At 64.4% G+C, this 56163-nt stretch carries 56 protein-coding genes and 1 pseudogene (1 of these 57 only partly in view); 37 read left to right on the forward strand and 20 right to left on the reverse strand.

The window, feature by feature from the left end; genetic code table 11:
- The 3 genes and pseudogenes from BM222_RS18885 to BM222_RS42170 all read right to left on the reverse strand — a co-directional run.
- A partial coding sequence (locus BM222_RS18885) for an IS630 transposase-related protein (RefSeq protein WP_143105996.1) occupies nt 1-252 on the reverse strand: 252 nt, incomplete at its 3' end.
- An 89-nt stretch (nt 253-341) separates the two neighbouring features.
- Nucleotides 342-1136 carry a COG4705 family protein gene (locus tag BM222_RS18890; RefSeq protein WP_092230513.1) on the reverse strand — a complete coding sequence of 265 codons (795 nt, stop codon included), beginning with the start codon at nt 1134-1136 and terminating at the stop codon, nt 342-344.
- A 137-nt stretch (nt 1137-1273) separates the two neighbouring features.
- Nucleotides 1274-1369: pseudogene (locus BM222_RS42170) on the reverse strand (alpha/beta fold hydrolase); the annotation flags it as partial.
- Nucleotides 1370-1590: 221 nt separating this feature from the next.
- On the opposite strand from BM222_RS42170, the gene BM222_RS18895 reads away from it, so the two are divergent.
- From BM222_RS18895 to BM222_RS18905, 3 genes are read left to right on the forward strand one after another with little or no spacing between them, the layout of a single operon-like run.
- On the forward strand, nt 1591-2979 hold the full coding sequence (locus tag BM222_RS18895) for a class II 3-deoxy-7-phosphoheptulonate synthase (RefSeq protein ID WP_092230215.1): 1389 nt from the start codon (nt 1591-1593) through the stop codon (nt 2977-2979).
- Between the two features lie 4 nt (nt 2980-2983).
- The gene (locus tag BM222_RS18900; protein WP_092230217.1) at nt 2984-3337 is read left to right on the forward strand and encodes a diacylglycerol kinase; all 354 of its coding nucleotides are present in this window, start codon (nt 2984-2986) and stop codon (nt 3335-3337) included.
- A 16-nt stretch (nt 3338-3353) separates the two neighbouring features.
- Nucleotides 3354-5111, forward strand: coding sequence for an NAD+ synthase (locus tag BM222_RS18905; RefSeq protein WP_092230219.1), 1758 nt, complete (start codon nt 3354-3356; stop codon nt 5109-5111).
- A gap of 164 nt (nt 5112-5275) precedes the next feature.
- Here BM222_RS18905 and BM222_RS18910 read toward each other — a convergent pair whose 3' ends face one another.
- Nucleotides 5276-6463 (reverse strand): DUF2865 domain-containing protein, encoded by a 1188-nt coding sequence (locus BM222_RS18910; protein ID WP_092230221.1) that lies wholly within the window; start codon nt 6461-6463, stop codon nt 5276-5278.
- 143 nt (nt 6464-6606) lie between these two features.
- Nucleotides 6607-6888, reverse strand: coding sequence for a hypothetical protein (locus BM222_RS18915; protein ID WP_177243315.1), 282 nt, complete (start codon nt 6886-6888; stop codon nt 6607-6609).
- Nucleotides 6889-7183: 295 nt separating this feature from the next.
- Between BM222_RS18915 and cysS the strand changes: the two genes are divergently transcribed.
- The 4 genes from cysS (at nt 7184) to BM222_RS18935 (ending at nt 11167) form a co-directional block, all read left to right on the forward strand.
- On the forward strand, nt 7184-8581 hold the full coding sequence (gene cysS, locus BM222_RS18920) for a cysteine--tRNA ligase (protein WP_092230226.1): 1398 nt from the start codon (nt 7184-7186) through the stop codon (nt 8579-8581).
- The gene (locus BM222_RS18925; RefSeq protein ID WP_092230228.1) at nt 8581-9072 is read left to right on the forward strand and encodes a GNAT family N-acetyltransferase; all 492 of its coding nucleotides are present in this window, start codon (nt 8581-8583) and stop codon (nt 9070-9072) included. The genes cysS and BM222_RS18925 overlap by 1 nt, the downstream gene beginning before the upstream one ends.
- On the forward strand, nt 9069-10667 hold the full coding sequence (gene cimA / locus BM222_RS18930; protein WP_092230229.1) for a citramalate synthase: 1599 nt from the start codon (nt 9069-9071) through the stop codon (nt 10665-10667). Before BM222_RS18925 ends, cimA begins: the two co-directional genes overlap by 4 nt.
- Nucleotides 10668-10789: 122 nt before the next feature.
- Nucleotides 10790-11167, forward strand: a complete 378-nt coding sequence (locus BM222_RS18935) for a VOC family protein (protein WP_092230231.1) — start codon at nt 10790-10792, stop codon at nt 11165-11167.
- Here BM222_RS18935 and BM222_RS18940 read toward each other — a convergent pair whose 3' ends face one another.
- Complete coding sequence (locus BM222_RS18940) at nt 11168-11773, reverse strand: LOG family protein (RefSeq protein WP_177243316.1); 606 nt, start codon at nt 11771-11773, stop codon at nt 11168-11170.
- 200 nt (nt 11774-11973) lie between these two features.
- On the opposite strand from BM222_RS18940, the gene BM222_RS18945 reads away from it, so the two are divergent.
- The 12 genes from BM222_RS18945 (at nt 11974) to BM222_RS19000 (ending at nt 26291) form a co-directional block, all read left to right on the forward strand.
- On the forward strand, nt 11974-13929 hold the full coding sequence (locus BM222_RS18945) for an ABCB family ABC transporter ATP-binding protein/permease (protein WP_092230235.1): 1956 nt from the start codon (nt 11974-11976) through the stop codon (nt 13927-13929).
- 81 nt (nt 13930-14010) lie between these two features.
- Entirely contained in the window at nt 14011-14709 is a 699-nt protein-coding gene (locus BM222_RS18950) for a phosphatidylserine decarboxylase (RefSeq protein WP_092230237.1), read from the forward strand.
- An 87-nt stretch (nt 14710-14796) separates the two neighbouring features.
- Nucleotides 14797-15678, forward strand: a complete 882-nt coding sequence (locus BM222_RS18955; protein WP_092230239.1) for a CDP-alcohol phosphatidyltransferase family protein — start codon at nt 14797-14799, stop codon at nt 15676-15678.
- 122 nt (nt 15679-15800) lie between these two features.
- A complete protein-coding gene (locus BM222_RS18960; protein WP_092230241.1) occupies nt 15801-16520 on the forward strand; it encodes an RraA family protein in 720 nt (239 codons plus the stop codon).
- A 15-nt stretch (nt 16521-16535) separates the two neighbouring features.
- Nucleotides 16536-17360: an SDR family NAD(P)-dependent oxidoreductase gene (locus BM222_RS18965; RefSeq protein ID WP_092230243.1), complete on the forward strand. Its 825-nt coding sequence runs from the start codon at nt 16536-16538 to the stop codon at nt 17358-17360.
- Between the two features lie 212 nt (nt 17361-17572).
- Nucleotides 17573-18346 (forward strand): motility protein A, encoded by a 774-nt coding sequence (locus tag BM222_RS18970; protein WP_092230245.1) that lies wholly within the window; start codon nt 17573-17575, stop codon nt 18344-18346.
- A 23-nt stretch (nt 18347-18369) separates the two neighbouring features.
- On the forward strand, nt 18370-19197 hold the full coding sequence (locus BM222_RS18975; protein WP_092230247.1) for an OmpA/MotB family protein: 828 nt from the start codon (nt 18370-18372) through the stop codon (nt 19195-19197).
- 174 nt (nt 19198-19371) lie between these two features.
- A complete protein-coding gene (locus tag BM222_RS18980; protein ID WP_092230249.1) occupies nt 19372-21270 on the forward strand; it encodes a potassium transporter Kup in 1899 nt (632 codons plus the stop codon).
- Between the two features lie 156 nt (nt 21271-21426).
- The gene (locus BM222_RS18985; protein ID WP_092230251.1) at nt 21427-23355 is read left to right on the forward strand and encodes a potassium transporter Kup; all 1929 of its coding nucleotides are present in this window, start codon (nt 21427-21429) and stop codon (nt 23353-23355) included.
- A 303-nt stretch (nt 23356-23658) separates the two neighbouring features.
- Nucleotides 23659-23985, forward strand: a complete 327-nt coding sequence (locus BM222_RS18990; RefSeq protein WP_177243317.1) for a rhodanese-like domain-containing protein — start codon at nt 23659-23661, stop codon at nt 23983-23985.
- A 7-nt stretch (nt 23986-23992) separates the two neighbouring features.
- On the forward strand, nt 23993-25171 hold the full coding sequence (locus BM222_RS18995; protein WP_092230255.1) for an aminotransferase: 1179 nt from the start codon (nt 23993-23995) through the stop codon (nt 25169-25171).
- Between the two features lie 7 nt (nt 25172-25178).
- Nucleotides 25179-26291 (forward strand): polyamine ABC transporter substrate-binding protein, encoded by a 1113-nt coding sequence (locus tag BM222_RS19000; protein WP_092230257.1) that lies wholly within the window; start codon nt 25179-25181, stop codon nt 26289-26291.
- A 370-nt stretch (nt 26292-26661) separates the two neighbouring features.
- Here the strand turns inward: BM222_RS19000 and BM222_RS19005 are convergent, their stop codons facing one another.
- From BM222_RS19005 to BM222_RS19030, 6 genes are all read right to left on the reverse strand, one after another.
- Nucleotides 26662-27594, reverse strand: coding sequence for a lipid A biosynthesis lauroyl acyltransferase (locus BM222_RS19005; RefSeq protein ID WP_092230259.1), 933 nt, complete (start codon nt 27592-27594; stop codon nt 26662-26664).
- An 11-nt stretch (nt 27595-27605) separates the two neighbouring features.
- Nucleotides 27606-28883 (reverse strand): beta-ketoacyl-ACP synthase, encoded by a 1278-nt coding sequence (locus BM222_RS19010; RefSeq protein ID WP_092230261.1) that lies wholly within the window; start codon nt 28881-28883, stop codon nt 27606-27608.
- Between the two features lie 104 nt (nt 28884-28987).
- The gene (locus BM222_RS19015; protein WP_092230263.1) at nt 28988-30193 is read right to left on the reverse strand and encodes a beta-ketoacyl-ACP synthase; all 1206 of its coding nucleotides are present in this window, start codon (nt 30191-30193) and stop codon (nt 28988-28990) included.
- Nucleotides 30190-30660, reverse strand: coding sequence for a 3-hydroxyacyl-ACP dehydratase FabZ family protein (locus BM222_RS19020; RefSeq protein WP_092230265.1), 471 nt, complete (start codon nt 30658-30660; stop codon nt 30190-30192). Before BM222_RS19020 ends, BM222_RS19015 begins: the two co-directional genes overlap by 4 nt.
- A 10-nt stretch (nt 30661-30670) precedes the next feature.
- Nucleotides 30671-30958, reverse strand: coding sequence for an acyl carrier protein (locus BM222_RS19025; protein ID WP_007592476.1), 288 nt, complete (start codon nt 30956-30958; stop codon nt 30671-30673).
- 233 nt (nt 30959-31191) lie between these two features.
- On the reverse strand, nt 31192-31536 hold the full coding sequence (locus BM222_RS19030) for a hypothetical protein (RefSeq protein WP_092230267.1): 345 nt from the start codon (nt 31534-31536) through the stop codon (nt 31192-31194).
- A 218-nt stretch (nt 31537-31754) separates the two neighbouring features.
- Here BM222_RS19030 and BM222_RS19035 point away from each other — a divergent pair, with 218 nt between their 5' ends.
- The gene (locus BM222_RS19035) at nt 31755-32381 is read left to right on the forward strand and encodes a ParB-like protein (protein WP_092230269.1); all 627 of its coding nucleotides are present in this window, start codon (nt 31755-31757) and stop codon (nt 32379-32381) included.
- Nucleotides 32382-32397: 16 nt separating this feature from the next.
- On the opposite strand, the gene BM222_RS41165 is transcribed toward BM222_RS19035, so the two are convergent.
- Complete coding sequence (locus BM222_RS41165; protein ID WP_177243318.1) at nt 32398-32553, reverse strand: hypothetical protein; 156 nt, start codon at nt 32551-32553, stop codon at nt 32398-32400.
- 270 nt (nt 32554-32823) lie between these two features.
- Between BM222_RS41165 and BM222_RS41170 the strand changes: the two genes are divergently transcribed.
- Nucleotides 32824-32967 (forward strand): hypothetical protein, encoded by a 144-nt coding sequence (locus tag BM222_RS41170; RefSeq protein WP_177243319.1) that lies wholly within the window; start codon nt 32824-32826, stop codon nt 32965-32967.
- A 14-nt stretch (nt 32968-32981) separates the two neighbouring features.
- Here BM222_RS41170 and BM222_RS19045 read toward each other — a convergent pair whose 3' ends face one another.
- Nucleotides 32982-33185, reverse strand: coding sequence for a hypothetical protein (locus BM222_RS19045; RefSeq protein WP_092230273.1), 204 nt, complete (start codon nt 33183-33185; stop codon nt 32982-32984).
- Between the two features lie 146 nt (nt 33186-33331).
- Between BM222_RS19045 and BM222_RS19050 the strand changes: the two genes are divergently transcribed.
- The 4 genes from BM222_RS19050 to BM222_RS19065 all read left to right on the forward strand — a co-directional run bounded on the left by BM222_RS19050 (nt 33332) and on the right by BM222_RS19065 (nt 35094).
- Complete coding sequence (locus BM222_RS19050; protein WP_092230275.1) at nt 33332-34063, forward strand: Crp/Fnr family transcriptional regulator; 732 nt, start codon at nt 33332-33334, stop codon at nt 34061-34063.
- A gap of 10 nt (nt 34064-34073) precedes the next feature.
- Complete coding sequence (locus BM222_RS19055; protein ID WP_092230277.1) at nt 34074-34316, forward strand: DUF6894 family protein; 243 nt, start codon at nt 34074-34076, stop codon at nt 34314-34316.
- A 281-nt stretch (nt 34317-34597) separates the two neighbouring features.
- Complete coding sequence (locus tag BM222_RS19060) at nt 34598-34831, forward strand: DUF6894 family protein (protein ID WP_092230279.1); 234 nt, start codon at nt 34598-34600, stop codon at nt 34829-34831.
- Nucleotides 34832-34896: 65 nt separating this feature from the next.
- Entirely contained in the window at nt 34897-35094 is a 198-nt protein-coding gene (locus BM222_RS19065) for a hypothetical protein (protein WP_092230515.1), read from the forward strand.
- 44 nt (nt 35095-35138) lie between these two features.
- Here BM222_RS19065 and BM222_RS19070 read toward each other — a convergent pair whose 3' ends face one another.
- The 3 genes from BM222_RS19070 to BM222_RS19080 form a co-directional block, all read right to left on the reverse strand.
- The gene (locus BM222_RS19070) at nt 35139-35618 is read right to left on the reverse strand and encodes an MgtC/SapB family protein (RefSeq protein WP_092230281.1); all 480 of its coding nucleotides are present in this window, start codon (nt 35616-35618) and stop codon (nt 35139-35141) included.
- Nucleotides 35615-36193 (reverse strand): peroxidase-related enzyme, encoded by a 579-nt coding sequence (locus tag BM222_RS19075; RefSeq protein WP_092230518.1) that lies wholly within the window; start codon nt 36191-36193, stop codon nt 35615-35617. Before BM222_RS19075 ends, BM222_RS19070 begins: the two co-directional genes overlap by 4 nt.
- 227 nt (nt 36194-36420) lie before the next feature.
- Nucleotides 36421-38157, reverse strand: a complete 1737-nt coding sequence (locus BM222_RS19080; protein ID WP_092230283.1) for an ATP-binding protein — start codon at nt 38155-38157, stop codon at nt 36421-36423.
- A gap of 427 nt (nt 38158-38584) precedes the next feature.
- Here BM222_RS19080 and BM222_RS19085 point away from each other — a divergent pair, with 427 nt between their 5' ends.
- Nucleotides 38585-39553 (forward strand): catechol 2,3-dioxygenase, encoded by a 969-nt coding sequence (locus BM222_RS19085; protein ID WP_092230522.1) that lies wholly within the window; start codon nt 38585-38587, stop codon nt 39551-39553.
- Nucleotides 39554-39755: 202 nt separating this feature from the next.
- Here the strand turns inward: BM222_RS19085 and BM222_RS19090 are convergent, their stop codons facing one another.
- A complete protein-coding gene (locus BM222_RS19090; RefSeq protein WP_092230285.1) occupies nt 39756-43268 on the reverse strand; it encodes a molybdopterin cofactor-binding domain-containing protein in 3513 nt (1170 codons plus the stop codon).
- On the reverse strand, nt 43268-43750 hold the full coding sequence (locus tag BM222_RS19095; RefSeq protein WP_092230287.1) for a (2Fe-2S)-binding protein: 483 nt from the start codon (nt 43748-43750) through the stop codon (nt 43268-43270). Before BM222_RS19095 ends, BM222_RS19090 begins: the two co-directional genes overlap by 1 nt.
- A gap of 244 nt (nt 43751-43994) precedes the next feature.
- Here BM222_RS19095 and BM222_RS19105 point away from each other — a divergent pair, with 244 nt between their 5' ends.
- From BM222_RS19105 to BM222_RS19140, 8 genes are all read left to right on the forward strand, one after another.
- Nucleotides 43995-45452, forward strand: a complete 1458-nt coding sequence (locus BM222_RS19105) for a 6-hydroxynicotinate reductase (protein ID WP_092230290.1) — start codon at nt 43995-43997, stop codon at nt 45450-45452.
- On the forward strand, nt 45449-46345 hold the full coding sequence (locus BM222_RS19110; protein ID WP_092230292.1) for a UPF0280 family protein: 897 nt from the start codon (nt 45449-45451) through the stop codon (nt 46343-46345). Before BM222_RS19105 ends, BM222_RS19110 begins: the two co-directional genes overlap by 4 nt.
- Nucleotides 46346-46360: 15 nt before the next feature.
- Entirely contained in the window at nt 46361-46945 is a 585-nt protein-coding gene (locus BM222_RS19115) for an amino acid synthesis family protein (RefSeq protein WP_092230294.1), read from the forward strand.
- Nucleotides 46946-46977: 32 nt separating this feature from the next.
- Nucleotides 46978-48180 carry an ABC transporter substrate-binding protein gene (locus tag BM222_RS19120; RefSeq protein ID WP_092230296.1) on the forward strand — a complete coding sequence of 401 codons (1203 nt, stop codon included), beginning with the start codon at nt 46978-46980 and terminating at the stop codon, nt 48178-48180.
- 161 nt (nt 48181-48341) lie between these two features.
- Entirely contained in the window at nt 48342-50231 is a 1890-nt protein-coding gene (locus BM222_RS19125) for an ABC transporter permease (RefSeq protein ID WP_092230298.1), read from the forward strand.
- Nucleotides 50228-51019, forward strand: a complete 792-nt coding sequence (locus BM222_RS19130; RefSeq protein WP_092230300.1) for an ABC transporter ATP-binding protein — start codon at nt 50228-50230, stop codon at nt 51017-51019. The genes BM222_RS19125 and BM222_RS19130 overlap by 4 nt, the downstream gene beginning before the upstream one ends.
- Nucleotides 51016-51720: an ABC transporter ATP-binding protein gene (locus BM222_RS19135; RefSeq protein WP_092230303.1), complete on the forward strand. Its 705-nt coding sequence runs from the start codon at nt 51016-51018 to the stop codon at nt 51718-51720. Before BM222_RS19130 ends, BM222_RS19135 begins: the two co-directional genes overlap by 4 nt.
- Before the next feature lie 14 nt (nt 51721-51734).
- Nucleotides 51735-52190, forward strand: a complete 456-nt coding sequence (locus BM222_RS19140) for a MarR family winged helix-turn-helix transcriptional regulator (RefSeq protein WP_092230305.1) — start codon at nt 51735-51737, stop codon at nt 52188-52190.
- A gap of 158 nt (nt 52191-52348) precedes the next feature.
- Here the strand turns inward: BM222_RS19140 and BM222_RS19145 are convergent, their stop codons facing one another.
- Entirely contained in the window at nt 52349-53545 is a 1197-nt protein-coding gene (locus BM222_RS19145) for an amidohydrolase family protein (RefSeq protein ID WP_092230307.1), read from the reverse strand.
- Between the two features lie 158 nt (nt 53546-53703).
- Here BM222_RS19145 and BM222_RS19150 point away from each other — a divergent pair, with 158 nt between their 5' ends.
- The 3 genes from BM222_RS19150 to BM222_RS19160 all read left to right on the forward strand — a co-directional run.
- Nucleotides 53704-54477, forward strand: coding sequence for a ferredoxin--NADP reductase (locus tag BM222_RS19150; protein ID WP_092230308.1), 774 nt, complete (start codon nt 53704-53706; stop codon nt 54475-54477).
- A gap of 94 nt (nt 54478-54571) precedes the next feature.
- Nucleotides 54572-54898: a hypothetical protein gene (locus tag BM222_RS19155; protein ID WP_092230310.1), complete on the forward strand. Its 327-nt coding sequence runs from the start codon at nt 54572-54574 to the stop codon at nt 54896-54898.
- Between the two features lie 92 nt (nt 54899-54990).
- A protein-coding gene (locus BM222_RS19160) for a cytochrome P450 (RefSeq protein ID WP_092230312.1) crosses the window boundary here: on the forward strand, nt 54991-56163 show its 5' portion. 144 nt of this gene lie beyond the right edge of the window; the window shows 1173 of its 1317 coding nt (coding positions 1-1173); it begins with the start codon at nt 54991-54993; the stop codon falls past the right edge of the window.

Raw genomic sequence — 56163 nt, forward strand, 5'->3', positions numbered from 1 at the left:
ACCATGCAGCGTCAGGTGCGGCATCTGAGTGATCCGCTCGACAATGAAGGCGCGGTGCGGATCAAGCACGGGCTTACGGTGACCGCCCATCTTGCCAGGCGCAGCCGAGCCGGTCGCCCGCTGTCGCTGTGACCACTTCACCACTGACGAGACCGCAACACCAAACCGTTCCGCCACAGACCGGCAGCTCTCGCCCGCCAAAACCGACGCCACCACACGCTCGCGAAGATCTAGGGAAAGTGGTCGGGTCATGCGATGCTGGCCTCCAATCCAGCCAGCATCTTGAATCACAATCCGCCAAAAACCGGAATCCCTCCGATTCAATTAAGCAAGGAAATGCTCTAAGCGCGCTCGGCCGCCTGGTCATCCCTCGGATGCTGTCCCGCGCGCTGCGGGATCAGCAACAGGCAGACCACCATGAACGCGGCGATGACGGCGGAAGCCAGTGGCCGGCTTAACGCGAGCCCCCCATGATCGAGTGGCTTGTCGAGGAAATCGCCGACGGTCGCCCCAAGCGGACGAGTCAGGATGAACGCGGTCCAGAACAACGTGACGCGTGAGACGCGGGTCCAGAAATAGAGCGCCGCAATGACGGCCAGTCCCGCGGCGAAGATCAGCGCGCCGCCGCGATAGCCGAGATCGCCGGTATCGGCGATCCAGTCGCCAAGCGCGGTGCCCAGCGTCTGCGAGAAGGTGATCGCGCCCCAATAGAAGGCTTCGACCCGCGGTGTGTTGACGCTGTTGACCGAGATGGTGCCCTCGGCGCGATACCAGAGCCCGAGCACCAGCACGAGGCAGGTGAGGAGCAGCGTCGCGCCGCCGGTATAGCCGATGCCGAGCGAGCGGTCGGCGAAGTCGGCCATCGTGGTGCCGAATGTGGTCGAGGCCACGATGGTTGCCCAATACAGCGCCGGATGGAATCGTTGCGCACGGATCTGCGCGGCGACCAGGACGATCAGCGCTGCCAGGAACAGGCACGTGCCCGCGAGATAGCCCCAGTTCAGCGTCATCGTGACGGTGTCGCCGCCGGTTTCACCCAACGTCGTGGCGGCGATCTTGATGATCCAGAAGCCCAACGTGACTTCGGGGACCTTGCTCTCGCCGAGGATGCTGCCGCTCCTAAAGCGATGTTCCATGATGTCCTCGTCGCGTCTTAGTATGGTCGCAACGAGATCAACCGCGTTGCCGCCTCCAGGCATTCGCAAACGTCGATGGCGGAAATCAGTTTCAATTTGGCCGACAACGAAGACGTGATGAGCGGCAATGCCGCCCGTCACTCTCCCTGAATCCATTCCGCTCCGCCGCGCCACAGCGTGTCGCGATGCTCGGGGCGAAAGAAGCCGAAACGGCCGATCGCCTTGGCGCCGACGCCGGCTGCCGGGTGCCGCCGATGCCCCGATAGCGTCCATGGTGGAAGCTGCGTTGCCGTTCCTCTGCCACCCCCCTAGCAGATGCGAATTCAGCTTTGCCCGCAAGGATTTGCATTGCGAAACGGATTTACAACTGGCGATGTCGTGCCAGCCTGTGTATAAGGCGGCCCTCGCAACCCACAGATCAGGTTGCACTTTTTGCTTTCACGGAGAGATTGCGATGTCCGAGCGGTGGACGCCCGAGTCCTGGCGCAGCAAGCCGGTGCTACAGGTGCCCGATTATCCCGACGCCAAGGCCTTGGCCGACGTCGAGGCGCAACTTGCAACCTTCCCGCCGCTGGTGTTTGCCGGCGAGGCGCGCAATCTGAAGAAGGCGCTCGGGCGCGTGGCGGCCGGCGAGGCCTTCCTGCTCCAGGGCGGCGACTGCGCCGAGAGCTTTGCCGAGCACGGCGCCAACAACATCCGCGACTTCTTCCGCGTGCTGCTGCAGATGGCGGTGGTGCTGACCTATGCCGGTGCGGTGCCGGTGGTGAAGGTCGGCCGTATCGCCGGCCAATTCGCCAAGCCGCGCTCCTCGCCGACCGAGAAGGTCAATGGCGTCGAGCTGCCGAGCTATCGTGGCGACATCGTCAACGACATCGCCTTCACCAAGGAAGCGCGCGTGCCGGATCCGCAGCGGCAGCTGATGGCCTATCGCCAATCGGCCGCGACGCTGAACCTGCTGCGCGCGTTCGCGACCGGCGGCTTTGCCAATCTCGGCAGCGTGCACCAATGGATGCTCGGCTTCCTCAAGGATAGCCCGCAGTCCCGCCGCTACAAGGAATTGGCCGACCGCATCTCCGAGGCGCTCAATTTCATGCGCGCCTGCGGCCTCGATCTCGAGAGCCACCCGGAACTGCGCGCCACCGATTTCTACACCAGCCATGAGGCGCTGCTGCTCGGCTACGAGCAGGCCATGACCCGCGTCGATTCCACCACGGGCGACTGGTACGCGACCTCGGGCCACATGATCTGGATCGGTGACCGCACTCGCCAGCTCGATCACGGCCACGTCGAATATTTCCGCGGAATCAAGAATCCGATCGGCCTGAAGTGCGGCCCGTCGCTCAAGCCCGACGAGCTCTTGAAGCTGATCGACATTCTCAACCCCGACAACGAACCGGGCCGGCTAACGTTGATCAATCGTTTCGGCTCCGACAAGGTCGCCGATCATCTGCCCGGCCTGATCCGCGCAGTGCAGCGCGAGGGCAGGGTGGTGGTCTGGTCGTGCGATCCCATGCATGGCAACACCATCACCTCCACGTCGGGCTACAAGACGCGGCCGTTCGACCGCGTGCTGTCGGAGGTGAAGTCGTTCTTCACGATCCACGCCGCGGAAGGCACCCACGCCGGCGGCGTGCATCTGGAGATGACCGGCCAGGACGTCACCGAATGTATCGGCGGCGCGCGCGCCATCACCGACGAGGATCTCAACGACCGCTACCACACGGTCTGCGATCCCCGCCTCAATGCCGAGCAATCCATCGACATGGCCTTCCTGGTCGCGGAGCTCCTCAAGCAGGAACGCGTCGGCAAAGCCAAGCCGATGCCGTTCGCGTCGGGGCTCTAGGACCTTGCTGCGGATCTGGAAGGCCACGATCAACTCCCGCAACGGTCTGGCCTTTGCGTTCCGCTCGGAACAGGCCGTCCGCGAGGAGATCTTTGCGCTGATCCTGGCACTGCCGGTGGCGTGGCTCGTCGCCGCCACCGCGACACGCGCGGTCGAGCTGGTCTGCTCGGTCGCCTTCGTGCTGGTGGTCGAACTGCTCAACACCGCGATCGAGAAGCTCGCCGACCGCCTGACGTTGGATCACGACAAGCAGATCGGCCGGGTCAAGGACATGGGCTCGGCCGCGGTCGGCGTCGCGCTGTTGATGGCCGGCGCGTTCTGGATCATCGCCATCATCGAGCGATTGGGATTCCTCTAAAGCGAGGACGGCGGCCATGACCGAACGTCTCAACGCCTTCGCGGTCACGCTGGCCCAGCTCAATCCGACCATGGGCGACATCGCGGGCAATGCCGCCAAGGTACGTGCTGCGCGTGGGCGCGCCATCGCCGACGGCGCCGATCTCGTGCTGTTTCCGGAATTGTTCATCGCGGGCTATCCGCCCGAGGATCTGGTGCAGAAGCCGGCCTTCCAGGCCGCCTGCCGCTCGGCCATCGAGGCGCTGGCGCGCGAGACCGCCGATGGAGGCCCGGCGTTGCTGGTCGGCACGCCCTGGGTCGATGACGGCAAGCTCTACAACGCCTGTGCGCTGCTCGACGGCGGACGTATCGCGGCGCTTCGCTTCAAATGCAATCTGCCGAATTACGGCGTGTTCGACGAGAAGCGCTTGTTCGCGCGCGGGCCCGCTTCGGGCCCCGTCACGGTGCGCGGCGTGCGGATCGGCGTGCCGATCTGCGAGGACATCTGGCTGGAAGAGTCCGAGGATTACGAGAACGTGGTCGAGACGCTGGCCGAGACCGGCGCCGAGATCATTCTGGTGCCCAACGGCTCGCCCTATGCCCGCGACAAGAACGATGTGCGTCTGTCGGTAGCTGTCGCGCGGGTCACCGAGAGCGGCCTGCCGCTGGTCTATCTCAACCAGGTCTGCGGCCAGGACGAGCTGGTGTTCGACGGCGCCTCCTTCGCACTCAACGGCGATCTCTCGCTCGCCGCGCAATTGCCGGCGTTCGCAGAAAGCATCACCACGCTGCGCTTCACCCGAAATGGTGGCGATTGGCGTTGCACCGGTTCCATTGCCGAGCAGCCGGAGGGCGATCGCGCAGACTATGCCGCGTGCGTGCTGGGCTTGCGCGACTACGTCACGAAAAACGGTTTCCCCGGCGTGCTGCTCGGCATCTCCGGCGGCATCGATTCCGCGCTGTGCGCTGCGATCGCTGTCGATGCGCTCGGCGCTGATCAGGTGCACGGCGTGATGCTGCCTTATCGCTATACGGCGGCACATTCGATCGCGGACGCTGGCGAGCTCGCAGGCCATCTCGGCATCCGCTACGAGGTGTTGCCAATCGCGGAAGCGGTGGGCGGCTTCGAGACCATCCTGTCGGGCCTCTTCAGGAACCTGCCGCCTGATATCACCGAGGAGAACCTCCAGGCCCGCACCCGCGGTACGCTCCTGATGGCGATCTCCAACAAGACCGGATTGATGGTGGTGACGACGGGCAACAAGTCGGAGATGTCGGTCGGATACGCCACGCTCTATGGCGACATGAATGGCGGCTTCAATCCGATCAAGGACATCTACAAGACGCAGGTGTTCCGGCTGGCGAGCTTGCGCAATGCATGGAAGCCCGATGGCGCGCTCGGCCCCGCCGGCGAGGTGATCCCGCCCGACATCATTTCGCGTCCGCCGACGGCGGAGCTGCGCGAGAACCAGACCGATCAGGATTCGCTACCCGCTTACGAGGTGCTCGATGCGATCCTGGAGCGGCTGGTCGAACGCGAGGAGCCACTCGACCAGATCATCGCCGCGGGCTTCGACCGCGAGACGGTGACCCGCATCGACCATCTTCTCAACGTCGCCGAATACAAGCGCCGCCAGGCCGCACCCGGCGTGAAGGTGACGCGCAAGAATTTCGGCCGCGACCGCCGCTATCCCATCACCAACCGCTTTCGCGATCGCGGCGAGAAGCTGCCCGCGCCCGACGAGACCTTGGTCTCGCGCGGCAGCAAGGCCTCGATCGACGCATTCGAGGGGTAGGTTCGGCGACGTGTGATGGGCGGTCTCGCCAACCACTCCGCCGTCATCATCCGCACAAGCGGATGATCCAGTACGCCGCGGCGGATATCGTGAAAAACCAATCTGCGCCGCGGAGTACTGGATGCCCCGCGTTCGCGGGGCATGACAGTTGAGTTCGGAGCGAACTACTTCTGCTGCGGCAGGAAGGTCGGGCCGACCGAGCGGATCGGCTTGTTCTCCGGCGCGGTCGTGGTGTTCGCGTCCGCGGGCTGCGTTGCGGCCGGTGCATTCGCCGTCGCCTGCGCCGGAGCTGCGCCCTTTTTTCCGTTCGCAGGCGCGCCCTTGGTGAGCTGCCGCTGCTGCATCTTCCTGGCGCTCTCTTCGGTGACGATGATGTCACCCTGCTGCTCGACGGCCGCCTTGTCGTCGGCGGATTTCAGCGCGTCGGCCCAGCTCTGGCCGGCCGCCTTGCAAGAGCAGGACGGGTTGAACTCGCTGCGGAATTTGAACGCGTTCGGCAGCGAGGTGTAGGGCTGGCCGCTGATGGAGACGGCCGAGCTCATGTCCTCACCGGGATTGCGGTGGGCATACAGCACGGCTTCGGCGGCCGGGCAGAGCGCCTTGCAGGTCCTCTCGTCATCGGGAAAGCGCGCCGGCACGGTCGCAAACGAGATCGGGAAATAGGCGCCGTCGCAGGTGCGCACGCAGACGGTGCGATAAGTGCCGCTCTGCGGGCCGAGATCGGCGGGCGGGACGCCCGGCTGCTGATTGTTGGGGTTGTTACCGCCGCCGAACAGATTGGTCAGGAAGTTGCCGCCGCCCTGCGACTGCGCGGCATTGGCATATTGCGGGCCGCAATTGTTCTGCGCGAGCGCGACCAGCACCGAGCGGCGCTGGCTGTCCCGTTCAGGGTTGCCGCCACCGGGACCGCTACGCAGGCGTTCGAGATTGCCGGTGATCTGATCCAGATTGGCGCGCATCTGCTGGATCTGGGTGTTGACAGGACCGCATTGCGCCGACTGGCCGTTGAACAGCGAGAAGAAGCCGGAGGATTCGCAGCCCATGCGCTTGGCCTGCATGGTGACGCGATCGAGCTCGGCCTGCTGGCGGCTCTGGGAATCCTGATAACGGCGGATCTGGTCCTCGCGCGCAGGATCGCCGCTCGCCCCGCGGTCGAGCGCAGCGAGCTGCCCTTCCAGCCGCACGCACATCGGGTTCGACCCAGGGCCGCCTTGGGCAGGCGGAGGCGGTGCGCCGGGCGGCCCGGCCTGGGCAAAGGCGCCAGTGGCGAGCACGATCGAGCTCAGAAGCACGGTGCAGGCAAGGAGAGATCGGGCACGAGACAGAGACAAAGATTCAGGCATATCCGCCATTCTAGCGAGGTCACGGCCCGAAGTGATTTTCCAATGCGATTTGGAGGGCCGAAGCGCGCCCTCCAATAACCGCTTCCTGCGGCATCGTCACGTCGTTTCAGGGGCCGTAAACGGGTCCTAAGGTCCGCCAGTTCCGAGCGAATTCAGCGCTGGCAGGTGATTGCGACATATTCGTCGCAATGGCCATGGGAGCAGTTTGCGCCGGATTTGGGGACGGAGCCGGTAATTTCGTCGGGATCGACCCGGCGGTAGCTTGATGCCTGTGCAAAGTCCCGTGACTGGCAGTAGGTGCGGGCGACCTGCGCGCCGCATTTCCCGCCCTTGGCAAGGCACTGCTCGGTGATGATGAAGACGCGGGTCTCCGCGAAAGCGATGGATGCCGCAAGGATGGAGGCGCAAGACATGAGTGCGAGCAAGGATCGCATGAAAACACCTTGGGGCATAAACGGAGAACTGCCGGTTCCAGAATGGGCTCAAATGGTTAAGGATCATGAACCATCAAGACGGGGCCGCCGCCCCTCGCGGAAATAAGGCGGCATTTTCGCGGCTCTCTTGACGGAAGGCGCCTTCGTGGCCCATATGTCGCCGCATGAACGGTCTCCTCGCCATCTGCATGATTTGCCGCGAGATTACGAGCTAGCGATTCGCTGGCTGGAGCCGTCTTTTCTCAAGACACATTGAGAGCACTGGACGCCCGGCCAACAGCCGACGGGTGCCCCTATGGAATTGCGTCTTTACGATACGTTGAGCCGGGAAAAGCGCACCTTCGTGCCGCTCGATGCGAAGAACGTCCGCATGTATGTCTGCGGACCGACCGTCTATGACTTCGCCCATATCGGCAATGCGCGGCCGGTGATCGTGTTCGATGTGCTGTTTCGGCTGCTGCGCCACATCTATGGCGAGGCGCATGTCAAATATGTCCGCAACATCACCGACGTCGACGACAAGATTAACGACCGTGCCGCGCGGGATTTTCCCGGCCTGCCGCTGAACGAGGCGATCCGCAAGGTCACCGAGCAGACCGGAAAGCAGTTTCACGCCGACGTCGATGCGCTCGGCGCATTGCGGCCGAGCGTCGAGCCGCGCGCGACCGAGCATATCGGCGAGATGCGCGAGATCATCGAGCGGCTGATCAAGGGCGGCTTTGCCTACGCCGCCGAGGACCACGTGCTGTTCTCGCCGCAGGCGATGAACGCGGCGAACTCCACGCTGCCGCGCTATGGTGCGCTCTCGAAGCGCTCGCTCGACGAGATGATCGCCGGCGCGCGCGTTGACGTTGCACCTTATAAAAAGGATTCGACGGACTTCGTGCTTTGGAAGCCGTCGAAACCGGGCGAGCCGTCCTGGCCATCACCGGCGGGCATCAAGACCGAGGGGCGGCCAGGCTGGCACATCGAGTGCTCGGCCATGGCCTGGAAGCATCTCGGCGAGCAGTTCGACATCCATGGTGGCGGCATCGATCTCGTGTTTCCGCATCACGAGAACGAGGTCGCGCAGACCTGCTGCGCCTTCCACCAGCAGCGCATGGCGAACTATTGGATGCATAACGGCTTCCTGCAGGTCGAAAGCGAGAAGATGTCGAAGTCGCTTGGCAACTTCGTCACCATCCGCGAACTGCTCGTGGACTGGCCGGGTGAGGTGCTGCGCCTCAACATGCTGAAGACGCACTACACCTCACCGATCGACTGGACCATGAAGTCGCTGGAAGAGAGCGCCAGGACCCTCAATGACTGGTATCGCTTTGCGGCCGACGTCGCGCCGTCGAAGCCGGGGACATCGGTGGTCGATGCGTTGCTCGACGATCTCAACACGCCGCAAGCAATCGCGGCGCTGCATGGTCTGCGCAATGCGTCCGATGCGGCCGGCCTTTCGGCTTCCTTGCGGCTGCTCGGTTTCCTGTCCGAAAGCGCTGCGCAATGGCAAGGTCGTAAGCAGCAGGCGAGTGGCATTGATGCCGCCGAGATCGAACGTCTCATCGCGGAGCGCACGGCTGCGCGCGCGCGCAAGGATTTCAGGGAATCCGATCGTATCCGTGACGAGCTCGCGGCCAAGGGCGTCGTGATCAAGGATGGCAAGGATGCCGACGGCAAACCGGTGACGACCTGGGAGCTCGCGTGATGGCACAAGCGCATCCCACGCCCGGCCTGCGGCCGTTCCTGCCGGCCGATGTCCCGATGCTGGCCGCGATCTTCGTCGCCAGCATCCAGGAGCTGACCGGCGACGATTACAGCGAAGCGCAGCAGGAGGCCTGGATGGAGGCGGCCGAAACCGAAGAGTTCGGCAAGCGGCTCGCCTCCGACCTGACGCTGATCGCCACGCTGAATGGTTCGCCCGTCGGCTTCGCCTCGCTGCGCGGCCCCGATCACATCCGCATGCTCTACGTGCATCCGGCCGTGAGCCGCCAGGGCATCGCGACCATGCTGGTCGATGCGCTGGAGAAGCTCGCCGGCGGCCGCGGCGCTGCGGCGCTCACCGTCGATGCCAGCGACACCGCGCAAAACTTCTTCGCCAAGCGCGGCTACACCGCCCAGCAGCGTAACAGCGTCACGATGAACGACGAATGGCTAGCCAACACCACGATGAAGAAGACGCTCGGAGCACCACAATGAGCAAGGAGCGCCTTTATCTGTTCGACACCACGCTGCGCGACGGCGCGCAGACCAACGGCGTCGATTTCACGCTCGAGGACAAGCAGGTCATCGCCAGCATGCTCGATGATCTCGGCATCGATTATGTCGAGGGCGGCTATCCCGGCGCCAATCCGCTCGACACCGAATTTTTCGGCAGCAAGCCCAAGCTCAACCACGCGCGCTTCACCGCCTTCGGCATGACCCGGCGGGCAGGGCGCTCGGTGTCCAACGATCCCGGCGTTGCGGGACTTCTTGAAGCGAAGGCGGACGCGATCTGCTTCGTGGCAAAGTCCTCGGCGTATCAGGTGCGTGTCGCGCTGGAGACGACGAAGGAGGAGAATCTCGCCTCGATCCGTGACAGCGTCGCAGCCGCAAAGGCCGCCGGCCGCGAGGTCATGCTCGACTGCGAGCACTTTTTTGACGGCTACAAGGAAGATGCCAGTTTTGCGCTCGCCTGTGCCAAGGCGGCCTATGAGGCCGGCGCGCGCTGGGTGGTCCTGTGCGACACCAATGGCGGCACCATGCCAAACGAGGTCGAAGCCATCGTCACTTCAGTGACTAAACACATCCCCGGCGATCACGTCGGCATCCACGCCCATAATGACACCGAGCAGGCGGTGGCCAATTCGCTCGCGGCGGTGCGCGCCGGCGCGCGGCAGATCCAGGGCACGCTGAACGGCCTCGGCGAGCGCTGCGGCAACGCCAATCTCTGTTCGCTGATCCCGACGCTGAAACTGAAGAAGGAATTTTCCGACGTCTTCGAGATCTCGGTCACGCCGGAGAAGCTGGCGACGCTCGTCAAGATCTCGCGCACGCTCGACGACATGCTCAACCGCGTGCCGAACCGGCATGCGGCCTATGTCGGCGAAAGCGCCTTCGTCACCAAAACAGGCATTCACGCCTCCGCCGTGATGAAGGATCCGCAGACCTATGAGCATGTGTTGCCGGAGAGCGTCGGTAATCACCGCAGGGTTCTGGTATCAGACCAGGCCGGCCGCTCCAACGTGATCGCCGAACTCGATCGTGCCGGCATCCGTTACGAGAAGAGCGATCCGAAGCTGACGCGGCTGGTCGAGGAGTTGAAGCAGCGTGAGGCGGCCGGATACGCTTATGAATCCGCCAACGCCTCGTTCGATCTGCTGGCGCGGCGCACGCTCGGCAAGGTGCCGCATTATTTCGAGGTCGAGCAGTTCGACGTCAATGTGGAGCAGCGCTACAATTCGCACGGCGAGCGCGTCACGGTTGCCCTGGCCGTGGTCAAGGTCGACGTTGCCGGCGAGCATCTGATCTCGGCTGCGGAGGGCAACGGCCCGGTCAACGCGCTCGACGTTGCCTTGCGCAAGGATCTCGGCAAATACCAGAAGTACATCGAGGGATTGAAGCTGATCGACTACCGCGTGCGTATCCTCAACGGCGGCACCGGCGCGGTCACGCGCGTCCTGATCGAGAGCGAGGACGAGAATGGCGATCGCTGGACCACGGTCGGCGTGTCGCCGAACATCATCGACGCCTCGTTCCAGGCGCTGATGGATTCGGTGATCTACAAGCTCGTGAAATCGGGCGCGCCGGCGTAGGGTGTAACCAAACGCACCGTCATTGCGAGCGCAGCGAAGCAATCCAGGCGGTCACCATGGAAAGACTCTGGATAGCTTCGCTATGCTCGCAATGACGAGGAGGAGAGGGAGGAGCGCGCCGCATGATCGACCACATCTCCGTCGGCGTCAGCGAGCTCGAACGCGCCGCTAAATTCTACGAGGCCACGCTGGCCGCCCTCGGGCTCGCGCGCCTCGTCACACGCCCGCGTACAATCGGCTTCGGCAAGGCCTATCCCGAATTCTGGATCAATCTGCGGGAGGCCATGGCGCCTGTAGCCCCGGAGAGCGGCGTGCATATCTGCCTGCGGGCAAAAACAACGGCCGAGGTCGACGCATTTCATGCCGCCGCGCTTGCGAGCGGCGGCGCATCCGACGGCGCACCGGGCTTCCGCCCGCATGACCGCGTGCGCTATTACGCCGCCTTCGTCACCGACCCCGATGGCAACAGGATCGAGGCGGTGACGTTTCCGCAGGACTGACTACAGCTTGCGCGCGACGTCCGGGGCCATCTGCTTTTCCGCCTCGGCGATCTGGGTCACGGCCGATCTCAGCTTCGGCAGGATATCCTCGACGCGATCGGCCTTGAGAATATCGACCGAAAGGCCGGCGCGGATGAACTCGGTCTGGCGCATGTGCGACAGCAGCGAGAACAGCGGCTCCCAGAAATTGTCGATATTGGCGAGCAACACCGGCTTGGCGTGACGGCCGAGCTGCTTCCAGGTCAACTGCTCGACCAACTCTTCCAGCGTGCCGACGCCGCCCGGCAGCGCCACGAAGGCGTCCGAGCGCTCGAACATCAGCCGCTTGCGCTCGTGCATGTCGGGGGTGACGATCATCTCCTGCACGCGGGTGAGCGCGTTCTCGCGCTTGCGCAGGAACTCGGGAATGATGCCGGTGACAGTGCCGCCGTGATCAAGCACGGAGGTCGCCACCGAGCCCATCAGGCCAAGCGAGCCGCCGCCATAGACCAGGCGGATGTTGCTCTCGGCAAGCGCCTTGCCGAACGCCTTGGCGCCTTCGGTGAAGTGGGGATTGGTTCCGGGACCGGAGCCGCAATAGACACAGACGGTTTTGATCGTGCTCATTGACACCATGATGCATTGCAGCGAAGGGGCGTCAAGCCCCTCGGGTGATTCGGACTACACGGGAATCTACCGGTAAATGACGGCAAGCAATCGAATATTCGCCATCTGGCGGGGTGCGTTGGCATCGGGAAGTCTCTATATCATGGGCGCAAATCGTTAATCGCAGCGCCGCCGCCTCCGGTGGGCTCTAGGCTTTCTTGATGGATCAACCTCAATCGCCCGACGGCTCGGACGTTCCTGCTTCCGCGGCTCGACCGCTGGAGCGGGCCACCCTGATGGGCACGCTGGCGCATCTGTGGCCTTATATCTGGCCGGGCGACCGCTTCGATTTGAAGATGCGGGTGGTCTGGTCGATGGTGCTGCTGCTCGCCGCCAAGCTGATCACGCTGACGGTGCCGTTCAGCTTCAAATGGGCAACCGATGCGCTCACCGGCGCCAACACCGCGCCGGTGCAAGCCAGCAACTGGCACCTCTGGGTGGTTGCATCGCCCCTGATCCTGACCGCGAGCTACGGCGTCATGCGCATCGTGATGGCGGTGCTGACGCAATGGCGCGACGGCATCTTCGCCCGCGTGGCGATGCATGCGGTGCGCAAGCTCGCCACCATCACCTTCGTCCACATGCACGAGCTCTCGCTGCGCTTTCATCTGGAGCGCAAGACCGGGGGGCTGACCCGCGTGCTCGAGCGCGGCCGCGAAGGCATCGAGGTCATCGTGCGCATGGTGATCCTGCAGCTGATCCCGACCATCGTCGAGGTCTCGCTGCTGATGGCCGTGCTGCTCTGGCAGTTCGACTGGCGCTACGTGGTCGCGACCCTGATCACGGTCACGCTCTACATGTACTACACCTACATCGCGACCGAGTGGCGGATCGGCATCCGCCGCAAGATGAACGATTCCGACACCGAGGCGAACACCAAGGCGATCGACTCGCTGCTCAACTACGAGACGGTCAAATATTTCGGCGCCGAGGCCCGCGAGGCGCAGCGCTACGACAAGTCGGTCGCGCGCTACGAGGAAGCGAGTATTCACACCTACACCTCGCTCGCCGTGCTCAACACCGGCCAGGCCGTGATCTTCACGCTGGGACTGACCGCGACCATGCTGATGTGCGCGATCGGGGTGCGCAACGGCACCCACACGGTCGGCGATTTCGTGCTGGTCAACGCCATGATGATCCAGCTCTACCAGCCGCTGAATTTCATGGGCATGGTCTATCGCGAGATCAAGCAGGCGATCATCGACATCGAGAAGATGTTCAACGTGATCGGCCGCGAGGCCGAGATCAAGGATGCGCCAAATGCGCAGCCGCTGGCGGTCTCCGCGGGCACGGTGCGGTTCGAGGATGTGCGGTTTGCCTACGAGCCGACGCGGCCGATCCTGAAGGGCATCAGCTTCGAAGTACCGGCCGGCAAGACCGTCGCCATCGTCGGCCCTTCGGGCGCCGGCAAGTCGACCATCTCGCGGCTCTTGTTCCGTCTCTACGACGTTTCCGGCGGCAAGATTTTGATCGACGGCCAGGACATCCGCGAGGTCACACAGGCGAGCTTGCGCGCCTCCATCGGCATGGTGCCGCAGGACACCGTGCTGTTCAACGACACCATCCGCTACAACATCCGCTACGGACGCTGGGATGCCGGCGATGAGGAGGTCGAGGAGGCGGCGCGGCTGGCGCAGATCGACCATTTCATCCGCATGGCGCCTTTGGGCTACGAGACCCAGGTCGGCGAGCGCGGCCTGAAATTGTCAGGCGGCGAGAAGCAGCGCGTCGCGATCGCGCGCACGGTGTTGAAGGCGCCGCCGATCCTGGTGCTCGACGAGGCGACCTCGGCGCTCGACACCCACACCGAGCACGAAATCCAGGGCGCGCTCGACCGCGTGGCGAAGAACCGGACGTCGCTGGTGATCGCGCACCGGCTCTCGACAATCGTCGGCGCCGACGAGATCATCGTGCTCGACCAGGGCCGCATCGCCGAACGCGGCACCCATGCCGGCCTGCTCGCGCAGGGCGGTCTCTACGCCAGCATGTGGAACAGGCAGCGCGAGGCCGAGGCCGCCCGCGAGAAGCTGGCCCGGATGGCCGATTCGAGCGACGCCCCGAACCGGGAGCCGCCGTTTGTCGAGGACACCCTCACGGCGCAGGCGGCTGCGGAGTGAGCTTGTCTCCGGTCCCAACTCTGGCCTAAACAATGCCGGCGCGAGACGACCCGCGCCATCACCCCCTGAACGGCAGACAGCATGTCCATTCTCGATTCGATCCAGCGTCAGATCCCGCCGATCCACAAGGAGGGCTATCCCTTCATCGGCGGCTTTGCGCTGGCAAGCCTCGCTTTGTTCTGGCTGTGGTCGCCTCTGGGGTGGATCGGCACCATCCTGACCGTGTGGTGTGCGCTGTTCTTCCGCGATCCCGTGCGCGTGACGCCCCAGCGTGACGGGCTCGTGGTGTCGCCGGCCGACGGTCGGGTCTCCATGATCACCATGGCGTTGCCGCCGGCCGAGCTCGGTCTCGGCGACCGGCCTCTGCCGCGCATCTCGGTGTTCATGAGCGTGTTCAACTGCCACGTGAACCGGAGCCCGATCGCGGGCAGGGTGGACCGCATCGCCTATCGGCCCGGCCTGTTCATCAATGCCGAGCTCGACAAGGCGAGCGAGGACAATGAGCGCAATTCTCTCGTCATCTCGACGCCACAGGGCCGCATCGGCGTGATCCAGATCGCTGGCCTCGTGGCGAAGCGCATCGTCTGCTTCGTCAAGGAAGGCCAGGCCGTCGGCGCCGGTGAGCGGTTCGGCCTGATCCGCTTCGGCTCGCGGCTCGATATCTATCTGCCTGTCGGCACCAAGGCGCTGGTCTCGGAAGGCCAGACAGCGATCGCCGGCGAGACCATCCTGGCCGATCTCACCGGAGACGACCCCGGCCGCGCCTACCGCGCCAATTAACCAGGCAGGCCGTGTCGGGGGCCCTCCGCCGCAATGGCGGAGTGGAGCGCGGCTTGCTATATCTCGCCTGCAGGTGAGGACGAGCCAATGACGCCCTACGACTTCCGAGATCCAGATATTCGCCGCCGGCGGTTCCGCCCTATCCCGGTGCGCATGCTGGTGCCCAATGTCATCACGCTGCTGGCGATCTGCGCCGGCCTGACCTCGATCCGGCTGTCGATCGAGGGGCGGATGGCGCTCGCCGTATACGCCATCGTGTTCGCGGCCGCGCTCGACGGCATCGACGGGCGCGTCGCGCGCATGATCAAGGGGCAGTCCAAATTCGGCGCCGAGCTCGACAGCCTCGCTGACTTCGTCAATTTCGGCGTCGCGCCCGGCCTGATGCTGTACTTCTGGCAGCTGCACGAGCTCGGCAATGCCGGCTGGATTGCCGCCATGGTGTTTGCAATTTCAGGCGGTTTGCGGCTCGCGCGCTTCAACGCCACCATGGACGATCCGAACAAGCCCGCTTTCGCCGCCAATTTCTTCACGGGCGTGCCGGCGCCGGCCGGTGCGATCACCGTGCTGCTGCCGATCTATGCTGCCTTCCTCGATCTCGGCCGCGCGCCGGCCGCTTTGACCGCTGCCTATACGCTGCTGATCGCCTTCCTGATGGTCTCGCGGCTGCCGGTGTTCTCGGGCAAGACCAAGCGCATGCGTGTGTCGCCGGAACTGGTGCTGCCGGCCTTCGTCGCCGTGGTCGTCTTCATTGCGATCCTGATTGCCTATCCCTGGCACGTGCTCCTGGTCGGTACGGCACTCTATTTGCTCGGCCTGCCGCTCGGCTACAAATCCTACCGCGACCAGGCGCGCGCAATGCAAGCCACTGCGCCCGTGGGCGGCGAAGTTTCGTCGCCGCCTTCGGCGCCGACAATGGCGAGCTTGTCTGAACCGCCGCACGATCATGACCGGCCCGGACGCTTGCACTGAGCGATCGCACGCGGATATCTGCCATGAGAGCGCCTGAGTTGGGTTGAGGCCCGATCTCGGCTATACCGCCCAGTGCCGGCGGCACCGCGTCAACAGCGGCCGCCAATCTGGGAGAGAACGCCGTGACTGATACCGCGACCGGGCCGCTGCCCGCTGCCGTCCTCGAAGCGCTGGGCCGCTACGATACGCCGACCATCTGCAATGCCATGGAGGTGATTGCACCGGAGCGACGTTTGATCGGGTTCACCACCAAGCAGCTGGTGTGCCCGTTCCCCGAGCTGCCGCCGATGGTCGGCTACGCCCGCACCGTCACGATTCGCGCAGTGCAGAAGTCCCCGCTGCCTGCGGCGGAGCAGGCCAAGCGACGCATCGAATATTACGAATATGTCGGCACCGGCCATGGCCCGCGCATTTCGGTGATCCAGGACGTCGACGGTCCCGACATCGGCTACGGCGCGTTCTGGGGCGAGGTGCAGAGCAACGTCCATAAGGCGCTTGGCTGTCTCGGCGTCGTCACCGACGGTTCGATCCGCGATGTCCCGCAATGGGCACCGGGCTTCCAGGCGTTGGCCGGCTCGATCGGTCCGTCGCACGCGTGGGTCCACGCGGAAAGCTTTGGCGGTCAGGTCCGTGTCGCCGGCATGACGGTGAATTCCGACGATCTGATCCACGCCGACCGGCACGGTGCCATCGTGATCCCGCTCGATGTCGCGGCAAAGCTGCCCGAGGCCGCCGAGCTCTGCGGCCGCCGCGAGACGCCGATCCTCGAGATCGCGCGCAGCCCCGACTTCTCGCTGGAGAAGCTTAAGGCCGCGCTGAAGCGGTCGGCGGAGATTCACTAACCCTGGAGTGACCTCATGGACATGCGCGGCAAGACGGTGCTGATCACAGGCTCGACTGACGGTGTCGGTCGCTACGTTGCAAGCCGCCTTGCCGCCGAAGGTGCGCGCGTTCTGATTCATGGCCGCGATGCGGCGCGTGCAAGAGCGCTGATCGACGAGGTCGTGAAGGCCGGTCATGTTGCGCCGACCTTTTATCAATCCGACCTGTCGTCGATGGCGGGCACGCGCGAGCTCGCCACGGCCGTCACGCGGGATCACGCGCGTCTCGACGTCTTGGTCAGCAATGCCGGCATCGGCTCGCAGAGCGACGGACCGCACCGGCAGGAGAGCCGCGATGGCCACGAGCTGCGTTTTGCCGTGAACTATCTCTCGGGCTTCCTGTTGGTCCATCTGCTGCTGCCGCTGCTCAAGGCCGCCGTGCCTTCACGCATCGTCAACGTCGCCTCGCTTGGCCAGCATCCAATCGATTTCGACGACGTCATGATCACGAAGGGCTACAGCGGCAGCCGCGCCTACGCCCAGAGCAAGCTGTCGCAGATCATGTTCACCATCGATCTCGCCGAGGAGTTGAAGGACGCCGGTATCACGGTGAACGCGCTGCATCCGGCGACTTACATGAACACCACCATGGTGCGTGCCGGCGGCATCGCGCCGCTGTCGACCGTCGAGCAGGGTGGTGCGGCGATCCTGCATCTGGTCGAAGGCGACGACGTCGCGGGCCGAAGCGGCCTTTTCTTCAACGGCATGAACGAGGCGCGCGCCAATCCGCAGGCCTATGATGCCGATGCGCGCAGGCGTTTGCGCGCGCTCAGCCTGAAGCTGACCGCACTGTCCTCCTGAAGCGCCTCTTTTATGGTTAGCAAAGCGTTGAGATTGATGTCGCAGAGCGGCAAAGCGGCCGTCCTGTCGACGCAGGCACGCTGCTCCGTCGCATCGGCTGAACTTAACCTTTACGCGGCTTTAAGAGCAGCGCTCTAGGGTTTCGGTGCGGTTCGGGGTTGGACCGCGCTCCGGCCAGGACGGCCGTTGCGGCGTTCGCTTTGGAGACTCCCATGGATATTATGACGGGCGCCGGCCTCGTGGCGGGCATGATCGTCATCGCGACGATGGTGTTTCTGGGCGGCGATCTGCACATGTTCATCAGCGATCATGCGGCGATCATCATCTTCGGCGGATCGTCCGCAGCGACCATGATCCGCTTTCCGCTCTCGGTGCTGGCGCACGGCCTGCCGCTCGGTCTCAAATTCGCCTTCACGATGAGCCGGCTGTCGGCGCATGACCTGGTCGACGAACTCGCCCGCATCGCCGAGATCGCGCGCAAGCAGGGTCCGGTCGGGCTGGAGAAGGTCGAGACCGACGAACCGTTCCTCGCCAAGGGCATCCGCTACGTCGCCGACGGTTACGACCTCGACTTCATCAGGGACAATATGGAGCGCGACCGCGACAATTTCCTGTTGCATCTCAACGAAGGCAGCAAGATCTACCGCGCCGTCGGCGACTGCGCGCCTGCGTTCGGCATGATCGGAACGCTGATCGGCATGGTGCAGATGTTTTCGAACATGTCGGATCCCTCGAAGCTCGGCCCGTTCATGGCGACCGCCCTGCTGGCAACTCTCTACGGTGCGCTGGTCGCAAACCTGCTCTGCCTGCCCATCGCCGACAAGCTGCATGGCAAGCTGATCGACGAGGAAACCAATCGTACGCTGATCATCGATGGCATCCTGATGATCCGCGACTCCAAGAGCCCGACTTTGGTTCGCGAAATGCTGCTGGCCTATCTGCCCGAGAAGCACCGCCACGCCGAAGGCGAGCCGGTTCCGGCGTAACGGCGGACGCCGGGATCTGAGCCATGGCGAAGAAAAAGCGCGAGGAAGCACACGGCGGTCATGGCTGGTTCGTGACGTTCGCTGACCTGATGGCCTTGCTGCTGGCGTTTTTCGTGATGCTGGTCGCGTTCTCGACCCAGGATGCCAACAAGCTGAAGATCGTCGCGGGCTCCATGCGGGAGGCCTTCGGCGTCCAGAGCGAAGCCCGCTACGCCGGCATCATCGAATCCGACGGCCTGCCGACCCGCGCGCGGCTGAAAAACGTCGACCACATCCAGCCTGAGGAATCGTCGAACACACCGACACCGGACCAGGAGGATCGCGACCGCACCTCGGGTGCGAAGCTGAAGGTCGATCGCAATTTTGCGCTCGCCGCCGCCTCGCTGCGCCAGGCATTGCAGGACATGCCGGAACTGACCGAGATGTCCAAGCACATCATGTTCGAGGAGACCAAGCAGGGGCTGAACCTGGAGATCGTGGACCAGGATGGCCGCTCGATGTTCGCCGATGGCTCCAAGGTACCCTACGATCGTACCCGCCGCCTGATCGAGAAGCTTGCGATCCCGCTTAAGGCGACCCCCTTGCGCGTCTCCATCGCCGGACATACTGCGGCCGGCTTCGTGCCGACGCGCAGCGACTACGGCGCCTTCGACCTGTCGGCCGACCGCGCCAACGCGGTCCGCCAGATCCTCGAGCGGGAGGGCCTGCCGCCGTCGCACATTTTTGCCGTCTCCGGCAAGGCGGACACCCAGCCCCTTTTCCCGGACGATCCGTCACTCGCCGCGAACCGCCGCGTGACCATCACCTTGATGCGCGAAGATCCGCCGCTGCCGCCGAACTTGAAGCCATAACCCCCTTGCGCTACCATTGTACCTGAGCTCGCCCCTCACAAGGGGCGGCGAACGTGGCCGCGCCGTCACAGCATCCGTAGAGGCGCCTGCTATGGTGGCAGGCCGATTGACAGGCGCACCGGAAGCGTCAAAAGGCGCCGGATCAATTCCAGGGACGAAGCGTTTTCCACCCCCATGACGGCGAGCATCACATCGACCGAGACCCAGGACGGGCCGGTCACCTCTGGCTTTTGGTCCCTCACGCTCGGGAGCATCGGCGTTGTCTTCGGCGACATCGGCACCTCGCCACTCTACGCATTCCACGAGGCGGTCCGGGGGGCGGCTCACGGCGAGCCGGTGACGCGGATCATGGTACTCGGCGTGCTCTCGCTCATCCTGTGGGCGCTGCTGATCGTCGTCACCGCCAAATACGTGCTGCTGCTGCTGCGCGCCGACAATAACGGGGAGGGTGGCACGCTCTCGCTGATGGCGCTGGGCCAGCGCGCGCTGGGGCGACGGAGCTGGTTCTTGCTCGCACTCGGCGTGGTCGGCGCCTCCATGTTCATCGGCGACTCCATGATCACGCCGGCGATCTCGGTGCTGTCGGCGGTCGACGGCCTCAAGCTCGCGACGCCGGCGTTCGAACATTATGTCGTGCCGCTCACGGTGCTGATTCTCGTGCTGCTGTTCGCAGTCCAGAGCAAGGGGACGGCGCTCGTGGCCTCGGCCTTCGGGCCGGTGATGGTGGTCTGGTTCACATGTCTGGCGGTGCTGGGCGTCATTCATATCGCCGACGATCCGTCGGTGCTGGCCGCGATCAATCCGTATTATGCGCTGCGATTCCTGTTGTCGCACGGCACGATCGGCCTGGTGACGCTCGGCGCCGTGTTTCTCGCCGTGACTGGTGGCGAAGCGCTCTATGCCGATCTCGGCCATTTCGGCCGCAAGCCGATCCAGTCGGCCTGGATGTTCTTCGTCCTGCCCTCGCTGCTGATCAATTATTTCGGGCAAGGCGCTCTGGTGCTGTCCGATCCAAGCGCAATTGAGCACTCGTTCTATCGCATGGTGCCCGAGCATCTGCTGCTGCCGCTTGTCGGGCTTGCGACCGCAGCCACTGTGATCGCGAGTCAGGCGGTGATCACCGGCGCTTATTCGCTGGTCTATCAGGCGGTGCAACTCGGCCTCTTGCCGCGCTTCGAGGTGCGCTACACCTCCGAGACGCATGCGGGCCAGATCTATCTGCCGCGCGTCAACCGGCTGCTGCTGATCGGCGTGATGCTGCTGGTGCTGTTGTTCCACACGCCCAGCAATCTCGCTTCGGCCTACGGCATCGCCGTCTCCACCACGATGGTCGCCGACGGGATCATGGGCTTCGTCGTGATCTGGAAATTGTGGAACTGGAAGGCCGCGACCGCCGCAGCCGTGATCCTGCCTTTCGTCATGGTCGACATGACCTTCTTCAGCGCCAATCTGCTGAAGTTGCTCGAAGGTGCCTGGGTGCCGCTGTTGTTCGGAGCGGCCATGGCGGGGACGATCTGGACCTGGCGACGCGGCTCGGGGATACTGATCCAGAAGACGCGCCGGATCGAAGTGCCACTGGACGATCTGATCCGCAGCCTGGAGAAGCGGCCGCCGCACATCGTCAAAGGCACGGCGGTGTTTCTGACCAGCGACCCCGCCTTCGTGCCGACGGCGCTGTTGCACAATCTCAAGCACAACAAGGTGCTGCACGAGCACAATGTGATCCTGACCATCGAAACCGCGCACACGCCGAGGGTCGATCTCTCAGAGCGCTTCAGGATGGAGAAGATCAGCGAAAAGTTCTCCAAGGTCCGCCTGCGCTTCGGCTTCATGGAGCAGCCGAACGTGCCCAAGGCGCTCGCGATCGCGCGCAAGCAGGGTTGGCAGTTCGACATCATGTCGACGTCGTTCTTCGTGTCGCGGCGCTCGCTGAAGGCGTCGGCGCAGTCGGGCATGCCGCTGTGGCAGGATCATCTTTTCATTGCCCTCAGCAGGTCTGCCAACGATGCCACTGACTACTTCCAGATTCCGACGGGGCGTGTGGTTGAAGTCGGAACCCAGGTCACTATTTGAGGAGGCCATGGGAACGCAAAGGGCGCACCTATGCCGATTTCGCATGCCACAGGCCCGAAAACGGGCTAGGCTATGCCATCAGCGCAGGACTATAAGCCGCGCGCGCTCCTGCGCCGTTGTGCAGTGAAGCATTTTTAGAGGCCACCAGGCTCTCCCATGACGAGTGACGTAGCAGTTCCCGCCCCGGAAACGGCGGCGGCTAATGGGCATGGCGATGCCCACACCACCGCCGGTTTCGGCGCGCTGACGCTCGGCAGCATAGGCGTCGTCTATGGCGATATTGGCACCAGCCCGCTGTACGCGTTCCGTGAGGCGGTGATGGCGGCTTCCGGCGCCGAGGGCGCGCCGACGCCCGCCGCTGTTCTCGGCGTTGTCTCCCTGATCCTGTGGGCGCTGATCGTCGTGGTCACGCTCAAATACGTCGTCATCCTGCTGCGCGCCGACAATAACGGCGAGGGCGGTACGCTGGCACTGATGGCATTGGCCCAGCGCGCGGTCGGCACCCGCGGGGCGACCATCGTCCTGCTCGGCATCATCTCCGGGGCCCTGTTCTACGGCGATGCTGTGATCACCCCGGCGGTCTCGGTGCTGTCGGCCCTCGAAGGCATGAAGGACGTCACGCTGCGCTTCGAGCCCTACATCGTTCCGCTGACCGTGCTGATCCTGGTCGTCCTGTTCGCCGTGCAATCGCGCGGCACCGCGCGCGTCGCAGCGTTCTTCGGACCGGTAATGTGCGTCTGGTTCGCGGTGATCGCGGTCGCCGCGATCCATCCAATCCTCGCGCAGCCGCAGGTGCTGTTCGCGCTGAACCCGCTCTATGCCGTCTCGTTCATGCTTCACCACGGCATCATCGGCTTCGTGACGCTCGGCGCCGTCTTCCTGGCGGTGACCGGCGCCGAGGCGCTGTATGCCGATCTCGGCCATTTCGGCAAACGGCCGATCCAGACCGCCTGGCTGTTCATCGTCCTGCCGTCGCTGGCCCTGAACTATCTGGGGCAGGGTGCTCTCGTGCTCGGCGATCCCAGTGCGATCGAGAGCCCGTTCTTCCAGTTGTTTCCGCAAGGTTTTGTTCGCGGCAGCGTCGTCGTGCTGGCTACCGCCGCCACCGTCATTGCGAGCCAGGCCGTCATCACCGGCGCCTATTCGCTGACGCGGCAGGCGATCCAACTCGGGCTGCTGCCACGCTTCGAAATTCGTCATACCTCTGAAGCCCATTCCGGCCAGATCTTCATCCCGCGCATCAATCAGCTTCTGCTGGTCGCCGTGATCATGATGGTGCTGCTGTTCCGCTCCTCCAGCGCGCTGGCCTCCGCCTACGGCATCTCCGTCACCGGGACCATGGTGGTCACGGCAATGATGGGCTTTGTGGTGATATGGAAGGTGTGGCGATGGTCACCCTTCGCCGCGGCGGCCCTGATCGCGCCGTTCCTGTTCCTCGATCTGACCTTCCTCGCCGCGAACCTGCTCAAGGTGTTCGAGGGTGGCTGGGTGCCGCTCGCGCTCGGCTCACTCATGATCATCATGATGTACACCTGGCGGCGCGGCAGCCGGCTCCTGTTCGAGAAGTCGCGCAAGCTCGAGTTCCCGCTTGCCGACCTCGTGGCGATGCTGGAGAAGCGACCCCCGCAGCGGGTGCCCGGCACGGCCGTGTTCCTGACCAGCGATCCCCTGAGCGCACCGACCGCGCTGATGCATAGTCTGAAACACTACAAAGTGCTTCACGAGAAGAACGTCATTCTCACCATCGAGACCGCGCAGACGCCGCGCATCGATCCGGCCGAGCGGGTGAAGCTGGAGGCGATTAGCCCGACCTTCTCCAAGGTGACGCTGAAGTTCGGCTTCATGGAATCGCCCAACGTGCCGAGGGCACTGGCGATCGCCCGCAAGCTCGGTTGGCAGTTCGACATCATGTCGACCTCGTTCTTCCTGTCGCGGAGGGCGCTCAAGCCTGCTGCCCATTCGGGGATGCCGCGTTGGCAGGACCGGCTGTTCATCGCGCTCAGCCGCTCCGCCAACGATGCCACCGACTATTTCCAGATCCCGTCCGGCCGTGTCGTCGAGGTCGGCACGCAAGTGACGATCTAACCCATCGCTGTCATCGCCCGCGAAGGCGGGCGATCCAGTATTCCAGAGGCGGCGCGGCTAGAATCGAGGAGCCGCGGCGTACTGGATTCCCCGACTTCGCGGGGAATGACAGCGAATGCATGGTGAGAGCTGAGTGATCTCTTCAGGCATTCCGAAAGCTGCACTTCAAGTCGCTGCGATTTAGCTTTAACTTGCGCAAGGCAGCTCAAGCCTTTGTGGCGCTTGATTTTCGCATGCCGAGAGGCGAGGTTGCCGCCGGCCGGGATCGCCCGGCGAGTGCGCCCCGCGACGTTGGAGGATGATGTGGCAAATCAAGTACAGGATCTGACCCCCGAGGACGTTTCCAAGGGTGTCGCGGAGGGCCGCTATCTGCTCGTCGACGTCCGCGAGCCGAACGAAGTCGAGGCCGAGGCCTATCCCTACGGTGTCGTCGTGCCGCTCTCGACTTTCGATCCCGCGGCGATCCCCGATCCCGCCGGCAAGGAGGTCGTGTTCGCCTGCCGTTCGGGCAAGCGGTCGGTCACTGCCTCGCTCGCAGCGCAAGCCGCGGGGCTGCCTTACGACAAGCATCTGGCCGGCGGCATGCTCGGCTGGAAGGCGGCGGGGCTTCCCAGCAAGGTTGGTGGCTAATCTCGCGATGACCAAGAGCGCTTCGCTGAACAAGGTCTTCGCCGACCTTCCCGTCACCATCTTCGAGGCAATGTCGCAGGCCGCGCGCGACAACAACGCCATCAATCTCGGCCAGGGCTTCCCCGATGATCCCGGCCCCGAGGATATCAGGCGCGCCGCGGCCGACGCCTCGCTCAACGGCTACAACCAGTATCCGTCGATGATGGGCATCCCGGAACTGCGCCAGGCCATCGCGACCCATTACGATCATTGGCACAACCTCAAGCTCGATCCGATGAGCGAGGTGATGGTGACATCGGGCGGGACCGAGGCGCTGACCTCGGCGATCCTGTCGGTGGTGCAGCCCGGGGACGAAGTCGTCTGCTTCCAGCCGGTCTATGATTCCTACCTGCCGATCATCCGCCAGGCCGGCGGCATTCCGCGCCTGGTGCGGCTTGAACCGCCGCATTGGCGGTTGAATGAGGACATGCTGAAAAGCGTCTTCAATTCAAAGACCAAGGCAGTGCTGTTCAATAACCCCTTGAACCCTAGCGCGGTGGTCTATCCGCGGGAAGACCTCGAGCTACTCGCACGCTACTGCCAGGAGTTCGACGTCATCGCGATCTGCGACGAGGTCTGGGAGCACGTTACCTTCGACGCGCACAAGCACATCCCGCTGATCACCATCCCCGGCATGCGCGAGCGCACCATCAAGGTCGGCTCGGCCGGAAAGATCTTCTCGCTGACCGGCTGGAAGATCGGCTTCGTCTGCGCGGCGCCACAATTGTTGCGGGTCGCCGCCAAGGTGCACCAGTTCCTGACCTTCACCACCGCGCCGAACCTTCAGGCCGCCGTTGCCTACGGCCTCGGCAAGCCGGACGAGTATTTCCTGTCGATGCGGAAGGACCTGACGCGGAGCAGGGACCGCCTGACCAAGGGGCTGGAGAGCCTCGGCTTCCCCGTGCTGAAGTCGCAAGGCACCTACTTCCTCACTGTCGACCTGTCGCCGCTCGGGCTCAACGAGAGCGATGCCGAGTTCTGCTGGCGGATCGTGAAGGACTACAAGGTCGCCGCGATCCCGGTCTCGGCGTTCTACGAGCAGGACCCCGTGACCTCGGTGGTGCGCTTCTGCTTTGCCAAGAAGGACCAGACGCTCGACACCGCGCTGGAGCGGCTGTCGGACGCGATACGCGGCCGCAAGAGGTAGACCTGAGATGACGAGCGTCGGCCGCCTCAGGCTTTGCCTTGCTTCAGCAGTCGCCGTTGCGCTGACGTTGCTCATCCCTCCCGCTGGGGCCGAGGAGCGGGTCGTCAACTTCTACAACTGGTCGAACTACATGGCACCGGGAGTCCTGGAGGACTTCACCAAGGAAACAGGCATCAAGGTGGTCTACGATACCTTCGATGCCAACGAGACGCTGGAGACGCGGCTGATGGCCGGCAAGTCCGGCTACGACGTCGTGGTGCCCACGGCCTATTTCCTGCAACGCCAGATCAAGGCGAACATCTTCCAGAAGCTCGACAAGTCGAAGCTGCCGAACCTCGCCAATGCCTGGCCGATGGTGACCAGGAATCTCGCGACCTACGATCCCGGCAACGCGTTTGCCGCGAACTACATGTGGGGCACGACGGGCATCGGCTACGACGTCGCCAAGGTGAAGCAGATCCTCGGACCCGACGCCAAGATCGACAGCTGGGACATCGTCTTCAAGCCGGAGAACCTCGCCAAGTTCAAGGACTGTGGCGTGCACATGCTCGATTCCGCCGACGACATCTTTCCGGCGGCGCTGAACTATCTCGGGCTCGATCCGAACTCGACCAGGCAGGCCGACCTCGAGAAGGCTGCCGACGTCGTCGCAAAGGTCCGTCCCTTCGTGCGCAAGTTTCACTCCTCCGAATATTTGAGCGCACTCGCGACCGGCGAAATCTGCTTGGTGGTCGGCTGGTCCGGCGACATCATGCAGGCCCGCGCGCGGGCGGCGGAAGCCAAAAGCGGCATCGAGATCGGCTACGCCATTCCGAAGCAAGGCGCGCAGATGTTCTTCGACAATCTCGCGATCCCCGCGGATGCCAAGAACGTCAACGAGGCCTACGAGCTGATCAACTACCTCTATCGTCCTGACGTCGCCGCCAAGAACTCGGACTTCCTGTCCTACGCCAACGGCAACCTCGCCAGCCAGAAGCTGGTCGATCCGAAAATCTTGAACGACAAGAACATCTATCCGGACGAGGCGACGCTCTCAAAGCTGTTCGTCATCACCGCCCGCGATCCCGCCACCCAGCGCATCATCAACCGGCTCTGGACGAAGGTGAAGACGGGACGATGAGGTGCGCGGTCGATCCGGCAGCGCGATATTCGCAAAACAATCCCATGCACAGTAGAACCATCGCCGGCAAGCCTCGAGTCATTTGACACGTCGGGCAAAACACCGGCAGAATGGCGTCATCGCCATCAGGTCAAGACGCCGCGCTCGATGCGACGCATCGCGAGAGCGGAGCGGTTTCTACGACTCATACCGCTCGGCGCAGTCGCTCGCTGTCATGCCCCGCGAAGGCGGGGCATCCAGTACGCCGCGGTGTGAATTGTGAGAACAAGTTCTCCAACGCAGGCCTCTGGAATACTGGATCGCCCGGTCAAGCCGGGCGATGACACCGAGAATGAAGCGCGCTCTCGGCCTCCACGCAATGACGGAGTACCTACCGCCACCGCCGGTGCAGCCACAACCACTGCTCCGGGTACTCGCGCACCCAGCCTTCCACCACGTCGGTGACGGCCTGGGTCGTGCCCTGGATGTCGATCTTGCCGTCGGCGTCGCGCACCGGGGGGATCTCTTCCGTCAGCTCGGCGCGGAAGCGGAAGCCCGGCAGGCGGATGACGCGCACGCCGTGGACGGGGCACTCGACCTGGCGGAGCAGGCGCGCCAGCGTCGGATTGGCGCGGGTCTTGCGGCCGAAGAAGGTGACTTCGACGCCGCCGGTCAGATACTGGTCGATCAGGATCGCGACATGCTTGCCGTCCCTGAGCGCCTGTCCGAGCCGTAAGGGTGCGTCGCGGCCGGCGGGGATCAGCGTGCCCATGTTGACTTGGCGCATCTCCTGGATGATGCGGTCGGCGGAGGCGATGTTCGGCCGGCGGTAGAGGATCGCCGCATCGAGCCCATGCGCGGGCGCGGCGAGCGCGGGCAATTCCCAATTGGCCAGATGCGCGGCGAAGATCAGCGCCGGCTTGCCGTCGTCCCTGATGCGGTCGTAGATCTCGATGGTGCGCTTGGGCAGCTCGATCCGGCTTCGTTCCGGATGTTCGCGATCGTAATCCCAGACATGGTCGATATGGGCGAACTCGGCGCCGACGCGGCCGAGATTGTCCCACACGCCCATCAGGATCTGTTCGATCTCATCGGGCGATTTTTCCGGAAATGCCGCGGTGAGGTTGGCGCGGCCGATGCGGTGCTCGCGCAGGCGCGGCCCGATCAGCTTGGTGACGCGCGCGAAAAAGTCGGAGGTCTTGACCGGATCGAAATAGCGTGTGGTCTTCAGCATGCCGACGGTAGCCGCGCCAATCAGGCCTCCGCCGATCGACTTGGCTGCATTCCGCGCGCGAATCTTCGTGCTGATGGGAATCAGCGCCATGCTGCGTCCGGTCAGGCCGGTTCGCGGGTCAGGATCAGCGACGCGTTCTGGCCGCCGAAGCCGAACGAGTTCGACATCACCGCAGTGACGCGGGCGTCGCGGGCCTTGTTGCCGACCACGTTGAACAGGATCGTGGGATCCGGCGTCTCGTAGTTGATGGTCGGCGGAATGCGCTGATGCTCGAGGGTGAGCAGCGAGAAGATCGCCTCGACCGCGCCCGCGGCCGAGATGGTGTGGCCGACCATCGATTTGTTCGAGGTGACCGGAATCTTCTGCGCGAGATCGCCGAACACGGCCGAGGTCGTGTTGAACTCCATCTTGTCGTTCTCGGGCGTCGCGGTGCCGTGCGCGTTGATGTGGTCGATCTGATCGGGCGTCATGCCGCCATCGGCCAGCGTCTTCTTCATGCACCCGATGATCGGCTTGCCGTCAGGCGAGGAGCGGGTGCGATGGAACGAGTCCGTGAGCTCGCCGCAGCCGGCGATCACACCGAGGATTTTTGCGCCGCGCGCAGTCGCCGCTTCATAGCTTTCCAGCACCAGGGCACCGGCGCCTTCGGCCATGACGAAGCCGTCGCGGTTCTTGGAGAAGGGGCGGGAGGCCGCCTGCGGCGGATCGTTCTGGGTCGACAGCGCCGAGAGCAGCGAGAAGCGCACCAGCGCCTCCGGATTGACGGTGCCGTCGGTCGCGACGCACAGCGCCGCATCGGTCTCGCCGCGGCGGATCGCCTCGACGCCGAGCTGGATCGAGGTCGCGCCGGACGCGCAGGCCGTCGACAGCGAGATCGGCGAGCCCTTGGTGCCGAAGGTCTCGGCGAGGTGGGCTGCGACCGAGCCGAACATGAAGCGGTGGTGATAGGCGCTGTACTTGCCGCCGCCGGAGATGCGCAGCAAATCGTCATAGGTGAAGTCGGGCCTACCGACGGCGCGGCCGAGCTCGCGGCGCTGCGGCCACTCGACTTCAACAGGCGCGACCGCGAGGAAGAGCGGGCCGGGGAAATCGGCCTTGGCGCCGATGCCGGCCTGCTCCAGCGCTTCCTGCGTGACCAGCTCGGCCATGCGTTCGGACAGGCCAGTGGAGGAGAACGGATCGACGCTGACGAAATCGACAGTGCCGGCCATTGTGGTCTTGAGCCCGTCGACCGGAAAGCGCGTGATGGTGCGAATGCCGGATTCGCCGGCAACGAGCTTCGACCAATTGTCGGCCTTGCCGGCACCGAGCGAGGTCATGATGCCCATGCCGGTGACGACGACGACGGGACGCCCGAGTTTGTCGCGTGGTGCAGTCATGTCGATCGTCCCCCGATAGAGCTAGAGCATGATCCGGAAAAGCGTGACGCGGTTTTCCGGCAAGATCATGCTCGAAACAACAACCGGCTAAAGCGCGGCGCGCCTTAGCTTACAGCCTCGACCAGCGCCATGCCTTCGCCGCGCCAGTGTCCGGCTCCCACCACGACAATCTGGGTGGGCGCCGACTGCATTTCAATCTCGGTCCCGGTCGAATCGTTCGGCGGGAACAGCGCGCCGCGCGAGATCGAGAGCGCGGCGAGCGCAATGCCGAGCGGAAATTGCGTTTCCATGGTGTGGCCGAACATCGTGCCGGTCGCGCGCACCGGGAAGTCGGCGTGCTTCTTCAGGAAGTCGCGTTCCTCGGACGTGGCGGGCTCTGCGCCTGTCGCGCCCGAGATGATCGCGCCCTTGCCGGCGCGCTTGGGCAGCTTGTCCCAGAGCTTCTCCAGCGTCGCTTCCATGTCGCCGGACTGCTTGCGCCGGGCCAGATCCGTCACGACGCTCGTCAGCCTGGCGTACGGTTTTGCGCCGCGCGCTTCCGCATGCGCCCTGGATTCCAGCACGAGGAAGGCGCCGGCCGAGCCGAGCGCGAAGCCGGCGTGATCCTTGCGCGCCCACACGGGGGCGAACTTGTCCTTCAGGTTGAAGTCGCCGAATTCGTAGAGGACCATGAGGTCCTTGCGCTCGCCATTATGCGAGCCGCCGACCAGCGCAATATCGCTTTCGCCCGAGGCGATGCGCGACAGCGCGATGCGCGCGGCGTCCGCGCCAGCGACCTCTTCGCCCATGAAGGTCCGCGAGGTGCCGCCGAGACCGTTGACGATGGCGATGTTGCCGGCGAGCAGATTGGAGAGCTGGGCCAAAAACAGCGTCGGCCTGAGATCGCTCATGAGCCGCTCGTTGAGGAAGCCCGGCGCGTTGACGCCCTTGGCCTCGGCGGTGAGCACGCCGGTGTCGACGTTGAGATCGCGCTCGCCGCCACCGGCGGCCACGACCATGTCGATTTTCGAGAGGATATCCTTGTTGCCCTTGATGCCGGCGGAGTCCAGCGCGAGGCCCGCGGCATAGACGCCGATGCGCTGCCAGGCTTCCATCTGGCGCTGATCGCCCTTTTTCGGGATCTGGCTGTCGAAGGTGACAGGCAGCAGCGGGTGCACGATGAAAGGTGCGAAGCCCTTCTCGTCGACGTTGATGCGCTTCTCCTGGAGCGCGGCCCAGTTGGCATCGAGCCCTTCGCCGAGCGAGGTGGCGAGACCAATACCGGTGATCCAGACTTCCGTCTGGCCCGGCTTCGAAGCTGTGTCATTCATGGCGAGACGGCCTGTTGCGGAAAACCGACGCGCTTGGCGACAGCGTCCATGTATCCGCGCATATCCGGATTGGGGAAGGGAATCAGCGTGAAGGTGAGCGTCGAATTCGCGCGCAGCTTGCCCCCGACCCGGAGCTTGGCCTCGGTCATCGCATAGCCCGAGCCCTCATGGAGGAGGCTCGCCTCGAGGGTCATGAGGTCGCCCGGATACACCGAACCGCGCACCTTGGCATCCTTCACTGCGGCGAGGATCGGCATGCGCTCGAACTTCAGGAGCCCAAGCAGCAGAAAGCCCGAGGCCTGCGCCATCGATTCGATCATCAGCACGCCGGGCATCAGGGGAAAGCCCGGGAAGTGCCCCTCGAAGACGGTGCTCTCCCGGGGGACCTGGGCCTCGACGACGATCGTCTTCTCGTCGACCTTGAGGTCGACGATGCGATCGATCATGTGGAAGTATTCGAGTTGCATGATCGCCCGATTAGGCGCTAGCGCCCTTGGCGGCAACCAGCTCGTCGATGCGCGCGCACAGGTTCTTCAGCACGAAATACTGCTCGGTGGTGGCCTTGCCGTCGTTGACTTCCTGGGTCCACTTTTCGAGCGGCAGCTTGATGCCGAACTGCTTGTCGATCGCGAAGGCGATGTCCAGGAAATCGAGGCTGTCGATGCCGAGGTCATCGATGGCATGGCTATCCGGCGTGATCGTGTCGCGCGGGATGTCGCAGGTTTCAGCGATGATCGTAGCGACCTGATCGAATGTGGAGGACATCACTAAGCCTTTGATATATTGCTGGTATTTTTCAGGTATCCCAGAGTGGCACGGTGGGTGGGCATCGCGCCCCTGATGACACCCTCTAACCCCCCTCTGGACGGGTCGAGAGCCCGTATATCGGAGCGCCGCCTTGAGTTCAATGGAGCCGGACGGGACCGTGGACAGGGGGATGGGGGTGCCGGCTCGAGGAGCGGTTTCCGCCCGCGGGTGTCCTGCGCCCGGGAGGCGGTCTAAATGTGCGGGGTCGTGATCTTGACGCAATCCCGCCGGCCCATCAGCACGCAATCCTGTGTCCGGCGCAAATCGGCGATGCTGACGGCAAGCCAGATTCCGATGGCGGTGAGGGCGATGGTGAAGGCCAGCGCCGCGATATTAGCGAGCATGCGGTGGCGGAAATCGTCCGGCTCCTTGCGCGGCTGCTCATAGCGGGACAGGTCGAGCGGTTCGGGGGCCGTTGCATGCAGCTGCTGCACAATGCCGCCACCCCCGCGGATCACAGGGGAGGGCGTCGTTCGCGGCCTGAACTGGAGCACCTGGTGCTCGTCGTCCGAGGTTATGGGCCGCTGGGATTTCATGGGACGAGGATCACTCCGAAGCAGCGATTTTTAGATAGCATAAGCGCGACGGGGGGTGCGAGAAAATCTTCTCGCCGATGCCAGCGACGTGCCCACTGCGCTGCAATAATGGCCGGCACAAAGCGCCTCCGGTCCCGAACCTATGTTGCCGCCACACGGCCGATGGCATAATCGGAAACCCGGACCACAGACGCCACCAGACGAGAGGCCGTTCGATCATGACCACCAACGCGCGCGAGCCGAGAGTGCACCCGGTGCCGATCCTGTCGCTGCGGCCGACGCAGATGACGGTCGGCATGCGCGAGGTCAAGGAGAAGCGCAAGCGCTGGCGCGAGCACGGCAAGAAGAAGCAGGCCGACCTGCTCGGCACCCATATGATCCCCGTCGTCGCCGGACCTGACGGGCGCTATTACGTCATCGACCACCACCATCTCGGCCGCGCGCTGCACGACGAGGGCATCAAGCAGGTGCTGGTTACCGTCGTCGGCGATCTCCGCATGGTCGAGCGCGAGGCGTTCTGGGGCGTGATGGACAACAAGCGCTGGGTCTACCCTTACGACAGCAAGGGCGAGCGTCGCCCGTTCCGCGATCTGCCGAAATCGGTCGTCGATCTCAAGGACGATCCCTACCGCAGCCTTGCCGGCGAGCTGCGCCGCATGGGCGGCTTCGCCAAGGACACCACGCCGTTCTCCGAATTCTTGTGGGCTGATTTCCTGCGACGCAAGCTGACGCGCAAGGCTGTCGACGCCAATTTCGACAAGGCGCTCGAGAAAGCGCTCGCCGCAGCCAAGAGCAAGGACGCGATCTACCTGCCCGGCTGGTGCGGCCCGGCCTCGGACGATTGAGGCTTGCCGGCGCGCATCAGTCGCGCTGGAAGATCTTGGCGCCGGGGTAGGCACGGCGGGCGTATGTCACGACCAGCGCGCGATCCTGGGTTTCCAGAAAGGGCGTACGGATGTGGCACGACCCGACGATGAGGTGCCACAGACCATTGAGCCTTTGGACGACGATTTTCATCTGAGTATTCCTCGAAGACTCCGCAACTGGCAGATGCTGCCTGTCGCGGCCGTCCTGCGATCCATGATCGCGAGCGCGGGTATGAAATTCCTCGAAACCATCCGCCTCGCAAGACTGCGGCAACATCTATGAATTGGTTACGGCGTGCAGCCCGATAAGCTCAATCCGATCACAGCCGCTTGAAGGAAATCATTTTCGGCGCCGACGAAACCGTCCTGAAACAGAGCGCCCCATCTAATGACGGTACTCGAGCTCACACAGGAGGCTCACATGCGCCGTCTGCTTTTCAGCATTGCCTTGCTCGCAGTTGCTTCAGCCGGAATCTCGGCCTCGTTTGCCGCGGTTCAGCAGGCCAGGACACTGACGTTTGCCGAGCGCTTTGCACCGGCGCTTCCGCTGATGGTCGATCGCTAGCGGCATACGCGCGATCATTTCGGATATGGCAAGCCGGGTTGGGACAGCAACCGCTCCATCTCCACGGCGGCCTCGCCGTCGCGCACCTTCTGCAACAGCGTATGGCGCTCCGTGCCGGCGGGAAGATTCTCGGCCGCGGCGCGGGCATCCTCCGTGAATCTGGTCAGGCGTTCCTGGAGGGACAGGGCCGGTCGCGTACGGTTGCGCTTCTTGGTCATGATGTGCCCTTTCGAGCGCCGACGACACCATGTGCGGCCAAGCCGCGTCCTTAACTTTTGTTGGAACCGGGCAGCGCGATCGCGGGTTTTCTCCGGCAGCGCTTGCTGCGCCGTGAGTTCCATGTCCGCGACCGGAGCCAGACAAAGTGCCCAGCGACGCGATCCGCGCGGCGCTCGTCGAGCGACTGCGCATTTCGTCCGCGATCGCGGACAAGGACGTCAGGGAAATCGAAGCCCTGCCGATCTCGGTGCGTCAGTTCCCCGCAGAGACGGCGGTGGTGCGCGATGGCGAGCGTGCGACGAACTGCTGCCTGATCGCCGACGGATTTTGCGCGCGTTCCAAGACGATCGCGAGCGGCAAGCGGCAGATCCTTTCACTGCACATCCCCGGCGAGATCCCCGATTTGATGAGTCTGTTCCTGCACGTCATGGATCATGACCTCTCGACGCTGACGCCCGCCACGCTTGGCTTCATCAAGCATGACGATTTGCAGAAGCTGCATCGCCGCAACCCCGATCTCGCCGAGATGTTTTGGCGCGATACGCTGATCGATGCCGCGATGTTCCGCGAATGGATCGTCAATGTCGGTCAGCGTCCCGCGCCGGCGCGCCTCGCGCACGTCATGATCGAGTTGCGCGAACGCCTCAGGCTCATCGGCCGAGTGGACGGCGACAGCTTCGAGATGCCGTTGACGCAGGAGCAGGTCGGCGAAACCCTGGGGATCACTTCAGTGCACGTGAACAGGGTGATCAAGCAGGTGCGGCAGGACGGTATCGTCGAGTTCAATCGCGGTCGCGTCACCGTACTCGACGAGCGGAAATTTCAGGAACTAGCGGATTTCGACGTCCGTTACCTGCATCAGTCGCCAACCCTTTGAGGCACCCAACATGCCGCGATTCCATTTCGACATCCACGAGGGCAGCCGCCTCATTGCGGACGAAGATGGGCAGAATCTTGCAAATTTAGGCGTCGCCCGCAAGGAAGCGATGCTGACCGGTGCGTCCATCGCGCGCGAGGCGTTTCTTGTCGGCAGCACAGATCATGTCGTCGTGGACGTGCGCGAGGACGAGCATGCGACGTGCCTGAAGATCTCGATCACCCTCGAGGTCGAAGAGCTGGCCGACGGGTAGCCAAGGCAAGGAGCGCGACGCTGTGCGCGATCGGGGACAACAATCGAAAAATAGGAACGTCGTAACGACGATGACGTCATTCCCGTGCGATCGGCCTTCCGCCCGGCTGGTCGGTTGCACCTTCAGCGGCGGTCCCGGCATGTACGCGTAAGAGCCGGGACCGTCCGCTCTGGCGCACAAACCGGCTAGCGTTTCGACTTGGTTGCGATCGCACGAATGCGCCGGCGACAGGAACGAAATTAACATGGATTACTTTACCCGTCAGTGGGACGGGATTGGGCATGCCGCGATTCTTCTTCAATGTCCGGAACGGCGATCGGTTGAACGATCGCGACGATGTTGGTCAGGAGCTTCCGGATCGGCACGCTGCATGGGAGATGGCGACCCGGTACGCCGGCGACAGCCTGCGCGACCTCGATGGTGATCTGCAACCGGATGATGACTGGCGGCTTGAAGTGCAGACGGAAGACGGCGCATGCGTCTTCCAGATCTTGATACGCGCGCGCCACGGTTGACCTTGCCGGGCGCATCGCGCGGGCTGGGCGGAACGTTTTTGCCCCGACGCGACAAGGAGAGCAGGATGAGCACACGAGACGACATTCACACCACGCGGCGAACAGAACCGAATGGGGTCGAGCCGGCATTTTCCGAAGACGATCTGCAGCGTGAGCAACTCGGACCGCGCGGTGTTCCCGGACAGCCCGATAAGGCCACGATGACCCCGCAGCGCGCCAAGAAAACGCCGGCGGAGGGCCATTTCGACGGACATACGTCCTGAGCGCTCAGGCGCATGCCGGGTGGATCGGTCGCCTGAGAGGGTCGCTAGGTCTGCCGATGGTCCTGATCTGGCTCGCTCTTGCCGCCGAACATTCGGTGCACTTGGTGCTCGATGCGGCGGCCGACCGTGAGCACCATAAAGGCGAGCCCCAGCGCGACTGCAACGATCTTCCATTGCCCGGCCCCGCAGACGATGCCGAGGCAGGCGGCCAGAAAGGTGCAGGCGGCACTGGTCAGGCCGCGGACGCGAAATCGGTCGCTCTCGTGGACGATCACGCCGGCGCCGAGAAAGCCGATGCCGGTAAGAATGCCCTGGATGACCCGGCTGGTGGCATCGACGACCTTGCCGGGCTCGGACAGTTGCAGCGCCAGCAGCACCACGGTCGCAGTGGACAGCCCGACGATGCCGAGCGTCTTCAGCCCGATCGGATTGCCGTGCAGATCGCGGTTGAGACCGATCGCACTGCCGGCCAGTGTTGCGACGCCAAGGCGCAGCAGGATTTCGCTCCAGTCGAGCTCCGTCATGTTTTCGGCAGGCGCCCCATCAGATAGAATTCGTCGTTCGGCCGCATGCTGGTGAAATTCGCCAGCCGATTGGACAGGGCGAAGAAGGCGGAGATCGCGGCGATGTCCCAGACATCGTCGTCGCTGAAGCCGTGCAGGGCAAGGGCTGCGAAATCCTCCTCCGAGCTCCGCTGCGCGTCCGCCGAGATCTTCATCGCGAAATCGAGCATGGCCTTCTGCCGCGGCGTGATGTCGGCCTTGCGATAGTTGGTCGCGATCTGATCGGCAACCAAAGGGTTCTTGGCGCGGATGCGCAGGATCGCGCCATGGGCGATCACGCAATACTGGCACTGGTTGGCCGCCGACGTCGCCACCACGATCATCTCGCGTTCGGCCTTGGTGAGACCGCTGTCCTTCTCCATCAGTGCGTCGTGATAGGCGAAGAAGGCGCGGAATTCGTCGGGCCGGTAGGCCAGCGTCAGGAATACGTTCGGCACGAAGCCGCTCTTTTCCTGCACGGCGAGCAGGCGCGTGCGGATGTCGTCAGGCAGGCTGTCGATGGCGGGTGCGGGGAAGCGTTGCGCGGGCTTTGTCATGGCCATGGATTCCGGCTTTTGGGCCGGCAACCATAGTCGATGCGGGCGGGCGCCTCAACGTGCCTGGTATTCCGCAAGGCGCGAGACACCCTCAGTGTCGTCGCCCGATTTAATCGGGCGATCCAGTATTCCAGAGCCGGAACCGATTGAATCGAGAGGCCGCGGCGTACTGGATGCCCCGGTCGAGCCGGGGCATGACAGCGGAGTTTGTGGAGGCGTGTCGTCCGCTACCGCAGCGGCTTCTTCAGCAGCGAGAAGCGATCCGGATCGAGCCCCAGCGAGGGCTGCAGCATCGGCGTTTCAGCAGGCGCGAGCGACTTGGCGGGCGGTGCGGCGAACACCGGGTCGTTCGGCACGTCGCGCTGCGAGGTGGCACCGCGCCAGCGCTCGAGCACGGCGCCGACGAAATGCATGTCATGGCCGGCGCTGACCGACGGAACGCTCGAGATGGTGGCTTCGCCGCGCGGCAATTGATGGGGGGGCACCTCCTTGAACCGCAGGCGCGTCGGCAGTGCGACGCCTTCGCCGAAGGCCAGCACCTCCCGCGTGCCGAGCGAGGGCACGAAGGACAGGAGGTTCGCGGCCGCGTCCGACACCGCGGCGCGCAGCAGCGCCTGGTCGCGGTCGTTGGCAAGACGCATCGTGAACAGCGTGTTGCACTGGGAGATGATGGTTGCGTCGAGCTCTGCGGGGCGCTGCGTGATCAGGCCGAGATAGACGCCGTATTTGCGGCCTTCCTTGGCGATGCGGGACACCGCCTTGCGGGTCGGTCCGAAACCGATATTGCGGTCGGCGGAGGCATAGCGGTGCGCCTCTTCGCAGACGAACAACATCGGCGAAACGCCGTCGCTCCACAGGCCGAAGTCGAAGGCCATGCGGCAGAGCACCGACACGACGGAATCGATGACCTCTGCGGGAAAGCCGGCGAGCTGCATCACCGTCATCGGCTTGCCATTGGCGGGCAGGCGGAACAGATGGCTGATCACCTCCGCCATGGTGTCGCCGCCGACATTGGCGTTGTCGAACATGAAGGCATAACGCGGATCGTTGCGAACCGCCTCGATGCGCGAGATCAGCTTGTGATAGACGATGCGCGAGGAGCGGTTTTCCAGCTTGCCCATGCGCTCGTCGATCAGCGAGATCAAATCGACCAGGCGATACGGCACCGGCGTGTCGACGGTGAAGCCGATCTGCTTGGGGTCGATTCGCTTCAGGCCGAGGCGGTCGGCGCTCTGATATTGCGTGTAGATGCCCTTGGCGATCGGGATCACTTCGGCGAGGACGTCGAGCTCCTCGGGCACGCCGGCGCGGCCGCCGAACAGCACGTCGACGATTTCCTCGAAATTGAACAGCCAGAACGGCAGCTTCAGGTTCCGCGGGTTGAGCACCAGCGCGCGGTCGCCGAAGCAGCGGCCATATTCGTTGTGCACGTCGAGCAGGAAGATGCGCAGGTTCGGGCGCGCCTTCAGGATCTCGTTGAGCAGCAGCGACACGCCCGTGGACTTGCCGACGCCGGTCGATCCCAGGACCGCGAAATGCTTCGAGAGCATCTCCTCAATGTCGACATAGGCGACGACGGAACGGTCCTGCTGGAGGAAACCGACATTGATCTGATCCGAACCGGTCGGCGCGTAGATCGTGCGCAGCTCCTGGCTGGTGATCAGGTCCACGGCATCGCCGATGGTCGGATAATTGGTGACACCGCGCTGGAATTTCGGCTTCTCGGTGGCGTTGAGAATTTCGCCGAGCAGGTCGACCGAGGCGATGGCGATGTAGTCGGTGCTCGACAAATTCTCGCAGGACACCTCGGTGATCATCGCGACGATGACCGAGCTGGCGCAGCGGATGCTGACGAAGCGGCCGACTGTGGCCCGAACTTCCGAGACCGGCATCCGGCTTTCCGCCAGAAGCCCGACCCGAGCGAGCGATCCGCGTACCGAAATCACGCGTCCAAAGGATGTCACGATGGATGAACCTGAAAAGTCAGACTGTTTGTCCGACTATGCCGGGCCGTCGCTGCACAAACGGTTAAACGACGGGCGCGGGCGCTTCGTTAAATCCGCTACAATTCGGTCGATAGGTTTGTTCCCAATCCATCTGTGAGGGGAATCGGCCGGAAAATGCCGCTTGGTCCGGCTTCTGACCTTAGATCGAATTAAGGAAGATTTTACCATTCGCTCAGTCCGTCCAGTGTTCGGGTGATGGCCGTTCAATTTGGGGGCATGGGCGAATGCCGTAGGGCCCGCGTTGATTTGTTGACGGGATCGAATCATTTGTACATTGGTACAAATGAACCTGCGGCCGGAGTGCCGCTGGGTGCATCCACGACTATTGCGCCCGCGTCCGATTGCGCGATTCCTTGAACCGGATCGCCACGCCTTGGAGGCCAGCATGCAGCCCGAACCGATCCTCGATCTCGCCCATCTCGGCCACATGGAGCTGCTGACGCCGAAGCCCGACGAGAGCCTGAAATTCTTTGTCGACGTCATGGGCATGACCATCAGCGGGCAGAAGGGCGAGTCGGTCTATCTGCGCGGCTGGGACGATTATGAGCGCTACTCGCTGAAGCTCACGGCCGCGAAGACGTCAGGCATGGAGCACATGGCGCTCCGCGCGCGCAGCCAGCAGGCGCTGGAGCGCCGCGTTACCGCGTTGAAGGGCTCTGGCTTCGACATCGGCTGGATCGACGGCGATATGGGGCAGGGCCCGACGTTTCGATGTCGCGACCCCGATGGCCACATCGTCGAGCTCTACTACGAGACCGAATGGTATCGAGCGCCGCCGGAGCTGAAGCCGGCGCTGAAGAACCAGGCGCAGCGCTTTCCCGCGCGCGGCGTCAATGTCCGCCGGCTCGACCATCTCAACTGCCTCGCCGTCGACATCAAGGCCAACCGGGAGTTCTTCGAGAACTATCTCGGCTGCCGCCTCACCGAGCAGATCGTGCTCAATGACGGAAGGGAAGCGGCGATGTGGCTGACCATGTCGAACAAGAGCTACGATTTCGCCTATTCGCTCGACCATTCCGGCACGCCCGGCCGCTTCCACCACGTCACCTACGCGCTCGACAGCCGCGAGGAGATCCTTCGCGCGGCTGACATCTTCCTGGAGAACGGGGTGCACATCGAGACCGGTCCGCACAAGCATGCGATCCAGCAGACCTTCTTCCTCTACGTCTACGAGCCCGGCGGCAACCGCGTCGAAGTCGCCAATGCCGGTGCACGTCTCATCCTCGCGCCCGACTGGAAACCGATCGTGTGGACGGAAGAGGAGCGCAAGAAGGGCCAGGCCTGGGGGTTGAAGACCATCGAGTCCTTCCACACCCATGGCACGCCGCCGGTGGACATGAAGAAGCACGGTTAGAGCGGGATGAGATTGGGTTGAATCAAGCCGCCGCGGGCTCGGTGCACCTCTCCCGCTTGCGGGAGAGGTCGGCGCAACGCGCCGGGTGAGGGTTCTCTCCTCTGGGGGAGTGTCCCGTTGCGGAGACACCCTCTCCCCACCCGCAAGCGGGGGAGGGAGCGCACCTCCCTTGTCGCGGCAAATGGAACCTCATCTTTTCAGGCTAGTGCGCCGACGCCCGCACGCGCGCGATCGTCTCCTTGACTCCGCTCCAGGCCGGTTTGTCCGGCGCGAATTGCTGGCGCAGGAAGGTGACGAGCTCCTCGATCTGCGCGTCGCTCATGCTGTCCTTGAATGCCGGCATGTAGCCGAGGTCGCTCGATGCGGGCTCGGTGATGCCGCGGAGGATCACCTGCACGAGATTGTCCGAGGTCGCGCTGTGCAGATTGCTGTTGAGCGCGAGCGAGGGACGGCTGCCGAACAGCGGCAGGCCGCCGACCTGGTGGCAGACGGCGCAGGCGCCCTGATAGAGGCGCGCGCCGCTGGACGAGGCGACCGTGACGCGTGTTGCGCTTTCGAGCTTCGTGGCCAGTGCGGGGGCGTCGGCCGCGCTGTCGTTGAACGAGCCGAGATAGACCGCCATCGCGCGGATGTCCTGGTCGGGCAGGGCTTTGAGATCCCTCACGATCGGCGCCATCGGCCCGGCCGCGACACCGTGGTAGCGCGAATGGCCGGTGCGCAAATAGGCGAACAGCTCGTCCTCGCTCCAGGGGATCGGCGCATGCGAGAGCGAGGTCAGCGGCGGCGCTTCCCAGCCTTCGGCAAAGCCGCCGGCGAGATAAGCGCTGCGCTGCTCGGCGCCGAGCGCATTGCGTGGGGAATGGCAGCCGCTGCAATGACCGAGGCTCTCGATCAGATAAGCGCCGCGATTCCAGGCCTGCGATTTGGCGGGATCAGGCTTGAACTCCTTGGTCTGGTGGAACAGTGCGTTCCAGCCGGCAAGCAACGGCCGGAGATTGAACGGGAAGGCCAGCGCATTCGCCGGCGCCGCCGCGCGTACCGCGGGCTGTGCCATCAGGTAGGCGTAGAGCGCCTGCATGTCCGCATCATCAGTCCTCGAGAAGTGCGTATAGGGGAAGGCCGGGTAGAGCTGCCGGCCGTCGCGATGCAGCCCGTCGCGCATCGCGCGCTCGAAGGCCGGATAGGACCAGGCGCCGATGCCGGTCTCGACATCGGGCGTGATGTTGGTCGAGTAGATCGTGCCGAACGGCGTCTCCAGCGCGCGTCCGCCGGCGTTGGGCAGTCCACTCAAGCTGGTGTGGCACTCCGCGCAATTGCCGAGGGCCGCAAGCTGCTCACCGCGCGCGATGGTCGCGGCGGAATAAACCGATGCGTCGGGCCGCGCGATCGGCGCGATGGAACGTCCGGGCAGCAGCGCGGCGCCGACGCCGATTGCGGCGGTGCAGACGGCCGCAATCGTCGCGACGATGCCGGCGCGTTTGGCAAACGGATTCTCCCAGACGCGCGATGGTTTCGGCGTAGCCGGCGCGACCAGGGCTTGCGGCTTGGGCGATGTCTCGCCGTGCAAGCCCTTCAGAATTCGTTCCGGGGTGAACGGCGGCTCGCGGAAGCGCACACCGGTGGCATCGAAGATCGCATTCGCGATGGCCGCGGCGCTCGGCACCGAGGCCGACTCGCCGACGCCGAGCGGCGGCTGGTCCTGCCGCGGCAACATCAGCACGTCGATCTCCGGCAAGTCGGGGAACGGGATGACCGGATAGGCGCCCCATTCCCGCGCCGCCACCGCGCCGCGCTCGAACGAAACTTCCTCCATCAACGCGCGGCTGGTCGACTGGATGACGTTGCCCTGGATCTGGTGCCGCACGCCGTCCGGATTGATCATCAATCCGGAGTCCTGTCCGGCGACGACGCGCGTGACGCTGACATCGCCGGTCGTCTTGTTCACCGCGACGTCAGCGACCCAGGCCGACCACGCCGCGCCATAGCCCGGAAACTTGCTGTGGACGTAGAGCGCATAGGCAAAGCCGCGCCCGTGCACGATTTCTCCGTCCTTCTCCGCGCGCACTGGGCGCGGCGTCCAGCCCGCGCGTTCGGCCACTGCGTTGACGAGATCGACGGCGCGCTGGTCTTTCAGGTAGCGCAGGCGGTATTCGATCGGATCGACGCCGGCCTCGAATGCTGCCTCGTCGATATAGGATTCATGCGCAAAGGTGTTCGGCAACGCCGAGACGCCGCGAAACCAGGCGGCGCGCACGATGGGTGCCATATCGTGGGCGACGACACGCATGTGGTCGTAGTCGTAAGGCGGGATCGCGGTACGGTCACCCATCTGGAGCACCGCGGGCTCGGGCGAGATGCGCCCCGTGAGCAGCAGCGCCAGCGTCGGCGCCGCGTTCGAGGGATAGCGCGTGGCGAGATCGTAACCGGCGATGTCGCCGCAGGCATCGAGGCCGCCATTGACGTCGATGAGCTGCGCGGCGCCCTTGGGCTCCCAGGCGTGCTCCTGCTCGCGCGTCAACTGCACGCGGACCGGACGGCCGACGGCGCGGGACAGCAGCAGGGCATCTGCCGTGACGTCATCGGCGCAGTTGCGGCCGTAGCAGCCGGCGGCCTCCAATCTGATGACCTCGACCTCGCTCTCGGGACGCTCTACGAGAAGAGCGAGATCGCTGCGCAACACGTGCGGATTCTGCGTGCCCGACCAGACGCGGATATTGCCGTCCGTGTAATCAGCGACCGCGCAGGACGGGCCGATCGATGCGTGCATCTGGTATGGCCAGACATAGGTGCGCTGCATCGGTTTGGCGGAGCCTGCAATCGCCGCGTCGACGTCGCCCTTCTCGATCAGCGTGCGCGGTGTCGAGGGATGGGCGCGGAGCGCTGTCTCGACGTCGGAGAGATCTGTCAGCGTGGGCGTGGGCTTCCAGCTGACCGCGAGTTGTTGCGCGGCGCGAATCGCATTCTCCTCGCGCTCGGCCACCACGCCGACGAAATCGCCGATGTGGACGACGGCCACGAGGCCTGGAACGTCGCGGACCGAGGCCTCATCGACCGCGATCAGGCTGGTGCCGACGAACGGGCCGGCATCGACGCCGGAATAGGGCGGGCGGACAACGCGGCCGTGCAGCATGCCCGGGACGCGGATGTCGTGCACGAAGGTCAGCTCACCCGTTGCTTTGGCAGGTAGATCGACCCGCGGCACCGACTGGCCGACGATGGTGTAATCGCCGACGGACTTGACGGTGATGTCGTCAGCGAGTTCGAGCCGGATGGTCTCGCCGCCGATCAGCTCGCCATAGCTGACGCTGCGGTTGTGACCGCGCACGAGGCCGTCCTCGATCTTCAGCTCTTCGGCCGGCAGCTCCAGCCGCTCCGCCGCCCGCGCGATCAGAAATTGCCGCGCCTGCGCTGCGGCTTTGCGCAGCGGCACGGCGGTGATCTGGATGGTTTCGCTGGCAATCGTCGCACCCTGGTTCGGCACGACTGCGGTGTCGCCGAGCACGACGACGACGCGGGCAAAGGAGACATCGAGCTCCTCGGCGACGATCTGGCCGAGTGATGTACGGACGCCGGTGCCGAGATCGACATGGCCGTTATAGGCGTTCACCGAGCCCTCCGCGGTGATGCGGATAAAGGTCTCTGACGTGATCTCGTCCACGGTGCGGACGACGACGAGCGAGCCGCGCTCTTCTCGGTTCGAATGCGGGGAGGCCATCAATCACCGGTCTCGGCGAGTTGGCCAGACGCGCGCATCACGGCGCGCAGGATTTCGACATGGGTGCCGCAGCGGCAGAGATTGTAGCGAAGCGCGGCGAGTGCCTCGTGTTCTGACGGCTGCGGGTTGATCGCGAGCAGCGCCTTGGTGGTCATGATCATGCCGTTGAGGCAGTAGCCGCATTGGGCGGCCTGCTCGTCGATGAAGGCTTGTTGCACGGCGTCAGGCTTGTCGCGCGTGCCGAGCCCCTCGAGCGTCACGATGTCGCGCCCGGCGCAGCCGCCCACAGGAATCACGCAGGAGCGTGCGGCCATGCCGTCGATCAGGACAGTGCAGGTGCCGCATTCACCGAGACCGCAACCATATTTCGGGCCGTTGAGTCCGAGATCGTTGCGCAGCACATAAAGCAGCGGCGTCGGGCGCTCTGCCGTGACGTCGTGGATCCTGCCGTTCACGGTGAGGCGGATCGGTGTCTGCGTCATCCTCGTTCCCACGCCTTGCGATCGAAAATTTCTACGTCGCGACGATACCGTTTGTACACAAACGTGCAAGCGGCCATGCCGCAGTGCAGCGCAACTGCCCGCTTTGTGGACAAGGGCGGGAGGCAAATGAGGTTTTATTCGGCAGGCGCGTCTTTTCGCGCGCCGCGCCGCTTGACAGCTATCAGGACCGCGCGCAACATCGTTCGTATACGAATGATAGCCGCGGTCGGCCTCCGGCTTTGAGATGGTGATGGAAACAACGAGCGCTGCCACCGACAAGATCCGCTGCGATGCCTGTCCGGTGATGTGCTACATCAAGCCCGGCGCGGCGGGCGCCTGCGATCGCTACGCCAACCACGAGGGCAAGCTAGTGCGCGTCGATCCGCACGTGATCCTGGAGCGCACCGTCGAGCATGGCGGCAAGCTCGTTCCGTTCAGCCGCACCGAAGACTGGGACGGCAAGCTTGTCCACGAGCCCTCGACCTTCGTGACCGCGATCGGGGCGGGGACGACTTATCCCGACTACAAGCCGGCGCCGTTCATCGTCTCCTCCGAGGTCGATGGCGTCGACATGGTGACCGTCGTCACCGAGGGCATCTTCTCCTATTGCGGCATCAAGGTGAAGATCGACACCGACCGCTATCTCGGTCCCGAGACCGCGACCGTGCGCGCGCAAGGCGAGGCGGTCGGCCACGTCACGACCAGCGAATACGGCTCGCAGATGCTGTCGCTCGGCGGCGTGCATCATCTCACCGGTGGCTCCAAGAAGGAGGGCCGCGTCACCTGCGACACGCTGATGGACCTCGCCAATTGCAAGGCGGTGGAGCTGACCATCGACGGTGGCGCCAGCGTCGTGGTGCAGGCCGGGCAGCCGCCGATCGTCAACGGCGTGAAAGAAGAGCGCATGCGCGTCGGCTGTGGCTCGGCGACGATCGGCATGTTCGCCAAGCAATGGCATGGCAAGGTGGATGAAGTCGTCGTGGTCGACGACCACATCACCGGCGTGCTCTCCGAGCATCAGGCCGGCAAGCTGCTCGATATCGCCGACACCGGAATCAAGATGAAGGGCCGGCGTTCGACGCCCGGCCGCTATTTCCAGGTGGCCGATCCCGGTACGGGCTGGGGCGGCACCAACATCTCCGATCCCTTGGCGATCCTCGGTCCGTTCGATCCCAAGGAGGCCAGGCCCGGCCTCTCGATGCTGATGGTGTCCACCACTGGCGAGCATTCGTCCTACTACGTGCTCGACGATGCCTTGAAGCCGGTCGAGACCGAGATGCCCGCCGACCTGAAGTTCTCGGTCGAGCGCATCCAGGAGAATTGCGAGCCCGCGCTGTGCACGGTGCTGTTCATGGCCGGGGCCGGCGGTTCCTTGCGCGCTGGCGTCACCGACAATCCGGTGCGGCTGACGCGCTCGGTGAAGGACGCGCTGACGCGCGTCACCAGCGGCGGCGCGGCGGTGTACGTTTGGCCCGGCGGCGGCATCACCTACATGGTGGACGTGACGCAGATGCCTTCAGGCGCGTTCGGCTACGTGCCGACCCCGGCGCTGGTCGCGCCGATCGAGTTCACGATGAAATTGTCCGACTATGCCGCGCTGGGCGGCCACATGGATTACGTCAAGCCGCTGTCGGAGGTCAGGAGCGGCGACGATGTCCGTCAGCTCTCCTGGCACAACCCGATCCCGGGACCGCGGCCATGACGAGGCTCCCGCAAATCGCCTTGCTGTCTGATGGCCGGCGGCTGCATTTGCAGGACGGGCCGATTGATCTGGTCGTGGAGGCGAGGGGGCGCGCGCACGAGGTGCGTGCGGCCTATGAGGCTGCGGCGCGCCGCTTCACCGGTCTACTCGATGAACTCTGTGCGGAACTGCCTGAGCTACGCAGGGCCGCCGAGGAGCGCACTGCGCTTGAAGGCGTGGTGGCGCGTCGGATGCACGCCGCTGTCGCGCCTTATGTCCCGGATGGCTTCATCACGCCGATGGCCGCGGTTGCCGGCAGCGTGGCCGAGGAAATTCTCGGCGCGATGCTGAACGCTGCGGCCGTTGACCAGGCCTACGTCAACAACGGCGGCGACATCGCGCTGCATCTCGGGCGCGATGAGCATTTCTCGGTCGGCCTGATGGATCGGCCTGACCGAGATGGCGTGATGCGCACCATGAGGATCGATGCGGATGATGCGGTGCGCGGCATCGCGACCAGCGGCCGCCACGGCCGCAGCTTTTCGCTCGGCATCGCCGATGCGGTGACGGTGCTGGCGGCGACGGCTTCGCAGGCCGACGCGGCGGCGACTGTGATCGCCAACGCCGTCGATCTGCCCGGGCATCCGGCCGTCCTCAGGCAACCGGCCAACGAGCTTCAGCCCGACAGCGATCTCGGCACGCGACGTGTCACGCGCGACGTCGGCGAGATCACGCGGAGCGAGATCACCGCAGCGCTGGAATCTGGCGCGGAATGTGCACGTCAATGCTTCGATCGCGGATTGATCGAGGGTGCCGTCCTCAGGCTTTGTGGTGATATGCTTGTCATCGGAACCAAGGATATAAGAGAGCAACGATCGCGCCCGCTGGTGCTGGGGAACGCGGTCCATGCGTGAACAGGGAAGTGCAACATGAGCGCGATCATCCGCAAGATCGTCACCGTCGTCGAAGAGACGCGGATGGAGATGGGCCGCCAGGTGTCGCCGCCGACCCGGCGCGCGGCGGCGATCGCCGTGATCGAAAATCCCTTTGCCGGACAATATGTCGAGGATCTCTCGCCGCTGATCGCGATCGGCGAGGAACTCGGTGATTTGCTGGCGAAGCGCGCCGTGGCGGCCCTCGGCATCGATGGCGCGAAAGCGCACAGTTACGGCAAGGCCGCGGCCGTCGGCGAGAATGGCGAGCTCGAACATGCCGCCGCAATCCTTCACCCGAAGATGGGTGCGCCTGTGCGCAAGGTGCTGAGCAAGGGCGCGGCGCTGATTCCGTCGTCGAAAAAGCGCAGCGGGCCGGGCACGACGCTGGACATTCCGCTCGGGCACAAGGACGCGGCCTTCGTGCGCAGCCATTTCGACGGGATGGAGGTGCAGATCAACGACGCGCCGCGCGCCAACGAGATCATGGTCGCGGTCGCCGTTACCGACAGCGGCCGTCCGCTGCCGCGCGTCGGCGGGCTGACGGTCGCGGAGATCAAGGGCGAAGACGGATTGAAATAGAAGACGTGACGAGTCGAAAACTGGAGATTGGGATGCGAGCAAGAAATTATGTCGTCGGCGCGGCCTTTGCGCTTCTGGCTGCCGGCATGGGCCATTCGGCCTTGGCAGAGGACATCAAGATCGGCGAGATCAACAGCTACTCGCTGCTGCCATCCTTCACCGAGCCCTATCGCAAGGGCTGGCAGCTCGCGGTCGAAGAGATCAACGCAGCAGGCGGCATCAACGGCAAGAAGCTCGTCGTCATCTCCAAGGACGACGGCGGCAAGCCGGCCGATGCGCAGACCGCGGCCAATGAACTCGTCTCCAGTGAAGGCGTGGCGATGCTGACCGGCACGTTCCTGTCCAACATCGGTCTCGCCGTCAGCGACTTCGCCAACCAGAAGAAGGTGTTCTTCCTCGCAGCCGAGCCGCTGACGGATGCGGTGACCTGGGCGAAGGGCAACAAGTACACGTTCCGCCTGCGGCCCTCCAACTACATGCAGGCTGCGATGTTGGTCGAAGCCGCCTCCAAGCTGCCGGCAAAGCGCTGGGCGACGATCGCGCCGAACTACGAATATGGCCAGTCGGCGGTCGCCGTGTTCAAGAAGCTGATGTCGGAGAAGCGCCCTGATATCCAGTGGGTCGACGAGCAGTGGCCGCCGCAGGGCAAGATCGATGCGGGTCCGGTGGTGCAGGCGGTGGCGCAGGCCAATCCGGAAGCCATCCTGAACGTCACCTTTGGCCCCGACCTCGTCAAGCTCGTGCGCGAAGGCAATACCCGCGGCCTGTTCAAGGGGCGCGAGGTCGTGTCGTTCCTGACCGGCGAGCCCGAATATCTCGATCCGCTGAAGGACGAGACGCCCGAGGGCTGGATCGTCACCGGCTATCCCTGGTACTCGATCAAGACACCCGAGCATGAGGCGTTCCTGAAGGCCTATCAGGCCAAGTACAACGATTATCCGCGCCTCGGCTCGATCGTCGGCTACCAGACCATCAAGGCGGCCGCTGCGATCATCGCCAAGGCCGGATCGACCGACACCGACAAGATGATCGCAGCCGCAGAAGGCATTTCGATGCCGTCGCCGTTCGGCGAGATCACCTTCCGCAAGATCGATCATCAGTCGACGTTAGGAGCCTTCGTCGGCAAGACCGCGCAGAAGGACGGCAAGGGCGTGATGGTGGACGCGACCTACAAGAAGGGCTCGGACTATCTGCCGAGCGACGCGGAAGTCGCGAAGCTGCGTCCGAAGGATTGAGAGTCATTTCGAACGCCGCTGCCGTAGGGTGGGTTAGCCGAAGGCGTAACCCACCGTCTTCGGTGCCACACGCGAAGAGGCGGCGGGTTACGCTTCGCTAACCCGCCCTACAATGTCCGCGCTCGCCGCGGAATCGCACTAAGACCCAACCCGGACCGCCGATGGCCTTTTACGTCGTACAGTTTCTGACCGGTCTCGCCAGCGCAGCGTCGCTGTTCCTGGTGGCCTCGGGCCTGTCGATCATCTTTGGCGTGACGCGGATCGTGAATTTCGCGCATGGCGCCTTCTACATGATCGGCGCCTACATCGCCTTCACGCTGACCGAGCGCTTCTCCGGCGCGTTCGGCTTCTGGGGCGGCGTCGTACTGGCGGCGCTGGCCGTGGCGCTGATCGGCGTGCTCGTCGAGATGGTGCTGCTGCGGCGGATCTATCATGCGCCCGAACTGTTCCAGCTGCTCGGCACCTTCGGTCTCACGCTGATGGTCGAGGATCTCGTGGTGCTGATCTGGGGGCCCGACGATCTCGTCGGCCGCCGCGCGCCGGGCTTCAAGGGCGCCGTCGATTTCTTCGGCCAGAACATCCCGAGCTACGACCTGTTCCTGATCGTGCTCGGGCCCGTCGTGCTCGGCATCCTCTGGCTGCTGTTCCAGCGCACGCGCTGGGGCGTGCTGGTGCGTGCGGCGACGCAGGACCGCGATATGGTCGCGGCGCTCGGCGTGAACCAGAAATGGCTGTTTACCTCGGTGTTCGCCGTCGGTGTCTTCCTTGCCGCGCTCGGCGGCGCCCTCCAGATCCCGCGTGATGCCGTGCATCACGCGATGGATTTGCGCATCATCGTCGAGGTGTTCGTCGTCGTCGTGATCGGCGGCCTCGGCAGCATCGTCGGCGCCTTCGTCGCGGCGGTGCTGGTCTCCGAGCTGAACGCCTTCGGCATCCTGATCTTTCCGAAGATTTCCATCATCCTGGTCTTCCTGGTGATGGCGGTGGTGCTGATCGTCCGCCCATGGGGCCTGTTCGGCAAGCCGGAGGCGGCGGCGCGCAAGACGCCGGGGCTGTCGGTCAATCCCTGGCGGCCGCTGACCTCGAACGAGCGGCTGGCGGCGCTCGCGGCGCTCGTTGTCGCGGCGATGCTGCCGCTGGTCGCCGGCAATTATGCGCTGACCGTCGGCTCGGAGATCGCGATCTTCGTGATCTTCGCCGTCAGCCTGCACTTCCTGATGTCGGTCGGCGGACTCGCCTCGTTCGGACACGCCGCCTATTTCGGCCTCGGCGCTTACGGCGTCGCGTTCCTCGCGAAAATGGCGGGGCTGCCGATGATCGTATGCCTGTTGCTCGGGCCGCTGCTGGGCTGCATGGGAGCCGCCGTCTTCGGCTTCTTCGCCGTGCAGCTCTCCGGCGTTTATTTCGCGATGCTGACGCTCGCTTTCGCCCAGATCGTCTGGTCGATCGCGTTCCAGTGGGTGAGCGTGACAGGCGGAGACAACGGCATTCTGGGCGTCTGGCCGGAGAAATGGGCGGCAAGCCCGTCGCATTTCTATTGGCTCGCGCTCGGTGTCGCGGCGCTCGTGACGATCGCGCTGCGGGTCATGGTGTTCTCGCCGTTCGGCTATGCGCTCCGTGCCACGCGTGACTCGGTGCTGCGCAGTGAGGCCGTCGGCATCGACGCCAAGCGCATCCAGTGGACCGCCTTCGTCATCGCGGGCACCACCGCCGGCATCGGCGGCGCGCTGTTCGCCTATCTGAAGGGCAGCGTCTTCCCTGACAATCTGGGCATCTCGCTCTCGGTCGATGCGCTGGTCATGGTGCTGCTCGGCGGCGTCGAGACTGTCTCGGGCGGGGTGATCGGCGCGATCGTCTACAAGGCCTTGAACATCTGGCTGGTCAGCCAGACCGATCTGTCGAAACTCGTGCTCGGCGGCTTCATCGTGCTGATCGTCGTCGTCTTCCCCAAGGGCATCGTCGGCATGCTGGAGATTTTGGCGCAGCGTCGCAGGAAGTCCTCGCCGCCCGGATCATCTCTGCTTGCCAAGCCGATCGAGTCCGCCGAATGAGCGTCGCATCCCCACTTCTCGAGGTCGAAGGCCTGACCAAATCCTACGGCGGCATCCACGCCGTGCGCGGCGTCTCGTTCTCGCTGCGATCAGGCGAAATCCTGGCGCTGATCGGCCCCAACGGCGCCGGCAAGAGCACCTGCTTCGACATGCTCAACGGCCAGAACCGTCCTGATGCCGGTCATGTTCGCCTGCTCGGCGAAGAGACCACCGGCAAGAAGCCGCGCGAGATCTGGCGGCTCGGCGTCGGACGCACCTTCCAGATCACCGCGACCTTCGCCACCATGACGGTGCGCGAGAACGTGCAGGTCGCGCTGATCTCGCATGGCAAGCAGCTGTTCAATCTGTGGGGCTCCGCGCCGCGTTTCGATCGCGGCGAGGCTGTGCGCCTGCTCGAGCTCGTCGGGATGGCTGGCTACGCCGATCGTCCGTGCGGCGAGCTCGCCTATGGCGACCTCAAGCGGCTCGAGCTCGCCGTTGCGCTCGCCAACGAGCCAAAGCTCCTGCTGATGGATGAACCGACCGCAGGCATGGCGCCGCGCGAGCGGGTCGAGCTGATGCGGCTCACGGCGCAGATCGCGAAGGAAAAGTCCATCGGTGTGCTCTTCACCGAGCACGACATGGACGTGGTGTTCGAGCATGCCGATCGCATCATCGTACTCAATCGCGGCACGCTGATCGCCGAGGGCTCGCCGGCCGAGGTGCGCGGCAACCCGCAGGTGCAGGCGATCTATCTCGGCGAGGGGCTGCTTTACGAAGGCGGGCATCGCGAAGGGGCCTCGGCATGAAGCTGACTGTCGAGGGGCTCAACAGCCATTACGGCCCGGCGCACATCCTGTTCGACATCGGCTTCGAGGTCGGCGCGGGCGAGGTGGTGGCGCTGCTCGGGCGCAACGGCGCCGGCAAGTCGACCACGTTCCGCTCGATCGTCGGTCTGGTCGCGCAGCGCACCGGCCGCATCATGTTCGAGGGTCAGGACGTTTCGGCGCGCCCCACGCATGAGATCGTGCGCGAGGGTCTCGGCTACGTGCCGGAGGAACGGCGCATCTTCACGGATTTGACCGTGGAGGAGAATCTGGAAGTCGGCCGCCAGCCCAAGCGAGCGAATGCGCCGTACTGGACGCGCGAAAAGCTGTTCACGCTGTTTCCCAACCTCGGCGAGATGAAGGGGCGTCCCGGCGGCCGCATGAGTGGAGGCGAGCAGCAGATGCTGACCATCGCGCGCACGCTGATGGGCAACCCGTCGCTGGTGCTGCTCGACGAGCCCTCGGAGGGCCTGTCACCGAAAATCGTGGAGCAGATGGTCGATGCGATCCTGACCATGAAGAAGGAGGGCGTCAGCATCGTCGTCTCCGAGCAGAACCTGCACTTCGCGCGATTGATCTCCGATCGCGCCTATATCATCGAGCGCGGCCGCATCTGTTTTGGCGGGACCATGGCCGAGCTTGACGCGCGTCCGGATATCCGCGACGCGCATCTGTCGTTGTGAGGGGCGGGGCAGGAATGGCAAGAAGCGTCACGGCGAAGAAGAGCCTCAAGCAGGGCAAGTCGCCCTATGTGCTCGACGAGCAGGTCGGATTCATCCTGCGCCAGGTCTGGCAGCGCCACAGCTCGATCTTCTCGCGCGACATCGGCACCAACCTGACGCCGACGCAATGGGCTGCGCTGTCGAGGCTCGCCGAGACGGGACCATGCTCGCAAAACCAGCTCGGGCGTCTCACGGCGATGGACGTCGCCACCATCAAGGGCGTGATCGATCGCCTCACGGCGCGCGGACTGACCGAGACCAGCCAGGATCCCGAGGACGGCCGGCGGCTGCTGGTGAGCCTGACGCGCGCCGGTCAGCAGCTGTCGGAGAAGCTCGCGCCGAATGCGATTGCGATCACGCGGGAAACGCTGGCGCCGCTCGACGCCAAGGAGCGCGAGCTGCTGATGGCGCTGTTGAACAAGCTGAGGTGAATTCCGGCTCTTTAACCGTCACCCTGAGGTGGCCGCTTCTTCAGCGGCCCTCGAAGGGCGACGGCCCGGCTGCATCTTGGCCGATTCATCCTTCGAGGCTCGCCTTGCTTTGCAAGACGAGCACCTCAGGATGACGGGTTAGCGCTTTTTCCTTGGCTCTACTTCGCCACGACCTCCGGCACCCTTCCGGCCGGCGGCGTGTTGCGGCTGCGCTGGGTCCGCACGATGCCGTCGATGATGGTCATGCCGATGCCGGGGAGGTCGCCGAGCTGCACGCTCTCGAGGATGTTCTTGCCGGGCGAGTGCTGCGCCTTGTCCATGATGACGAAATCGGCGGAGCGGCCCAGTTCAATGAGGCCGCAATCGAGCTGCCGCATCCGCGCGGTGTTGCCGGTCGCAAGGCAGAACGCGATCTCGGCCGGCAGATCGCCGAGCGAGGACAGCATCGAAACCATGCGCAGGATGCCGAGCGGCTGCACACCGGAGCCGGCGGGCGCATCGGTGCCGAGGATGACGCGGTGCAGATCGCCCATCTCGCGCGCGGTGCGTAGCGTGAACAGGGCCGAGCGCTCATTTCCGTTGTGCACGAGCTCGAGACCCCGCTTGCAGCCCTCGCAGATGCAGCGGATCTGATCGTCCGGCAGGGCGGTGTGACCGCCATTGATGTGGCCGACCACGTCGGTGTCGGCTTCGAGCACCACGTCTTTGTCGATCAGGCCGGAGCCGGGGATCGAGGGACCGCCGGTGTGGATCGTGCTCTGGATTCCGTATTTGCGGGCCCAGCCGACCATCCTGCGCGCGGTCGGGCCGTCCTTGACGCCGCCGAGGCCGACTTCGCCGAGCAGCTTGACGCCGGCTGCGGCGAGCTCCTTGAAATCCTCCTCGACCATCTCGCATTCGATCACGGGTGCGCCGGCGTGAACCTTCACGCCGCCGGGCCGCAAATTCCAGAAGGCGCGCTGGGCGAAGATGGCCATGGCCTTCAGCCCGACGACGTCGCGCGGGCGGCCGGGCATGTGCACTTCGCCGGCGGAGATCATGGTGGTGACGCCGCCATGCAGATTGCTGTCGATCCAGCCGATCTGGTTCTGACGCGGCGTCCAGTCGCCGGCGACGGGATGGACGTGGCTGTCGATCAGGCCGGGCGCCACCGCGGTGCCGTTGGCCTCGACGATGGTGGTGGCGCCTTCAGTGTCGAGGTCCTTGAAGCGGCCGATCGCGCTGATCTTGCCGTTCTCGGCGACGATGGTGTCGCCATCCAGGATCGGCTTTTCCATCGCGCCGGACAGGATCAGGCCGATATTGCGGATCACGAGCTTCGAGGGTCCGGTGGCCTGGGGTGCGTCATGCGCCATGGAAGGGGCTCCTTATTCCTAACTGCAACGCTTTCGATCTTGGGCAGCCTTGACCGCGGGATCAAGCAGGATTATTCATTTGTATACGAATGATCGTATACAAACGATGCATGGCTGCCCGCCTCGAAAATCGCAGATGACGCGCCAGGGAAGGTGAGATGAGCAATTTCAATCAGGAAAGCGTTTTGAGCGTCCACCATTGGACCGACACGCTGTTCTCCTTCAAGACCACCCGCAGCCCGACCTTCCGTTTCCGTAACGGCGAGTTCACCATGATCGGGCTCCAGGTCGGCGAGAAGCCCCTGCTGCGGGCCTACAGCGTCGCCAGCGCCAATTACGAGGACACGCTCGAGTTCTTCTCGATCAAGGTGCCTGACGGTCCGCTGACCTCAAGGCTCCAGCATCTGAAGGAAGGCGACGAGATCATCGTCAGCCGCAAGGCCACCGGCACGCTGGTCATCGACAATCTGGAGGACGGGCGCAACCTTTACCTGATCGGCACCGGCACGGGCCTCGCGCCGTTCCTGAGCGTGATCAAGGACCCCGAGACCTACGAGCGGTTCGAGAAAGTCGTGCTGCTGCACGGCTGCCGACATGTGAAGGAACTCGCCTATGGCGAGATGATCACCGAGCATTTGCCCAAGGACGAGATGCTCGGCGAGTACATCCGGAACCAGCTGCTCTACTATCCGACCGTGACGCGCGATCCCTTCCGCAACCGCGGCCGCATCACCGACCTCATCACGTCAGGCAAACTGTTCAGCGATATCGGCCTGCCGGCGCTCGAAGCGGCCCACGACCGTGTCATGATCTGCGGCAGCCCGGCGCTGGTGGCCGACACCCGCGTGCTCCTCGGCGAGCGCGGGTTCGTCGAAGGCAATCATGGCGAGCCGGCCCAGTTCGTGGTCGAAAAGGCCTTTGCCGAGCGCTGAGCCTCGAAGAGACCGTATTTTCGCCGTGGCGTGGGCGTTGCCCCGCCGATTCGGGCCTTGATAAACTGTGGGAGCGAATCAGCGGAGTTCCCACATGGTTGCGGACAGCGACAGCAACATCGCCTGGCACCGGGTTCAGTTGAAGAAGAACCGCGCCGAGTTGAAGGCGCTGGAGACCGCGCGCTTCACGATGGGCGAGATCGCGTCCTCGAAGCGGAACGGCCAGACCCAGAAGGCGGTCGTGGAACTGAAACGCAAGATCGCGCAGTCCGAGCGTGTGATCGCCGATCACGACAAGCGCACGCGCCGTCCGCTCGGTACCGACCTGCAAAGTCTGAGCAATGGCAGCTGGAGCCATTGGGACGCCTACACCAGCCAGCAGCAGCGCAAGGCCGGCCCGCGCACGCCGGGACGCGGTTAGTCCGGTCGCGCGAGCAGGGTGGGTTCCGGCCCTTGCATCTGCAGCATCGTACGCCATCTGGTTGAAGCGCCACCAACCTGTCCGGTGATCCCATGGGACCGCGCCTCGATTTCACCAGCGAGGCCTTCTTTCGCGACCCGCCCAACGCCATCGCGGCCCTGCGGGCGCAAGGGCCCGTGGTCGCCACCCGTTTTCCCCTCGTCGGCGACGTCTGGATCACGACCACTCATGACGCCGCCGCACAGGTGCTGAAGGACAGCGCGGTCTTTACGCTGCGCAAGGAAGATGGCGACGTGGCCGGCCTGCGCTGGTGGATGCCGGGCCTGGTCAGGACCATCGCGAACAACATGCTGGCGATGGACGAGCCGGACCATACCCGGCTGCGGAACATCGTCGACGAAGCCTTTCGCCGCCGCGCCATCCTCGCGATGGAGCCGCGCATCCGCGACATCGCGGATGACCTTGCGTCGGAATTGTTCGCGGAAGGAAGTCCGGCCGATCTCGTCGAGCGCTATGCGCGCATCCTGCCACTGTCTGTGATCTCCGAGCTGCTTGGCCTGCCGATGGCGGATCGCCCGCGCTTCATCGCCTGGGCCAATGCGATGTCCTCGCTGACGAACGTCGTCAGCTTCTTTCGCCTGCTGCTCGCGTTTCGCAAGATGCGGAACTATCTCCGGGAGCAGCTGCAAATCGCGCGCGAGCGAGGCGGCGAAGGCCTGATCGCGGAGTTGGTCCAGGTCGAACGCGAGGGCGGCGAGATCACGCCGGACGAAATGGTCTCGATGGTGTTCCTGCTGCTCGCGGCGGGCTCCGAGACCACCACGCATCTCATCAGTGGCTCGGTGTACGAGCTGCTCGGGAATCCGGCGCTGCGCGACTGGCTGGAACAGGACTGGAGCCGCGCCGGGCTTGCAGTGGAAGAGTTCTTGCGTTTCGTTTCGCCAGTGCAGTTTTCAAAACCGCGTTATGTGCGACGGAACGTCGAGCTCGAAGGCGTGCGGCTGAAGAAGGGTGATCGGGTCATGGTGATGCTCGCGGCGGCGAACATGGATCCGGCGGTGCACGAGCAACCGGCGCGGCTCGATCTCGAACGCAAGCCCAACCGCCACATCTCGTTCGGCACGGGAATTCATTTCTGCCTCGGCCATCAGCTGGCGCGGATCGAGGGCGCGTGTGCGCTCCAGGCGCTGTTGACCCGCTGGCCAAGGCTTGGTCTGGCTGTCGATCCGTCGCAGATCCGCTGGCGCAAGCGGCCGGGCCTCCGC

Source organism: Bradyrhizobium sp. Gha (assembly GCF_900113735.1).
GTDB lineage: Bacteria > Pseudomonadota > Alphaproteobacteria > Rhizobiales > Xanthobacteraceae > Bradyrhizobium.

Coding starts and splice junctions, on each gene's coding strand:
- BM222_RS19115 (WP_092230294.1), top strand. CDS start 46,361: ATGAGCGCGATCATCCGCAAGATCGTCACCGTCGTCGAAGAGACGCGG.
- BM222_RS19035 (WP_092230269.1), top strand. CDS start 31,755: ATGACCACCAACGCGCGCGAGCCGAGAGTGCACCCGGTGCCGATCCTG.
- BM222_RS18995 (WP_092230255.1), top strand. CDS start 23,993: ATGACCAAGAGCGCTTCGCTGAACAAGGTCTTCGCCGACCTTCCCGTC.
- BM222_RS19110 (WP_092230292.1), top strand. CDS start 45,449: ATGACGAGGCTCCCGCAAATCGCCTTGCTGTCTGATGGCCGGCGGCTG.
- BM222_RS19095 (WP_092230287.1), bottom strand. CDS start 43,750: ATGACGCAGACACCGATCCGCCTCACCGTGAACGGCAGGATCCACGAC.
- BM222_RS19085 (WP_092230522.1), top strand. CDS start 38,585: ATGCAGCCCGAACCGATCCTCGATCTCGCCCATCTCGGCCACATGGAG.
- BM222_RS18895 (WP_092230215.1), top strand. CDS start 1,591: ATGTCCGAGCGGTGGACGCCCGAGTCCTGGCGCAGCAAGCCGGTGCTA.
- BM222_RS19055 (WP_092230277.1), top strand. CDS start 34,074: ATGCCGCGATTCCATTTCGACATCCACGAGGGCAGCCGCCTCATTGCG.
- BM222_RS19120 (WP_092230296.1), top strand. CDS start 46,978: ATGCGAGCAAGAAATTATGTCGTCGGCGCGGCCTTTGCGCTTCTGGCT.
- BM222_RS19070 (WP_092230281.1), bottom strand. CDS start 35,618: ATGACGGAGCTCGACTGGAGCGAAATCCTGCTGCGCCTTGGCGTCGCA.
- BM222_RS18975 (WP_092230247.1), top strand. CDS start 18,370: ATGGCGAAGAAAAAGCGCGAGGAAGCACACGGCGGTCATGGCTGGTTC.
- cimA (WP_092230229.1), top strand. CDS start 9,069: ATGAGCAAGGAGCGCCTTTATCTGTTCGACACCACGCTGCGCGACGGC.
- BM222_RS19155 (WP_092230310.1), top strand. CDS start 54,572: ATGGTTGCGGACAGCGACAGCAACATCGCCTGGCACCGGGTTCAGTTG.
- BM222_RS18980 (WP_092230249.1), top strand. CDS start 19,372: ATGACGGCGAGCATCACATCGACCGAGACCCAGGACGGGCCGGTCACC.
- BM222_RS18905 (WP_092230219.1), top strand. CDS start 3,354: ATGACCGAACGTCTCAACGCCTTCGCGGTCACGCTGGCCCAGCTCAAT.
- BM222_RS19000 (WP_092230257.1), top strand. CDS start 25,179: ATGACGAGCGTCGGCCGCCTCAGGCTTTGCCTTGCTTCAGCAGTCGCC.
- BM222_RS19030 (WP_092230267.1), bottom strand. CDS start 31,536: ATGAAATCCCAGCGGCCCATAACCTCGGACGACGAGCACCAGGTGCTC.
- BM222_RS18935 (WP_092230231.1), top strand. CDS start 10,790: ATGATCGACCACATCTCCGTCGGCGTCAGCGAGCTCGAACGCGCCGCT.
- BM222_RS19060 (WP_092230279.1), top strand. CDS start 34,598: ATGCCGCGATTCTTCTTCAATGTCCGGAACGGCGATCGGTTGAACGAT.
- BM222_RS19130 (WP_092230300.1), top strand. CDS start 50,228: ATGAGCGTCGCATCCCCACTTCTCGAGGTCGAAGGCCTGACCAAATCC.
- BM222_RS18940 (WP_177243316.1), bottom strand. CDS start 11,773: ATGAGCACGATCAAAACCGTCTGTGTCTATTGCGGCTCCGGTCCCGGA.
- BM222_RS18910 (WP_092230221.1), bottom strand. CDS start 6,463: ATGGCGGATATGCCTGAATCTTTGTCTCTGTCTCGTGCCCGATCTCTC.
- BM222_RS19090 (WP_092230285.1), bottom strand. CDS start 43,268: ATGGCCTCCCCGCATTCGAACCGAGAAGAGCGCGGCTCGCTCGTCGTC.
- BM222_RS18925 (WP_092230228.1), top strand. CDS start 8,581: ATGGCACAAGCGCATCCCACGCCCGGCCTGCGGCCGTTCCTGCCGGCC.
- BM222_RS18950 (WP_092230237.1), top strand. CDS start 14,011: ATGTCCATTCTCGATTCGATCCAGCGTCAGATCCCGCCGATCCACAAG.
- BM222_RS19135 (WP_092230303.1), top strand. CDS start 51,016: ATGAAGCTGACTGTCGAGGGGCTCAACAGCCATTACGGCCCGGCGCAC.
- BM222_RS18970 (WP_092230245.1), top strand. CDS start 17,573: ATGGATATTATGACGGGCGCCGGCCTCGTGGCGGGCATGATCGTCATC.
- BM222_RS41165 (WP_177243318.1), bottom strand. CDS start 32,553: ATGAAAATCGTCGTCCAAAGGCTCAATGGTCTGTGGCACCTCATCGTC.
- BM222_RS18955 (WP_092230239.1), top strand. CDS start 14,797: ATGACGCCCTACGACTTCCGAGATCCAGATATTCGCCGCCGGCGGTTC.
- BM222_RS19065 (WP_092230515.1), top strand. CDS start 34,897: ATGAGCACACGAGACGACATTCACACCACGCGGCGAACAGAACCGAAT.
- BM222_RS19125 (WP_092230298.1), top strand. CDS start 48,342: ATGGCCTTTTACGTCGTACAGTTTCTGACCGGTCTCGCCAGCGCAGCG.
- BM222_RS19075 (WP_092230518.1), bottom strand. CDS start 36,193: ATGACAAAGCCCGCGCAACGCTTCCCCGCACCCGCCATCGACAGCCTG.
- BM222_RS19025 (WP_007592476.1), bottom strand. CDS start 30,958: ATGTCCTCCACATTCGATCAGGTCGCTACGATCATCGCTGAAACCTGC.
- BM222_RS41170 (WP_177243319.1), top strand. CDS start 32,824: ATGCGCCGTCTGCTTTTCAGCATTGCCTTGCTCGCAGTTGCTTCAGCC.
- BM222_RS19010 (WP_092230261.1), bottom strand. CDS start 28,883: ATGACTGCACCACGCGACAAACTCGGGCGTCCCGTCGTCGTCGTCACC.
- BM222_RS18965 (WP_092230243.1), top strand. CDS start 16,536: ATGGACATGCGCGGCAAGACGGTGCTGATCACAGGCTCGACTGACGGT.
- BM222_RS19145 (WP_092230307.1), bottom strand. CDS start 53,545: ATGGCGCATGACGCACCCCAGGCCACCGGACCCTCGAAGCTCGTGATC.
- cysS (WP_092230226.1), top strand. CDS start 7,184: ATGGAATTGCGTCTTTACGATACGTTGAGCCGGGAAAAGCGCACCTTC.
- BM222_RS18985 (WP_092230251.1), top strand. CDS start 21,427: ATGACGAGTGACGTAGCAGTTCCCGCCCCGGAAACGGCGGCGGCTAAT.
- BM222_RS19045 (WP_092230273.1), bottom strand. CDS start 33,185: ATGACCAAGAAGCGCAACCGTACGCGACCGGCCCTGTCCCTCCAGGAA.
- BM222_RS19150 (WP_092230308.1), top strand. CDS start 53,704: ATGAGCAATTTCAATCAGGAAAGCGTTTTGAGCGTCCACCATTGGACC.
- BM222_RS19015 (WP_092230263.1), bottom strand. CDS start 30,193: ATGAATGACACAGCTTCGAAGCCGGGCCAGACGGAAGTCTGGATCACC.
- BM222_RS19005 (WP_092230259.1), bottom strand. CDS start 27,594: ATGGCGCTGATTCCCATCAGCACGAAGATTCGCGCGCGGAATGCAGCC.
- BM222_RS18915 (WP_177243315.1), bottom strand. CDS start 6,888: ATGCGATCCTTGCTCGCACTCATGTCTTGCGCCTCCATCCTTGCGGCA.
- BM222_RS18945 (WP_092230235.1), top strand. CDS start 11,974: ATGGATCAACCTCAATCGCCCGACGGCTCGGACGTTCCTGCTTCCGCG.
- BM222_RS19105 (WP_092230290.1), top strand. CDS start 43,995: ATGGTGATGGAAACAACGAGCGCTGCCACCGACAAGATCCGCTGCGAT.
- BM222_RS19140 (WP_092230305.1), top strand. CDS start 51,735: ATGGCAAGAAGCGTCACGGCGAAGAAGAGCCTCAAGCAGGGCAAGTCG.
- BM222_RS19020 (WP_092230265.1), bottom strand. CDS start 30,660: ATGCAACTCGAATACTTCCACATGATCGATCGCATCGTCGACCTCAAG.
- BM222_RS18890 (WP_092230513.1), bottom strand. CDS start 1,136: ATGGAACATCGCTTTAGGAGCGGCAGCATCCTCGGCGAGAGCAAGGTC.